Source organism: Nostoc sp. ChiQUE01b (assembly GCF_034531255.1).
In the GTDB taxonomy this organism is placed as follows: domain Bacteria; phylum Cyanobacteriota; class Cyanobacteriia; order Cyanobacteriales; family Nostocaceae; genus Nostoc.
Window position 1 is genome coordinate 1 of record NZ_JAVRBM010000052.1, and the last position, 56,846, is coordinate 56,846.

At 40.4% G+C, this 56,846-nt stretch carries 58 protein-coding genes, 2 tRNA genes and 5 pseudogenes (1 of these 65 running past the window's edge); 28 read left to right on the forward strand and 37 right to left on the reverse strand.

Annotated elements, in window-relative coordinates; translation table 11 throughout:
* A partial coding sequence (gene nadC / locus RMY63_RS27385) for a carboxylating nicotinate-nucleotide diphosphorylase (protein ID WP_322731720.1) occupies nt 1-833 on the forward strand: 833 nt, incomplete at its 5' end.
* A gap of 15 nt (nt 834-848) precedes the next feature.
* On the opposite strand, the gene RMY63_RS27390 is transcribed toward nadC, so the two are convergent.
* Together RMY63_RS27390 and RMY63_RS27395 are read right to left on the reverse strand one after the other, a co-directional pair.
* Nucleotides 849-1,181 (reverse strand): XisI protein, encoded by a 333-nt coding sequence (locus RMY63_RS27390; protein WP_322731721.1) that lies wholly within the window; start codon nt 1,179-1,181, stop codon nt 849-851.
* The gene (locus tag RMY63_RS27395; protein WP_322731722.1) at nt 1,136-1,585 is read right to left on the reverse strand and encodes an element excision factor XisH family protein; all 450 of its coding nucleotides are present in this window, start codon (nt 1,583-1,585) and stop codon (nt 1,136-1,138) included. The genes RMY63_RS27390 and RMY63_RS27395 overlap by 46 nt, the downstream gene beginning before the upstream one ends.
* 263 nt (nt 1,586-1,848) lie before the next feature.
* Between RMY63_RS27395 and RMY63_RS27400 the strand changes: the two genes are divergently transcribed.
* Together RMY63_RS27400 and RMY63_RS27405 are read left to right on the forward strand one after the other, a co-directional pair.
* Nucleotides 1,849-2,142, forward strand: a complete 294-nt coding sequence (locus RMY63_RS27400) for a hypothetical protein (protein WP_322731723.1) — start codon at nt 1,849-1,851, stop codon at nt 2,140-2,142.
* 177 nt (nt 2,143-2,319) lie between these two features.
* Nucleotides 2,320-3,036, forward strand: coding sequence for a Uma2 family endonuclease (locus RMY63_RS27405; protein WP_322731724.1), 717 nt, complete (start codon nt 2,320-2,322; stop codon nt 3,034-3,036).
* Between the two features lie 52 nt (nt 3,037-3,088).
* Here RMY63_RS27405 and RMY63_RS27410 read toward each other — a convergent pair whose 3' ends face one another.
* Nucleotides 3,089-3,580, reverse strand: a complete 492-nt coding sequence (locus tag RMY63_RS27410; protein ID WP_322731725.1) for an N-acetyltransferase family protein — start codon at nt 3,578-3,580, stop codon at nt 3,089-3,091.
* A gap of 648 nt (nt 3,581-4,228) precedes the next feature.
* Between RMY63_RS27410 and RMY63_RS27415 the strand changes: the two genes are divergently transcribed.
* On the forward strand, nt 4,229-5,173 hold the full coding sequence (locus RMY63_RS27415) for a hypothetical protein (protein WP_322731726.1): 945 nt from the start codon (nt 4,229-4,231) through the stop codon (nt 5,171-5,173).
* Between the two features lie 167 nt (nt 5,174-5,340).
* On the opposite strand, the gene RMY63_RS27420 is transcribed toward RMY63_RS27415, so the two are convergent.
* The gene (locus RMY63_RS27420) at nt 5,341-7,011 is read right to left on the reverse strand and encodes an ABC transporter ATP-binding protein (protein WP_322731727.1); all 1,671 of its coding nucleotides are present in this window, start codon (nt 7,009-7,011) and stop codon (nt 5,341-5,343) included.
* 188 nt (nt 7,012-7,199) lie between these two features.
* On the opposite strand from RMY63_RS27420, the gene RMY63_RS27425 reads away from it, so the two are divergent.
* Complete coding sequence (locus RMY63_RS27425; RefSeq protein ID WP_322731728.1) at nt 7,200-7,562, forward strand: hypothetical protein; 363 nt, start codon at nt 7,200-7,202, stop codon at nt 7,560-7,562.
* A gap of 20 nt (nt 7,563-7,582) precedes the next feature.
* Here the strand turns inward: RMY63_RS27425 and RMY63_RS27430 are convergent, their stop codons facing one another.
* Both RMY63_RS27430 and RMY63_RS27435 read right to left on the reverse strand, forming a co-directional pair.
* Complete coding sequence (locus tag RMY63_RS27430; protein WP_322731729.1) at nt 7,583-8,365, reverse strand: RNA methyltransferase; 783 nt, start codon at nt 8,363-8,365, stop codon at nt 7,583-7,585.
* Between the two features lie 101 nt (nt 8,366-8,466).
* Nucleotides 8,467-8,548, reverse strand: a tRNA-Leu gene (locus tag RMY63_RS27435).
* Nucleotides 8,549-8,955: 407 nt separating this feature from the next.
* Here RMY63_RS27435 and murA point away from each other — a divergent pair.
* On the forward strand, nt 8,956-10,323 hold the full coding sequence (gene murA, locus RMY63_RS27440) for a UDP-N-acetylglucosamine 1-carboxyvinyltransferase (RefSeq protein ID WP_322731774.1): 1,368 nt from the start codon (nt 8,956-8,958) through the stop codon (nt 10,321-10,323).
* A gap of 1,139 nt (nt 10,324-11,462) precedes the next feature.
* Here murA and RMY63_RS27445 read toward each other — a convergent pair.
* The 3 genes from RMY63_RS27445 to RMY63_RS27455 form a co-directional block, all read right to left on the reverse strand.
* Nucleotides 11,463-11,798, reverse strand: a complete 336-nt coding sequence (locus RMY63_RS27445) for a type II toxin-antitoxin system HicB family antitoxin (protein WP_322731775.1) — start codon at nt 11,796-11,798, stop codon at nt 11,463-11,465.
* Nucleotides 11,798-12,058: a type II toxin-antitoxin system HicA family toxin gene (locus RMY63_RS27450; protein WP_322731730.1), complete on the reverse strand. Its 261-nt coding sequence runs from the start codon at nt 12,056-12,058 to the stop codon at nt 11,798-11,800. Before RMY63_RS27450 ends, RMY63_RS27445 begins: the two co-directional genes overlap by 1 nt.
* A 62-nt stretch (nt 12,059-12,120) precedes the next feature.
* Complete coding sequence (locus RMY63_RS27455) at nt 12,121-12,357, reverse strand: hypothetical protein (RefSeq protein ID WP_322731731.1); 237 nt, start codon at nt 12,355-12,357, stop codon at nt 12,121-12,123.
* Between the two features lie 24 nt (nt 12,358-12,381).
* On the opposite strand from RMY63_RS27455, the gene RMY63_RS27460 reads away from it, so the two are divergent.
* From RMY63_RS27460 to RMY63_RS27470, 3 genes and pseudogenes are all read left to right on the forward strand, one after another.
* Entirely contained in the window at nt 12,382-12,603 is a 222-nt protein-coding gene (locus RMY63_RS27460) for a hypothetical protein (RefSeq protein ID WP_322731732.1), read from the forward strand.
* 149 nt (nt 12,604-12,752) lie between these two features.
* A pseudogene (locus RMY63_RS27465) lies at nt 12,753-12,944 on the forward strand (IS630 family transposase); the annotation flags it as partial.
* Nucleotides 12,945-12,964: 20 nt separating this feature from the next.
* Nucleotides 12,965-13,243 (forward strand): type II toxin-antitoxin system VapC family toxin, encoded by a 279-nt coding sequence (locus tag RMY63_RS27470; protein ID WP_322731733.1) that lies wholly within the window; start codon nt 12,965-12,967, stop codon nt 13,241-13,243.
* A 234-nt stretch (nt 13,244-13,477) separates the two neighbouring features.
* Here the strand turns inward: RMY63_RS27470 and RMY63_RS27475 are convergent, their stop codons facing one another.
* The 5 genes and pseudogenes from RMY63_RS27475 to RMY63_RS27495 all read right to left on the reverse strand — a co-directional run bounded on the left by RMY63_RS27475 (nt 13,478) and on the right by RMY63_RS27495 (nt 15,632).
* The gene (locus RMY63_RS27475) at nt 13,478-13,774 is read right to left on the reverse strand and encodes a type II toxin-antitoxin system RelE/ParE family toxin (RefSeq protein WP_322731734.1); all 297 of its coding nucleotides are present in this window, start codon (nt 13,772-13,774) and stop codon (nt 13,478-13,480) included.
* On the reverse strand, nt 13,771-13,995 hold the full coding sequence (locus RMY63_RS27480; protein WP_322731735.1) for an addiction module protein: 225 nt from the start codon (nt 13,993-13,995) through the stop codon (nt 13,771-13,773). The genes RMY63_RS27475 and RMY63_RS27480 overlap by 4 nt, the downstream gene beginning before the upstream one ends.
* A 137-nt stretch (nt 13,996-14,132) precedes the next feature.
* Nucleotides 14,133-14,705 (reverse strand): Uma2 family endonuclease, encoded by a 573-nt coding sequence (locus RMY63_RS27485; protein WP_322731736.1) that lies wholly within the window; start codon nt 14,703-14,705, stop codon nt 14,133-14,135.
* A 180-nt stretch (nt 14,706-14,885) separates the two neighbouring features.
* A pseudogene (locus tag RMY63_RS27490) lies at nt 14,886-15,228 on the reverse strand (XisI protein).
* Nucleotides 15,216-15,632 (reverse strand): annotated as a pseudogene (locus RMY63_RS27495) (XisH family protein). The pseudogenes RMY63_RS27490 and RMY63_RS27495 overlap by 13 nt, the downstream one beginning before the upstream one ends.
* A 417-nt stretch (nt 15,633-16,049) precedes the next feature.
* On the opposite strand from RMY63_RS27495, the gene RMY63_RS27500 reads away from it, so the two are divergent.
* Both RMY63_RS27500 and RMY63_RS27505 read left to right on the forward strand, forming a co-directional pair.
* Nucleotides 16,050-16,610 carry a GIY-YIG nuclease family protein gene (locus RMY63_RS27500; RefSeq protein WP_322731737.1) on the forward strand — a complete coding sequence of 187 codons (561 nt, stop codon included), beginning with the start codon at nt 16,050-16,052 and terminating at the stop codon, nt 16,608-16,610.
* A gap of 51 nt (nt 16,611-16,661) precedes the next feature.
* Nucleotides 16,662-17,096, forward strand: a complete 435-nt coding sequence (locus RMY63_RS27505; RefSeq protein WP_322731738.1) for a hypothetical protein — start codon at nt 16,662-16,664, stop codon at nt 17,094-17,096.
* Between the two features lie 116 nt (nt 17,097-17,212).
* Here RMY63_RS27505 and RMY63_RS27510 read toward each other — a convergent pair whose 3' ends face one another.
* The 3 genes from RMY63_RS27510 to RMY63_RS27520 all read right to left on the reverse strand — a co-directional run bounded on the left by RMY63_RS27510 (nt 17,213) and on the right by RMY63_RS27520 (nt 21,961).
* Nucleotides 17,213-17,524 carry a HigA family addiction module antitoxin gene (locus RMY63_RS27510; RefSeq protein ID WP_322731739.1) on the reverse strand — a complete coding sequence of 104 codons (312 nt, stop codon included), beginning with the start codon at nt 17,522-17,524 and terminating at the stop codon, nt 17,213-17,215.
* Nucleotides 17,525-17,603: 79 nt separating this feature from the next.
* Nucleotides 17,604-17,882, reverse strand: a complete 279-nt coding sequence (locus RMY63_RS27515; protein WP_322731740.1) for a type II toxin-antitoxin system RelE/ParE family toxin — start codon at nt 17,880-17,882, stop codon at nt 17,604-17,606.
* Between the two features lie 92 nt (nt 17,883-17,974).
* Complete coding sequence (locus tag RMY63_RS27520) at nt 17,975-21,961, reverse strand: magnesium chelatase subunit H (protein WP_322731741.1); 3,987 nt, start codon at nt 21,959-21,961, stop codon at nt 17,975-17,977.
* A gap of 1,426 nt (nt 21,962-23,387) precedes the next feature.
* On the opposite strand from RMY63_RS27520, the gene RMY63_RS27525 reads away from it, so the two are divergent.
* Nucleotides 23,388-23,585: a DUF2283 domain-containing protein gene (locus RMY63_RS27525; RefSeq protein WP_322731742.1), complete on the forward strand. Its 198-nt coding sequence runs from the start codon at nt 23,388-23,390 to the stop codon at nt 23,583-23,585.
* Nucleotides 23,586-23,930: 345 nt separating this feature from the next.
* Here RMY63_RS27525 and RMY63_RS27530 read toward each other — a convergent pair whose 3' ends face one another.
* On the reverse strand, nt 23,931-25,235 hold the full coding sequence (locus RMY63_RS27530) for a response regulator (RefSeq protein ID WP_322731743.1): 1,305 nt from the start codon (nt 25,233-25,235) through the stop codon (nt 23,931-23,933).
* Between the two features lie 110 nt (nt 25,236-25,345).
* Nucleotides 25,346-27,766, reverse strand: a complete 2,421-nt coding sequence (locus RMY63_RS27535; RefSeq protein WP_322731744.1) for a hybrid sensor histidine kinase/response regulator — start codon at nt 27,764-27,766, stop codon at nt 25,346-25,348.
* A gap of 305 nt (nt 27,767-28,071) precedes the next feature.
* Here RMY63_RS27535 and RMY63_RS27540 point away from each other — a divergent pair, with 305 nt between their 5' ends.
* On the forward strand, nt 28,072-29,391 hold the full coding sequence (locus RMY63_RS27540) for a lipid-A-disaccharide synthase (protein ID WP_322731745.1): 1,320 nt from the start codon (nt 28,072-28,074) through the stop codon (nt 29,389-29,391).
* 33 nt (nt 29,392-29,424) lie between these two features.
* On the opposite strand, the gene RMY63_RS27545 is transcribed toward RMY63_RS27540, so the two are convergent.
* The 5 genes from RMY63_RS27545 to RMY63_RS27565 form a co-directional block, all read right to left on the reverse strand.
* Complete coding sequence (locus RMY63_RS27545; protein WP_322731746.1) at nt 29,425-29,811, reverse strand: hypothetical protein; 387 nt, start codon at nt 29,809-29,811, stop codon at nt 29,425-29,427.
* 267 nt (nt 29,812-30,078) lie between these two features.
* Nucleotides 30,079-30,151 (reverse strand) — tRNA-Phe (locus tag RMY63_RS27550).
* A gap of 74 nt (nt 30,152-30,225) precedes the next feature.
* Nucleotides 30,226-31,107 (reverse strand): metal ABC transporter permease, encoded by an 882-nt coding sequence (locus RMY63_RS27555; RefSeq protein ID WP_322731747.1) that lies wholly within the window; start codon nt 31,105-31,107, stop codon nt 30,226-30,228.
* Between the two features lie 26 nt (nt 31,108-31,133).
* Nucleotides 31,134-31,910, reverse strand: coding sequence for a metal ABC transporter ATP-binding protein (locus tag RMY63_RS27560; RefSeq protein ID WP_322731748.1), 777 nt, complete (start codon nt 31,908-31,910; stop codon nt 31,134-31,136).
* 92 nt (nt 31,911-32,002) lie between these two features.
* A complete protein-coding gene (locus tag RMY63_RS27565; RefSeq protein WP_416212558.1) occupies nt 32,003-32,944 on the reverse strand; it encodes a metal ABC transporter substrate-binding protein in 942 nt (313 codons plus the stop codon).
* Between the two features lie 405 nt (nt 32,945-33,349).
* Here RMY63_RS27565 and RMY63_RS27570 point away from each other — a divergent pair, with 405 nt between their 5' ends.
* Complete coding sequence (locus tag RMY63_RS27570) at nt 33,350-34,972, forward strand: iron uptake porin (protein WP_322731749.1); 1,623 nt, start codon at nt 33,350-33,352, stop codon at nt 34,970-34,972.
* A 266-nt stretch (nt 34,973-35,238) separates the two neighbouring features.
* On the opposite strand, the gene RMY63_RS27575 is transcribed toward RMY63_RS27570, so the two are convergent.
* The gene (locus RMY63_RS27575) at nt 35,239-35,862 is read right to left on the reverse strand and encodes a TenA family protein (protein WP_322731750.1); all 624 of its coding nucleotides are present in this window, start codon (nt 35,860-35,862) and stop codon (nt 35,239-35,241) included.
* A 36-nt stretch (nt 35,863-35,898) separates the two neighbouring features.
* Nucleotides 35,899-36,669, reverse strand: a complete 771-nt coding sequence (locus RMY63_RS27580) for a pentapeptide repeat-containing protein (RefSeq protein ID WP_322731751.1) — start codon at nt 36,667-36,669, stop codon at nt 35,899-35,901.
* Nucleotides 36,670-37,195: 526 nt separating this feature from the next.
* Between RMY63_RS27580 and RMY63_RS27585 the strand changes: the two genes are divergently transcribed.
* The 6 genes from RMY63_RS27585 to RMY63_RS27610 all read left to right on the forward strand — a co-directional run bounded on the left by RMY63_RS27585 (nt 37,196) and on the right by RMY63_RS27610 (nt 42,919).
* Nucleotides 37,196-37,462 (forward strand): type II toxin-antitoxin system HicA family toxin, encoded by a 267-nt coding sequence (locus tag RMY63_RS27585; protein WP_322731752.1) that lies wholly within the window; start codon nt 37,196-37,198, stop codon nt 37,460-37,462.
* Nucleotides 37,446-37,652: a type II toxin-antitoxin system HicB family antitoxin gene (locus RMY63_RS27590; protein WP_322731753.1), complete on the forward strand. Its 207-nt coding sequence runs from the start codon at nt 37,446-37,448 to the stop codon at nt 37,650-37,652. Before RMY63_RS27585 ends, RMY63_RS27590 begins: the two co-directional genes overlap by 17 nt.
* Before the next feature lie 166 nt (nt 37,653-37,818).
* Entirely contained in the window at nt 37,819-39,597 is a 1,779-nt protein-coding gene (locus tag RMY63_RS27595; RefSeq protein ID WP_322731754.1) for an ABC transporter ATP-binding protein, read from the forward strand.
* Between the two features lie 176 nt (nt 39,598-39,773).
* On the forward strand, nt 39,774-40,073 hold the full coding sequence (locus tag RMY63_RS41925) for a hypothetical protein (protein ID WP_416212556.1): 300 nt from the start codon (nt 39,774-39,776) through the stop codon (nt 40,071-40,073).
* Between the two features lie 171 nt (nt 40,074-40,244).
* Nucleotides 40,245-42,032, forward strand: a complete 1,788-nt coding sequence (locus RMY63_RS27605) for an ABC transporter ATP-binding protein (RefSeq protein ID WP_322731756.1) — start codon at nt 40,245-40,247, stop codon at nt 42,030-42,032.
* A gap of 245 nt (nt 42,033-42,277) precedes the next feature.
* Nucleotides 42,278-42,919, forward strand: a complete 642-nt coding sequence (locus tag RMY63_RS27610) for a transaldolase family protein (RefSeq protein ID WP_322731757.1) — start codon at nt 42,278-42,280, stop codon at nt 42,917-42,919.
* A 149-nt stretch (nt 42,920-43,068) separates the two neighbouring features.
* Here RMY63_RS27610 and RMY63_RS27615 read toward each other — a convergent pair whose 3' ends face one another.
* Nucleotides 43,069-43,962 carry a LysR family transcriptional regulator gene (locus RMY63_RS27615; RefSeq protein WP_322731758.1) on the reverse strand — a complete coding sequence of 298 codons (894 nt, stop codon included), beginning with the start codon at nt 43,960-43,962 and terminating at the stop codon, nt 43,069-43,071.
* Between the two features lie 278 nt (nt 43,963-44,240).
* Between RMY63_RS27615 and RMY63_RS27620 the strand changes: the two genes are divergently transcribed.
* The 6 genes from RMY63_RS27620 to cls all read left to right on the forward strand — a co-directional run bounded on the left by RMY63_RS27620 (nt 44,241) and on the right by cls (nt 49,170).
* Nucleotides 44,241-44,525: a hypothetical protein gene (locus tag RMY63_RS27620; RefSeq protein WP_322731759.1), complete on the forward strand. Its 285-nt coding sequence runs from the start codon at nt 44,241-44,243 to the stop codon at nt 44,523-44,525.
* 4 nt (nt 44,526-44,529) lie between these two features.
* Nucleotides 44,530-45,186 (forward strand): glutathione S-transferase family protein, encoded by a 657-nt coding sequence (locus RMY63_RS27625; protein ID WP_322731760.1) that lies wholly within the window; start codon nt 44,530-44,532, stop codon nt 45,184-45,186.
* Nucleotides 45,152-45,679, forward strand: coding sequence for a GNAT family N-acetyltransferase (locus tag RMY63_RS27630; RefSeq protein WP_322731761.1), 528 nt, complete (start codon nt 45,152-45,154; stop codon nt 45,677-45,679). Before RMY63_RS27625 ends, RMY63_RS27630 begins: the two co-directional genes overlap by 35 nt.
* A 42-nt stretch (nt 45,680-45,721) precedes the next feature.
* Nucleotides 45,722-46,669 carry a pentapeptide repeat-containing protein gene (locus tag RMY63_RS27635; protein ID WP_322731762.1) on the forward strand — a complete coding sequence of 316 codons (948 nt, stop codon included), beginning with the start codon at nt 45,722-45,724 and terminating at the stop codon, nt 46,667-46,669.
* 211 nt (nt 46,670-46,880) lie between these two features.
* Complete coding sequence (locus RMY63_RS27640) at nt 46,881-47,726, forward strand: endonuclease/exonuclease/phosphatase family protein (RefSeq protein WP_322731763.1); 846 nt, start codon at nt 46,881-46,883, stop codon at nt 47,724-47,726.
* Nucleotide 47,727: 1 nt separating this feature from the next.
* Nucleotides 47,728-49,170, forward strand: a complete 1,443-nt coding sequence (cls, locus tag RMY63_RS27645) for a cardiolipin synthase (protein ID WP_322731764.1) — start codon at nt 47,728-47,730, stop codon at nt 49,168-49,170.
* Nucleotides 49,171-49,319: 149 nt separating this feature from the next.
* On the opposite strand, the gene RMY63_RS27650 is transcribed toward cls, so the two are convergent.
* The 4 genes from RMY63_RS27650 to purS form a co-directional block, all read right to left on the reverse strand.
* Nucleotides 49,320-49,874, reverse strand: coding sequence for a pyridoxamine 5'-phosphate oxidase family protein (locus tag RMY63_RS27650; RefSeq protein WP_322731765.1), 555 nt, complete (start codon nt 49,872-49,874; stop codon nt 49,320-49,322).
* A 117-nt stretch (nt 49,875-49,991) separates the two neighbouring features.
* Nucleotides 49,992-50,516: a DUF937 domain-containing protein gene (locus tag RMY63_RS27655; protein ID WP_322731766.1), complete on the reverse strand. Its 525-nt coding sequence runs from the start codon at nt 50,514-50,516 to the stop codon at nt 49,992-49,994.
* A gap of 280 nt (nt 50,517-50,796) precedes the next feature.
* Nucleotides 50,797-51,468, reverse strand: coding sequence for a phosphoribosylformylglycinamidine synthase subunit PurQ (gene purQ, locus RMY63_RS27660; RefSeq protein ID WP_322731767.1), 672 nt, complete (start codon nt 51,466-51,468; stop codon nt 50,797-50,799).
* 217 nt (nt 51,469-51,685) lie between these two features.
* Nucleotides 51,686-51,964 (reverse strand): phosphoribosylformylglycinamidine synthase subunit PurS, encoded by a 279-nt coding sequence (gene purS / locus RMY63_RS27665; protein ID WP_099102896.1) that lies wholly within the window; start codon nt 51,962-51,964, stop codon nt 51,686-51,688.
* 145 nt (nt 51,965-52,109) lie between these two features.
* On the opposite strand from purS, the gene RMY63_RS27670 reads away from it, so the two are divergent.
* Nucleotides 52,110-52,514 carry a Fur family transcriptional regulator gene (locus RMY63_RS27670; protein ID WP_322731768.1) on the forward strand — a complete coding sequence of 135 codons (405 nt, stop codon included), beginning with the start codon at nt 52,110-52,112 and terminating at the stop codon, nt 52,512-52,514.
* A 26-nt stretch (nt 52,515-52,540) separates the two neighbouring features.
* Entirely contained in the window at nt 52,541-53,071 is a 531-nt protein-coding gene (locus RMY63_RS27675) for a type II CAAX prenyl endopeptidase Rce1 family protein (RefSeq protein WP_322731769.1), read from the forward strand.
* A gap of 162 nt (nt 53,072-53,233) precedes the next feature.
* On the opposite strand, the pseudogene RMY63_RS27680 reads toward RMY63_RS27675, so the two are convergent.
* The 6 genes and pseudogenes from RMY63_RS27680 to RMY63_RS27705 form a co-directional block, all read right to left on the reverse strand.
* Nucleotides 53,234-53,800, reverse strand: a pseudogene (locus RMY63_RS27680) (Uma2 family endonuclease).
* The gene (locus RMY63_RS27685) at nt 53,748-53,870 is read right to left on the reverse strand and encodes a DUF5615 family PIN-like protein (protein ID WP_416212557.1); all 123 of its coding nucleotides are present in this window, start codon (nt 53,868-53,870) and stop codon (nt 53,748-53,750) included. Before RMY63_RS27685 ends, RMY63_RS27680 begins: the two are co-directional and overlap by 53 nt.
* 16 nt (nt 53,871-53,886) lie before the next feature.
* Nucleotides 53,887-54,234: a DUF433 domain-containing protein gene (locus RMY63_RS27690; RefSeq protein ID WP_322731770.1), complete on the reverse strand. Its 348-nt coding sequence runs from the start codon at nt 54,232-54,234 to the stop codon at nt 53,887-53,889.
* Between the two features lie 174 nt (nt 54,235-54,408).
* Nucleotides 54,409-54,813, reverse strand: a complete 405-nt coding sequence (locus RMY63_RS27695) for a PIN domain-containing protein (RefSeq protein WP_322731771.1) — start codon at nt 54,811-54,813, stop codon at nt 54,409-54,411.
* Complete coding sequence (locus RMY63_RS27700) at nt 54,810-55,055, reverse strand: hypothetical protein (RefSeq protein WP_322731772.1); 246 nt, start codon at nt 55,053-55,055, stop codon at nt 54,810-54,812. The genes RMY63_RS27695 and RMY63_RS27700 overlap by 4 nt, the downstream gene beginning before the upstream one ends.
* A 169-nt stretch (nt 55,056-55,224) precedes the next feature.
* Nucleotides 55,225-56,846, reverse strand: a pseudogene (locus RMY63_RS27705) (NACHT domain-containing protein) (it continues 2,844 nt past the right edge of the window).

Genomic DNA, 56,846 nt, shown 5'->3' on the forward strand with positions numbered 1-56,846 from the left:
TTTTAGATCCAATGTTGCGTGCCTGGTTGCTCGAGGATATTGGCAGGGGCGATCGCACTACAAATACGCTTTTAGTAGAAGACGTGACGCTAGGCTCTGCTAAATGGATCGCAAAAGCTTCAGGGATAATTGCTGGCTTACCAGTTGCAGCTAGGGTGTTTCAGATTTTGAATGAAAAAGTTAGCTTTGTGGCGGTTGCATCTGAAGGTGCATGGTGTGAGCCTGGACAGGTGGTAGCTGAAATTCATGGTTCACTGGATGCGCTGCTGATGGGGGAACGAGTCGCGCTCAACTTGGCTATGCGGTTGAGTGGGATTGCGACGCTGACTAATATATATGTAGAGAAAATTGCTGATTTACCTGCTCAATTGGTGGATACGCGTAAAACTACACCAGGGCTGAGACTGTTGGAAAAGTACGCGACTGCTTTGGGTGGGGCAATTAATCACCGGATGGGGTTGGATGATGCGGTGATGATCAAGGATAATCACATTGCGGCGGCTGGGGGAATTGGAGAAGCTGTTACCCGTATTCGTTCTCAAATTCCTTATCCCTTGACTATAGAAGTAGAGACGGAAAGTTTTGAGCAGGTGAAAAAAGCTTTGCAGCACAAAGCTGACATTATTATGTTGGACAATATGCCTTTGGATATGATGCGTCAGGCGGTGCAGTTGATTCGCCAGCAGGATAGTCGGGTGAAAATAGAAGCTTCGGGGAATGTGACTTTGGAAACGATTCGTGGTGTAGCGGAAACTGGTGTTGACTATATTTCTAGTAGTGCGCCGATTACTCAATCGAAGTGGTTGGATTTGAGTATGAGGATTGTACTTTAAATAGAACGAGGTAAATTATTCTACTGCAAAGTCAGTGTAATGTCGCATTTTTGGAGGATCAAAGCCTAAAACAATGTCTTCTTTGGGTACACCGAGTTCAACCAACTGGTTTGCAATTCCAACTTCAGTACCATCTTGTTGAATCCAAATTTTGCGATCAATGATGTCTAGGTGAAGGACAGTGCCATATAGTCGCTTTGATCCGTACCAACCAACGTAGACTAGTTGGTAGTGGTCACGTTCGGTATCGAAAATAGTTTGGGCTTGGATGCGATCATCCCACACGAGTTTGGCGCGTTCTGTTAGCAAGTTTTGGATGTGTTGTCGGTATTCGTTGACGGTAGCCATTGTTGAATTACCTCCCCATCAATATTGTAAATCAACAACAGAAGTTGGTTTTGCTGAATGAGTCTCTGAATAAAGGAAGTTGCAAAAAATCGCTCGTAAATATCGCTGGACACTGCTAAATATAAAACTCGTTTTGAATCTTGAATACTTAAAGCTGCCCTATATGCTATAAATTGTCCCAGCGCTCCGTAAAATTCTGAAATCTTGGATGGGCCAAGGAAACTTTTGATTTCTACAGCAATTTTCAATCCTTCCCTTTCAGCTGCAATCACTTTTTCTGCACCAAGGTCTATGGCAAGATCAAATGTACCAGCTTGCAAGGGATAGGGGTCATGAGTGATTAACCAACTATCTTTCTGGAGAGCGGTTTTAACAACTTCATGAAAAGCATCTTTAGCAGACACAGTTGAAATTTGGTTTGTGGGTAATATATTTACAATTGATTGATAGTACAAAAACAATCATTGTCTCAAGGATAGCGCTTTATTTATGTTTGGTATCACTTTACTTTACCTCATCTAGTGATGATACAGATTAGCTTTATTCTGAACGAGGAATTAAGATTTATACATCTGAGTTAAGTAAGAAAACTGCAATCCAATCGCATTTCCAATAAAGGAAAATAATTATAGGTTATAGAGTTGCACACTTTTTCACAGGTGAGACGGTGAAGCCAGAAGGTAAAATTGTCAGGGTGGGAATCGGATATGTTCATTTAGCTCACTACACACCAGACTGGCTGTTTAAAGAACGTCCTGAAAAAGAACATCCTGAAAAAGCTTCAGACATTCAAATTGAGGCGCGTATTCAGAAATCAAGAGAAAAAATCCTTAGTGCAAAAGATCCTCTGTGGAATTTACTGAGTTACAACTGCGAACATTGGGCTAGAGAAATGGTATATAATGAACCGAAAGCTACTCAGTATGAAGAGATAAGACTAGGAAATAATTCTAAAAACTAACAATAGCAGATGAAACTGGTGCGATCGCAGATCGCATCAGCTTCTTTTATAGATTATAGCCAAATGACTACACCGACCAAATAGTGGATTTTGGTTAGACTTACGATGTGAAATAATAAGAGCGAGAAAAAAGCGATCGCTAACCCATCCTCTAAGAATCACCTGAGAATGATTGCAATGGTTACACAGTTACCATCTTCCACCCAAAAAGGCATTATTTACCCTGACAGCGATGGACAGTCAATGGCAGACAATACTAAGCAGTTTGAATTAATTGTCTGGATTAAAAATAATTTAGAACTGCTATTTGCCAATGACTCAAATGTGTTTGTCGCTGGAGATTTGTTGTGGTATTCCGTGGAAGATGATAACAAGCTCCGTCAAGCTCCTGATGTGATGGTAGTATTTGGTAGACAAAAAGGATACCGAGGTTCTTATCAACAGTGGCTTGAAGACAACATTCCCCCGCAGGTGGTATTTGAAATTTGGTCGCCTGGAAACCGGATCTCTAAAATGGCGAAAAAATTAGAGTTTTATGAGCGCTACGGTGTGGAAGAATATTATCTGTATGAACCTGATGTGGTTGACTTGACAGGCTGGCAGCGACGGAACTCAAGATTAGAAGTGATTGACCAAATGGTTGGTTGGGTCAGCCCTCGATTGGGGGTGCGTTTCGAGTTGACTGAGGAAGAACTGCAAATTTATCGTCCTGATGGCGATCGCTTTTTGACCTTTTTGGAACTAGACCAACAACGACAGCAAGAAAGACAACGAGCAGAGCAAGCTGAGGCCGCAGTTGAACAAGAACGTGATAGAGCCAAACAAGCACAAGCCGAGTTAGAAGCTCTCCGTGCTTTACTACAAGAAAGGGGAATTAATCTAGAGCAATTGTGAGCAAATTTAATTTACAAGTCTAAAAAAAATAGCGATCGCCCTAAACAACAGGTTAACTAATTCGCAGCCCCATGATCACTAAGTCCCGTTCAACGCTGTCAAGTTCGGCAATGTTAGGCAAATGTCCCCAGCGTTGAAAACCAAATGTTTCAAAGAGTTTTAAACTGGGGTGATTGTGGGCAAAAATGAAGCATACTAGGCTCTTTAGACCTAAATTAGGACTTTCGCTAATTGCTTGTGCTAAGAGTTGCCGTCCCAAGCCACACCGATGAAAGCTAGGGGCGATGTAAATACTAATTTCGGCAGTCTTACTATAGGCGGGTCGCCCATAAAAAGATTGAAAACTAAGCCATCCAGCAATCACTCCTTCTACTTCGATTACCCAAAGTGGTCGTTGTGAAGGCGATCGCCCCTTAAACCAAGCAAGGCGACTTTCCACAGATACTGGTTCTAAGTCAGCAGTTGCCATGCGGCTAGGAATTGCAGTGTTGTAAATTGCCACAATTGCAGGCAAGTCAGTTTCAGTCGCATGGCGAATGGTCATTGCTACCGTCTCGGAAAAAATCTTCAGAAAATATTCAAAAATAATACAGTGTTAAGAGTAGCAATTCTACGGTTTCTATTGTAATTGTCACAGATACTTTGTCAGGTAGGGATCGTCTACCTTAGATAAGATAATGCCTAACCCTATTAGCAAGTATGCAATGCGCTCTATAAGAGCTACCACAGATGTTATAACTAGAGCAAAATTACAACCTCCTACCTACTGTATTTTTTCTAACAGAGAAACTTTATAACTTCTTAGTTTTGAATTTTTAAATTCTAACTTTTTATTCCTAAAGCATCATTCAGTATTCATTCTAGATAAATAGATAAATCGATCGTATCAGAAAAAATAAACTTGTTTCTCTTAACATTTATATACCGCTATTGACTTCAAGTTTTACATCAGATAGTAAAAACTCAAATCTTTTAACAGTATAAATTAAATATAATTTTATCAAGAGTAAATACATAGATAGTTGAGAATTATACATAACAATAAATTGTACTTTGTAGCTATTTTAATAAAAACTGGTTTTAAGTTTGCTTCAATAAGTACAAGTTATATATATAGCTACAGACAGAGGTTGATACCATATATCAGTCTTTAGAATTAATATAAATATCAATTAAGATCGGCAAAAAGTATATGCCTATTCATTGTTTGAAGATTAATGATAAATTTAGTACCAATCAAAATAGTAATATTTCAAAAATTGTTGAGGTAGCACTTTTTATAGATCAAATCAAAAGTAATATTTGGCTTTTTGGTATTCCATCTTGGCTTTTCGGGATAACTGATAGAAGCATAGCTGCATTTGTCGATGGTTATTTATCTCCTATCGAAATATTTCAGCTATTTACAGCCTCTTTCTTTTTTGTGAGTTGGCTATATCTAAAGCCGGAAGAAAGCTTCAATAGTAATGATTTAGACCCCAGCCAATATCAAGAATATCTGGATCGTACTCAAACTAACAAACTTCAAATAAAAAAGCTCCACATGATAAGCCAGGAGTATATTTTACCGTTTCCTTATATTTGCCAAATTTATCATCTATTGAGCTTAAAGCATTTGGAAACAGTTCACAAATTTAGCCTTAATAACCTGAAGATTTTTCAAATTAGCCACTTTCAGCCCACAAATACTGGTGGAATAATCAAATTTCAAACAATATTAGACTCGCCAGCTAATCCTTTGAGAATTTGGCGACAACCTATTGTAGAGGTGGATTTGATATTACATACCCCTTACACTGTTGAACTGAGTATTCCAGTCTACAATAACAAAAGGATAATTGTTATATTTAATGCTTTCCCGTTAAATGACTTAGAACATCAGTTTTTTATAGATATTTATAGTGACCTAGAGTGGCCAAAGCCATTATTACAAATAATATTGCATTTTGCTTCTTGCTTGACGCTATTTGAAGATTTGCCGTATTTAAGAGCTTTAGCTGATACAAATATAGGGCGTTTATTCAACTTAAGTAAAACTTCAACTCACGAGACTGCATTGCTGTTTAAAAGATTCGTTGAGCTTTATGGTTCGAGTGGAGAACCAATTAAATTACTTGAGGGAAGGGAAGATAGTTAGGAGTTAGGAGTTAGGAGTGAAGAGTTAGGAGTTTAAAACTTTTAACTTCTGATTTTATTTAGGGACTTGTAAAAAATAAATTATCCCAAATTATTTGTAGATTTGTAAGGGCGCAAAGCCTTGCACCCCCCCTGCTATGGAGTGTTTTTTTAATGGAAGTCCTTTAGTTAAGCGCGTGCTAGTAAGGGAGCAGCAGCTAGTAAGGTTTTGGTATATGGGTGCTGAGGATTGGCAAAAATCTTTTTTGTAAGACCAAGTTCGACAATTTTACCGCCATTCATTACGGCAATCCGATCGCACAAAAATCTAGCTAACCAAAGATCGTGAGTGATAAATAGATAAGTTAGCTCAAACTCTTCTTTTAATTGCAACATCAAATCCAGCACTTGCGACTGAACGCTAGCATCTAACATACTTACTGGTTCATCGCAGATTAAAAGTTTAGGGTGAGTAATCAAAGCACGAGCGATCGCTACTCGTTGCTGTTGTCCACCAGACAAATCTGACGGGTAACGCTCATAATACACTTCTGGCGGTGTTAAGCCAACTTTATTTAGCATCCACAAAACCTGTTCTTTTGCCTTGGTAGGATTGGCTAGATTGTGTATAAATAAAGGATCTGCAATACTTTGTCCCACTGTCATAGCTGGATTGAGACAAGCATGAGGATCTTGAAAGACCATTTGTATTTGTCGCCGTGAGGAACGAATTTCTTGACGCGATAGTTTAGTTAAATCCTGTCCGAAAAACTCAACTTTGCCACTAGTAGGACGAATTAGTTGCAAAATTGTTCGTGATAGTGTACTTTTGCCACAACCTGATTCCCCAACTAAGCCAAGAATTTCTCCTGAATAAATATCCAAGTCGATCCCATCTACTGCTTTAATTGTCTGCGCTTGTGTGTTAAGCAGTCGTTCGATAAAATTAGGTTCTATAGTATAGTGTTGCTTAAGTTCTGTAACGCTCAAAATTAGAGATTGCTGATTAATAATCGGTAATTGCTTTTCTTCCTCATTGGCAATTATCAATTCTCCACTATCAGTTACTGCTTGAATGTGTAAAGCTGCTTTTAAGAGCGATCGCGTGTATTCATGTTGAGGTTGCCTAAATACGGTTTCTGTAGAACCCATTTCGACCATCTTACCGTTGTACATCACGCCAATGCGATCGCAATACTCAGCCACCATTGCTAAATCATGAGATATTAGCAGCAATCCCATGTTTTCTTCACCGCACAGGCGAGTTAATTCTTGCAATATCTGCGCGGAAACGGTGACATCTAAACTGGTGGTGGGTTCGTCAGCAACAATAAACTTGGGGTTGAGGAGTAAAGCTAAAGCGATCGCTACCCGTTGGCGCATTCCACCGCTAAACTCATGAGGATATTGATTCCAGCGACTAGCGGGAATATTCACTTTTGCCAAGGTAGCAAGTGCTTTTTCTTTAGCTTCCCGCGTTGATAATTGTGGTGAGTGCGCCTGGAGGGTTTCGATACAATGCTTACCAATTGTCATCAACGGATCGAGGCGTGTCATGGGATCTTGAAAAATTAAGGCGATCGCTTCTCCCCGAAATTTCCGCAGGTGGTTAGGTGTCAAGTCAAACACTGACTGTCCTTGAAATGTCACCCGTCCTTCAATACGGCTAGAGGCTGGTAGTAAACGCATTACTGCCCGTCCGAGAGTTGATTTACCGCAACCTGACTCTCCCACCAATCCCATTCTTTCACCTGGTTGCAAGGTGAAAGATACATCATCAACCGCCCAGCTTGCTTCTTCTCCACTCCGCCCAGGATAGGCAACTCGTAGATTTTCGATACAGAATAAGGCTTTACTCATAGTTAGTTATCAGCGCTGAGCTACCAGTTTTTATAATTTCAAATTTAGGATAGTCTATCAAATTAAGTATTAGACCTGTTTTATAAAACTTGCCTAAACTTAGCCAAACTTGATTTAGTGTACCCGTAGCGATCACGTTCAGGAGGCAGGAGTAACCTATTGTTAATTGGAGACAGGTATCGATATTCTTGATAACCACTGCTAAAGTTGATACAGCACACAACTATGATGTTATAAGTGCAAAATTTAAATCTGTAGGAACTAGAATCAAAATTAAGTCAGTAAATCAGGATTTTCAAGTTAATATTATGGAGCAAAATCAGCCAGAACAGCGGCGCGCTGCCGATCAAGTGTTTCAAGAATCCCTCGAACAGTTGGAGGATATCTTACAAGAAAGTTCGACTGAGGAAGAAGAGATCCCCCAACTGCATACTAGTAATTTCACTGAAGTCGAACTCGATCAAGACCTGACAGATATTGATTTAGCGGCTCTTGAGGACGCAGTTGCTGATATTGAACAATATCTCGAAGAAATAACAAAAACCAAATAGGGGTAAAAAGTTAAAATTCATTACTGACAAACCAGTTGCCGTTTAGCTTCGTACAACATTAAAGCGGCTGCGATCGCCACATTCAAAGATTCCACTCCAGGACTCAAAGGAATTCTGACTTGCCGATCTGCGATCGCTGCTAAATCTGCCGATAATCCACCACCTTCATTTCCCAGTAAAATCATACTAGGTTTTCGCCAGTCCACTTCCCAATAAGTTAAAGTCGCATTGGGTAAGGTTGCCACTATCTGCATTCCTGCCTGCTGACTTTGTTGGACTGTCGCTTTTAAATCTTCAGTTACGGCTGTTGCTAGGCGAAACCATTGCCCTGCGGAAGCCCGGACAACTTTAGGGCTATCTAAATCTACACTATCTCCACTGACCCACAACCCTGATGCTCCAGCGGCGGCGGCGGTGCGAATCATTGTACCCAGGTTGCCGGGATCTTGCACCGTTTCTAAAGCTAGCACTAAACCAGTCAATGGTAGTTGAGTTTGGGGTTTGCTTCGTTTTGCCGTTGCCACCACACCATCCGGTTGGACTGTGGTAGCGATCGCATCCAAGACTTCTTGACTGACAATTTCGGCGCGATCGCATCGGCTACAAGCTTCTTCCCACAGCGAAGGATGGGCTACTTGCCAATCTGGGGTACAACACACTGTTTCTAGTGGGTAACTGACCGCACAAGCTTCTTCTAACAGGTGCGTCCCTTCTAGTAAAAATAACTGCTGCTTGTGCCGTTCCTTGGTGGAGTGTAGCTTGCGAATTTGTTTTACTAAGGAATTTTGTAAACTGGTCAACATCAAAAAGTTAGGAGTTAGGAGTTAGGAGTTAGGAGTTATGAGTTAATTTAGTTTTCTTTACAACTCATAACTCTTCACTTTTAACTCCTAACTTAATAATATGCGGAACCCGGGACTTGAACCCGGAAGCCTTGCGGCACTAGAACCTGAATCTAGCGCGTCTGCCAATTCCGCCAGTTCCGCTGGCATTTATGCTTATCGACAATTCCTTATTATTGCGTTATGTTTTACCTTTGTCAAGTAAAAGCATAACGCCTCGTTAAAAGTCTCTAACTGAAAACGAGTTTTTTCAGTACGAGATCGAATCAAAATATTAACTCAACAGTATAGCAATGATTTTTAGAGAATACTTAAGTTATTTTACTGAGTATTTATTTTTGCTTAAAACTACTACTTATTCATTCTTTTTTTGAAATTTTTTAAAAAGCTCAAAAAGCCTGCTATTGCTTCTTTTCAGCCCGGATTTTTCACTCAAAAAACAATTTTTTTATACAAAACAGTGCTTTAAAACGTGGACATTTTGAATCTTTACTGTAGAATCAAAACCAACTTCAAACATTAAAATACGTATTACTTTTGGAGGTAGGCTTATTAATCCTTCTACCAGCTTACCAGATGCCAAAATTGCTCCAGAAGCAGACTCCTCAGTCTTGCAAATTTGGGGTGGGCATCCTTTGCGGGGTCATGTGCAAATTAGCGGGGCAAAAAATTCAGCACTGGTAATCATGGCTGGAGCCTTGCTGTGTCCGGGCGATTGTCGTATCCGTAATGTCCCTTTGTTAGCGGACATAGAGCGGATGGGTCAGGTGTTATCAGCTTTGGGTGTGCAATTAACCCGACAAGGCGACATTTTAGACATCAATGCCAGCGAGATTAAAACATCAAAAGCTCCCTACGAATTAGTTACCCAGTTGAGAGCGAGTTTTTTCGCCATTGGAGCCATTCTGGCAAGACTGGGAGTAGCACAGATGCCTTTACCAGGCGGTTGTGCAATTGGGGCAAGACCAGTTGACTTGCATGTTCGAGGACTGCAAGCAATGGGAGCGGAAGTACAAATTGAGCATGGCATTTGTAATGCCTACGTCCCTGGCAGCAGCCGGAGATTAAAAGGTGCGAAGATTTACTTAGACATTGCCAGCGTTGGAGCTACGGAAAACTTGATGATGGCGGCTACCCTGGCAGAGGGGGAAACGATCATCGAAAATGCTGCCAGAGAACCGGAAGTAGTCGATCTAGCTAACTTCTGTAACGCGATGGGAGCGAAGATTCAGGGCGCGGGGACTAGCAGGATTATTATCGAAGGAGTCCCCAAGTTGCATTCTGTTGACTACAGCATTATTCCCGATCGCATTGAGGCCGGGACGTTTTTGCTGGCAGCAGCAATTACCCGCTCAGAACTTATCCTCTCGCCAGTGGCTCCAGAACATCTCATCCCAGTAATTGCCAAGCTGCGGGATATTGGAGTGACAATAATTGAAGAAAAGCCCGAACACTTACATATTCTGCCAGCGGAAACCCTTAAGGCAACGGATATTGAAACTCAATACCATCCAGGTTTTCCCACAGATATGCAAGCGCCATTCATGGCTTTGCTGGCAGTGGCAGAAGGCGACAGCGTAATTAACGAATCCGTCTTTGAAAATCGCTTGCGTCATGCCTCAGAGTTGAATCGTTTGGGGGCAGATATTCGTGTCAAAGGCAATGCTGCTTTCGTTCGGGGAGTACCAAAATTATCTGGCGCACCAGTATTAGGTACAGACTTACGAGCATCGGCAGCATTAGTCATCGCCGGACTAGCGGCAGAAGGACAAACCACAATTCAGGGTTTACAGCACCTTGATCGCGGTTACGATCGACTTGATATGAAGTTGCAGCAATTGGGGGCTAAAATCCTCCGCGTGGGCGAAACATCAAGAGATGCAGAAGTTGCTCCCAGCATCAGTAGCCTGTCAAGTTGAAATTGATCGGTTGGAGACTGATGCTGGGATAAGAGGAACAAGGGAGACAAGGTAAAATCTTCTCCCTTGTCTGCCTTTATCTCTCCCATCTATACCTTGCAATCTGCTGAATTATCCTGATAGATAGAGGCTTTTAAGCTTTGCCCGTGTCTTTTTTTGATGAATATTCTGGAAAAATCTGTGTTGGCTGTTACAATATTGTTAAGAAAAGTTGCCCGTTGCATTTTGGGAACGTGCAATTGGGTTTTAACTCTCTTGAGAAGACAACGCAAAAACATTTTTTAGACCGGCTGTGGGAGGCTGGTCTTTTTGTATTTAAAGTCCTCATACATTATACTTATCGCTTTGGGTGTAATTACAGACTATTCTATCCTTTTCATCCATTTTTCTTACTTATTGTGATATCTAACACACACAATACCACTGGCGATACCTACGGTGAGCTACGCTAACGCACCTCTCCACATTCCCAAAAGCGATACCTACGGTAAGCTACGCTAACGCTGACTCTATGATTGCACTGTAGCAGAACGTCTGTATAGAAAGATGAGCGATGTCTTCTCTACGAGACGCTACGGGAACGACGGGCTATGCCTACGCCTTACAAAAAACCTCAAAAATAAAGCCTAGACGCATAGTAGCTTGTCATTAGACATCTCCAAAAACTGCCTAAGTATCTCTGTGACTAGCTTATAGCGTGCGATCGCCAGTTTCTGAATCCAGCTCAGCGAGATTTTAGATTATATCGACCTCAGCACTGCGATAGGTTTGAAATTTTGCCCTAAAGAAAAATAGTTAACAAAAGAGCGATGTCTACGACGGGCTATGCCTACGCCTTACAGAAAACCTCAAAAACAAAGCTTAGACGCGTAGCGCAAAGCCAGAGACGTTTCCGTTAGCTTTGGGCTTGTCGTTAGACATCGCCTATATGGAAGAGTGAGTGCGATCGCAATAGTTATTCTGAGAAACAAACAGATATCAAGCCTATCTACGTTTATTTGGAAAATAAAGAAATGCAGTCTGTCTGTGTATATTTGACTTAGAATCCAGAGAAATAGAAAAATTTAAACTTGAATATTCCCATAAAAATGCCAAAGGCGAATGCACTTTAGCAAAAAATATATTTGGAATGGTTGACTCTAAGTATTGATTACTTTATCCGCAGCAACAGTTAAGATTTCATCCATCCAAGCATTTATGCTTTTGCCAGCCTTTTTAGCAGCAATAAATATTTTGCGGTGGTGTTCTGGAGTTGTGCGGAATGGAAGTTTACCAGAGAATGGTTTATCAGGCTCCTCTCCTAGTTCTTCACAGAAAGCAAGATAATCATCAACAGAAATTTGGAATTCTTGACGCGCTTCATCTACAGTTTTTGCCTTAAAGGTAATCACATCATTAATATCTAGGACTTGACCAAAAATTATTCCCGCCTCTACATCTACTTCTACACTAGCTGTGTATCCTTTATAAGTCATCATATTTCAATTCCTGCCTTAATTAAAAATTCTCTAACAGATTTGACTGCTCCTTTATCTGTCTCATTTTGAGGATGCGGTTCGTGAAAAACAGCTTTCACATCATTTAATTTCACACGAACCCGCGAACCTTTACTTTGAGTAATATCAGCACCTAAAGCTATAAATAAACTTTCAATATCTTTCCAAAGAATATTAGATGGTACAGGATTTGTAAAAATTAACTCTACAATCTGACGTTGTTTGTTGTTGAGATCCATTTAATCAATACAATTACAGCCATTTTTTAGTTAAGTTGAGTATAGCCATTATTCTAATGATATCATAATATGATATCATTGAATATATAGAAGCGATCGCTTCTATATATTCCTAGTACTATTGCTCCTCGAATATCACGGTAGGCAACTGCATAGGATTCTGGCATCTGGCAAATTAGATTCACCGTCTCGTCTACACAGTCAAAAAACTCATCACCCAGACCAAGTTTCTGACTTTCGTACCAACTGTACGCCTTTGCCGAGTTCTTCTTGAACTTCTGGGCGAAATACCAGGACACCAGACAAGTGGAAGTGTAAATTTTATGTCTAATTATCAAGAAGTACTACTGCAAGCTCAAAGCCTAACTCCTGAAGAACAAATACGCTTAATTGAACACTTGTCGAGCTTAATTCGTCAACAGGTAACGATGACACCTAAGCCAAAGCGTAGCATCCTCGAATTACGTGGGTTAGGTAAAGAAATCTGGAATGACGTTGATGCTCAAGAATACGTTAATCAGGAACGTGATTCATGGAATGGCTAGTCCAGCTACAGGGGCAAATTGTGGGTTTGGATACCGCTCCACTGATTTACTTTATTGAAGAAAATCCTAATTATTTGGATGTTACAGATGCTTGTTTTGAAGCTATGTTTCGTGCTGAGTTTAGGGTTGTAACATCAGTTTTGACTATATCTGATTCACCCGAATTACAACCGGCAGAAAGATTGTGGACTTTGGTTGATGAACCAATTGCCAATAAAACATTTGAGACACTTGATAATTTGGAGGAAATTTTATTTCATCGCTGTCAATCTTTGCTTCAACAACAAGATTTGATTCAAGGGTTAACTGGTTTTCACTGGTGGATTAAAATCGGGGTTTAATCGTAAGTGATTTACCGAACATGATATTAGTCTATCCCTTGCGACAGGAAAACACAGCATTAGCTCAACAATATCGTGAAATTCTATTTAATTCCCAAGGTTTGACTACTATCGAACTTTTTCCCGACATTGCTGAAAATGCAGCACAATTAAGGGCAGATTATAACTTAAGAACCCCAGATGCTATTCAGATGGCTACTGTTATTCGTGGAGGTGCATCATTTTTATTGACAAATGATGCGCGGTTGCCCTCTTTACCAGGGTTATCAGTATTAGTGTTAGATAGAGTAATAGTTTGAGTCTTTTTGTATGTTGCGTTAGCGTAGCTTACCGTTGGCGTAGCCTCTCGTAGAGAAGGTATCGCTTGTTGTGGAAAAGTGAGTGCGTTAGCGTAGCTTACCGTTGGCGTAGCCTCTCGTAGAGAAGGTATCGCGTTGCAGAAAACCTCAAAAACAAAGCGATCGCCTTTCAGAAAATCTCAAAAACAATGCTTAGACGCATAGGGGCTTTTGTCTGTTCACTGCATTGCAATGTTAGGTTCGTCTCTGCCACGATTTTGGATCTCTGCGACCATGAAAAATTGCTGTGACAATCACTCGACTCGAAACAATTCGATAGTACACAGCATAGGGAAATCGTTGTACTATTGCTCGTCGAATATCACGGTAGGCAACTGCATAGGATTCTGGCATCTGGCAAATTAGATTTACTGTCTCGTCTACACAGTCCAAAAACTCATCGCCCAGACCAAGTTTCTGACTTTCGTACCAACTGTACGCTTCATTGAGTTCTTCTTGAACTTCTGGGCGAAATATCAGGACATAATTCATTGCTGTCCTTTAATTGATGCTTTGATTTCCTCCCAAGTCAGCACGTTGTCTGGATTTGAATCGGAATCAGCTATTCGACGATCAAGCTCTTGCTTCTGTGCATCGGTTAAATCAGGGTAAACTTGATCTGCTGCGATGCTGTCCCAAATTGCCTGCACAATACGGATTCTATCTTCAACACTCAGAGTTGCAATTTCGTTCAAAGTAGCTGTGATGTCCATGCTGATTAATTTGGAGGAAAAGGTAAGCGACTCGTACACCTCAAATATAACGGAGAAGATTTTGTCCATCAAATAATAGCGGGTCTAAATCCCCCACTAATTGATTTTGAATTCTATATTCTTCTTCAATCAATTGACTAGATATGTTTAAGATTAAGCACAAATCCAGGTACTATATCTTCTCCTGATAAACTAGCAGGAGATTGTAGCACTTCAACATCCCTAGCAGAGCGATAAATTTCTACTTGCCTAGTCTCTAAATCAATTAACCAACCCAATCTAGCACCGTTATCTTGGTACTCTTGCATTTTATTTTGTAGCCTTTTTAAACAATCAGGATCAGAACGCAATTCTACTACAAAATCAGGGCATACAGGCGGAAATCCCTCCTTTTGCTCTTGGGTGAGAGAATCCCATCTGTCACCTTTTAACCAAGACGCATTAGGCGATCGCACAGTTCCATTTGGTAAAATAAACCCAACCGAAGAACCAAAAGCTATACCTAATGACTCTTCACGATTCCACACTCCAAGTTGAGAAGTTAAATTAGCATTAGGGTTGCTGGTTAAACCTCCTACTAAAGGCATTAGTAGCAATGTGCCATCAGCATTACGCTCAAATCTGATTAATTCATTTATCTGACATAACTGGAAGAATTGCTCATCTGTTATTTGAAGAACAGGAGCAAAGTTGATAGTTAACGCATCCATAGAAAAATTTAAACTTGAATGTTTTATGAACAGTCATGTTTTGATTTTATGCTTGGATGCCTAAAAGAGCGATCGCCTTTCAGAAAATCTCAAAAACAAAGTGTAGACGCGTAGCAGCTTGTCGTTAGACATCGCCTGTTGTGGAAGAGTTAGCGATCGCCCCGATAGAACAATAATTTACTAAGCTGTTGCAAATTCTGTAAATTTTCTCACATCTGGAGGCTGAAAAGCTAACACAATATCGCTGCTACTTACACCTAGCTTCATTAATTCAGTCGCTATTCCTTCTTCTGTCCAGTCTTCTTCTATGAAAATTTTCTCATTTTTAATCCGAATATGAACATGAGTATATTTAAGTCTTTTGCTACCTTGCCAATCTACAGTTAACCAGAGATAATGATCGTGATTTTCATCAAACACTAAACAATTTTCCGCAATTTTATCAGGTGATTGACGAGATAAATTATCATAATTCAGTTAGCACCTGTTTAATTAACTTTCGATATGTTGTTAATTTATCCATAAAGTAATTTCCTCCCTTTCATTGTTAAAAACAATAAATTCAATTTGCTGAAGTTTTACCACTGCTTGAATAGATTTTCTTTGAAAGAAAGTATCAAATACTGTATCTCTGATTGCTAGATAAATTTTATAGTTTTTACTGGCTAGTTGTAAAATATCGCGGTAAAGAATATATTGACCTAGAGCATTTTCAAAATCTCTCATAGGAGAAGGACTGATAAAAGTCTTGATTTCTACAACTATTTTTCGTCCTTATTGTTCTGCTAATAAGGCTTTTTCTACAAATAAATCAGCATAAAGTTCTGCATCTTCATACTGCAAAAAATAAGGGTCAGCTATAATTGTCCAGCCATCTTTAATTAAGGCATTTTTAACAGCATCATGGTAAATGTCTTTTGCTGGCATTTCCTTCGTGGTAATATTGGCTAGATATTAAGTTCAGTTATTATAATTATACTCACTGGCCAAAAACTTCAATATCTCATCCCCTTAAAATTACACTCCCAAAGTGCGATCGCTTTACAGAAAACTTCAAAAATAAAGCGATCGCTGTTGTAGAAGAGTGAGTGCGATCGCCTTGTAGAAAACCTCAAAAACAAAGCGTAGACGCATAGCGGCTTGTCATTAGATATCGCTTGTTGTGGAAGAGTAAGCGATTACATTCCCAAAATCTCCCCAAGAACAATTACACCCCACACTCTCAAACAGCGATCGCATTCTACGCAGTTTCACATTTTTTATAGTTTTACGTAATTATACGGTTTAATAATGTATTATTTTTTGTAGAAAATGACAATACAATAAATAATTTTATTATAGATAATGATCGAAATTAAAAGAGTTAAAAGAGATCCCACAAAGCATTTTTTATACTGCCTACGTTTTGATTATCTTTTATGTTTTGAATCTGGAACTCAAGAGAGTTTTAGATATGATGATGCTATTTATTGGGGAATGACATCAAACCTCAAGGAAAGAATGAAACAGCATTTCGAGGGAGATGTGCATTCAACATCACCAGATGAACGTAAAAACATTAATATCTTGTACACAATAGCTTTTAAAACTAGAGAAGAAGCAGAAGCTAGTGAAAAAATTGCTTGGCAAAAATCTGGCTATGGTTGTGGAACTATGTATTCCTATGCAGGCGTAGTGGCAGATATTACATCTGCTTATCGTTATCTCCTAGATTTAGGATGGGATGGACATCAAATAGGATTGAGGTATTTTTTACAAACGATGCCTGTATATTTAAAATTGTGGGATATTAAAGATACTTATCTTAAGGAAGAAAAACCAAAGAATTTGCAACAGCAACCATTAAAAAAATTAGGAGCAAGAGCGCGTAATAGACAAATTATCAAGAGAATGATTTTGGAATAATTATCACAAACTTTATTTTTTGATAAATCTACTCTATTTTGGAATAAATTTATGCCCTTTTTTGAACTACTTACTGCTTACGATCTATTCAAAAAACTGGAACAAGATTTAGAAGACCTTGAGCGTTCTTACCAAGACACAAGAGTTGCCTACAACCTATTTGTTACAGCAGAACACTTACCAGATTGGCTTGATAAGCGAGATTTGGTAAGGAAATATGTCATTTTGCGAATTACATCTCATCTTGCTAATGGTGCAAAGCACTTCCATCTTCGTGATACCCGTCATAAGTCCATCACAAAAACTGAAAAAGACCGAGTTTTTGAGCAAGGTGTATTTGAGCCAGGAGTATTTAACGAGCCTCTTGTGATCTACTTTAGCCATGAAGAAGCACAAGAGTTGGGTACGGAAACAATAGAGGCATTAACTCTAGCTAAAGAGGTAATAAAGTTTTGGGAACCATATGTTCCAAAACCAGTAACATGATTATAAACTGATAACATTAAAAATGTATACCGAATAAACACATTGGTTGTAAAAGAATAAGTTGTTCCCAGGATAAAACCTTCAATTATTCAAAAAATAATTCTTCACAATTTATTCTAAACCAATGTCATAACTTGCTCATATTCTTTTTTATGGCTTTGCAAAGCATCCCAAAGATCAATTTTTTGCTGAAGATTCAGCCAAAGTCTTGGGCCATTTCCTAAAGCTTTACCAAGACGTATTGCTATATCTACTGTAATTGAGCTTTGACCATTAATAATTTCCTCAATTGTTTGATTAGATATTCCTAAAATTTCTGCAAAATTTGCGGCATTAATATCTAAATCATCTAAAATATCTGCAATTACTTCACCGGGATGTATTGGTCTGACTAATCTATCATCAGTAATATCTTGCCAATTATCCATAATTAATACTCTTTACATAATAATTTGGTTAACCTTACTTAGCATGGTCTAGCCAATTAATATGATATTAACACAGGAGTTAATGATAATCTTCAAGATTGACATCATAAGCATCACCATCTTCAAAGTTAAAAGTGATACGCCAGTTTCCTGACACCTTAATTGACCAAGTTCCTTTCCTGTCTCGTTTTAATTCATGTAAATCATAACCTGGTAATTTAATATCTTCTACAATTAAGGCTGAGTCTATAACTTCAAGTCTGATTCTAATTTTCTTTTCTAAGTTTGCAGGAATTCCTTTATTAAAATTTTCTCTAAATAGATTTTCTAATGCTTTATTTTTAAACGTTTGAATCATCTATTTTTCAATTTTATATCAGACGGTTAAATCATTTATAGTGATACCTAGATTGAAAAATTAAGGCAGGCATTATGCCTGCCTATGTAATCCTATTCTATTCCTTCAATCCGGTCTTCAACTTCTTGGTACAACTCGCGCAGACGATCTAAATTCTCCTCGCTAGTCTCCCAATAACCGCGTCCATTTACTTCCAACAAAGTTGATACAACCTTGCGGAAAGAATGGGGATTAAGGTTCAGCAATCGTTTCTGCATTTCTTCATCTTTGATGAAGGTTTCGTTAGTATCCTCGTAAATCCAGTTATCCACAGCGCCAGCTGTTGCACTCCAACCCATTGTATTTACCAATCGCTTGGAGAGTTCGCGCACACCTTCATAACCGTGATTTAGCATCCCCTCATACCACTTGGGATTTAATAATTTGGTACGCGCATCTAAACGCACGGTTTCCGATAATGTCCGCACTTGGGCGTTAGCTGTGGTTGTATCTGCAATATAAGATGCTGGTTTTTTACCATCACCCCGCAGATTTGCTACCAGCTTAGTAGGATCTGAATCAAAGTAATGAGAAACATCCGTTAAGCTAATCTCGGAAGAATCAAGATTTTGGAAAGTTGCATCAGCAGTTTTTAATGTACTTTCAAAAATCTGCCGGGATTCGTCCATGATTCCGGGGTTATCGGAATTGAAGGAGAAAGATTTCCGGCTGAGATACATTTCCTGCAACTCGGCTTCGCTGTCCCAAGTACTATTTTCCACCGCCAAGTTGATATTTGACGAGTAGGAACCAGAAGCGTTGGAGAAGACGCGCGTCGCTGCTTGACGCAGATTAACCCCCATTTCCTCAGCTTGTTGCAAAGCATGTTTGCGAACAAAGTTCATTTCTAAGGGTTCATCTGCCTCAGCCGCCATCTTCACGCCTTGGTCTAGCAGGTTCATTTGATTGATGAACAAGTCGCGGAATACACCGGAACAGTTGATTACTACATCAATTCTGGGTCGTCCCAATTCTTCTAAAGGTATCAATTCCAACTTGTTCACCCGTCCCAAAGCATCGGGAACTGGACGCACGCCCACCATCCACATAATTTGCGCTAGGGATTCGCCGTAAGTTTTGATGTTATCGGTTCCCCAAAGGACGCAGGCAATGGTTTCTGGCCATTTTCCCTCGTTTTCTACCTTGTTACGTGCCAAAAGCCTGTCTACAACGATTTTGGCTGATTGAACTGCTGCTGTTGTGGGGATGGATTGGGGATCGAGTGCGTGAATATTCTTACCCGTGGGCAATACATCTGGGTTGCGGATGGGATCGCCACCTGGGCCAGGTAGAACGTACTCACCTTCTAAGCCTTTGAGTAATGCTCCCAGTTCGTTATCGGCACAAACTTGTTGCAGGCAGAATTCCAAATACTCAAATAGGGGTTTTAGGGCTGCGCCATCAACTTTGGGATAACCTGCTTTATGCAATGCTTCTACCCAAGGTTCTTTTTTACCCATGTTAAAGAAATTCAACCGGGAAACCAGAGAAACTCGCCCTTCCGCGTCGATTTGCTCTTGCACAAGGGCGCTAACTGCTGCACGGGTTGCCAAGATGATATCTTGCAATAACTGGACATCTTCTAAAATGCCTCGATCGCTATTTTGGTAAATATCGTCAATGTTACGCCCAATGCTATTAGCGATAATTCCGGGCAAACCTTGAAGTTCTTCTTCTTGACGATCTAGACTGGCAATGTTGACGAGAGTTGCGATCGCTTCTTCTGCACTTGGCGGTTTACCAATGACGTGCAAACCACAAGGCAACAACCGAGACTCGATTTCCATCAACTTGCGGTAGACGTTGCCAACAATATTATCGCGATCGTCGGCACTCATTTCTTTGGCATCGGTTTGGGGCAGGTTAATATCCTTATCCAGATTCACGATCCGGCATTTATCCATGATGCTGTTGACAATGGGAACGCCGCGTCCACTATCTTTTAAGGTTTGGTAAGAAGCAATTAACTCGCTAAGTTCCTTCAAACCTTTATACAAACCAGCATTTTCTGCAGGCGGTGTCAAGTAAGAAATTGTTTCGGCATAACTCCGGCGCTTGGCAATTGTCGCCTCACTCGGATTATTAGCTGCGTAGTAATACAAGTTGGGAATTGAGCCAATCAAGTTATCTGGATAACAATCACCAGACATCCCCATCTGTTTACCCGGCATGAATTCCAAGGAACCGTGAGTACCAAAGTGCAGTACAGCATCAGCTTTCCAAACTTGCTCTAGGTAAGTGTAGTAGGCAGCAAAACCGTGGTGAGGACTCGCTGAACGAGAAAACAACAGCCGCATCGGATCGCCTTCATAACCAAATGTGGGTTGGACACCGATGAAGACGTTACCGAATTGCTTACCATAAATCAGCAGATTTTGCCCATCGCTGTTGAGATGTCCGGGAGGTGGGCCCCAGTTTTCTTCTAGGCGTTGAGAGTAAGGGGTCAGCGCCTCATACTCAGGAACCGACATTTTGTAAGCAATGTTGAGTTCTGGACTGCTGTACTGTGCTTGGGCGTCGTGGATGACTTCTTGCATTAACGCTTCGGCTGATTCTGGCAATTGGGGTAAGTCGTAGCCGTTATTTTTGAGGGCTTTCATCACCTCGTAGATGGAACCGAATACATCCAAGTAAGCGGCGGTTCCGACGTTGCCTTTATCTGGCGGGAAGCTGAAAACGGTGATGGCGACTTTTTTATCCAGCTTCGGCTTGCGGCGCAGATTTGCCCATTTTAAGGCGCGTTCGGCTACAGCTTCCATACGGTCTTGGAGTGCGATCGCTTTGCCGGTAGTTCCATCTCTACCAGATAATATAATTGGCTCAATTGCTCCATCCAATTCAGGAATTGCAATTTGCAAAGCTACTTGAATGGGATGTAACCCCAAATCGCTATCCATCCACTCTTCTGTGGTTTGGAATACTAAGGGTAACGCCACCATGTAAGGACGGTTTAAGCGTTTGAGTGACTCAATTGCCTTGGGATGATCTTGTCTAGCTGGGCCACCCACTAAAGCAAAACCAGTCAGCGATATCACTGCATCTACCAACTGTATATTGGTAGTTGGTTCATAGAAGTAAGCATCCACAGGCTTGGAGAAGTCCAAACCACCAGCAAACACAGGTAGTACCCGTGCGCCTAGTGCTTCCAACTCCTGCACCATCGCTACATAATGGGCATCATCCCCTGTAACTAGGTGAGTGCGTTGCAATACTAACCCGACACAAGGAGCTAGGGGATCTTTGAGATCGTTAGAAATATCCTTACGAGCTGTATACCAATTCAGGTACTCTCTGACATCTTCAAACATACTGGGAGCCAAAGGATGCCAAATCCCTAAATCGGGATAAACCACGGGCTGTTCGTATGTAGAAGGTGCAAAATTTTGTTTGTCTAAACCTTTAAATACATATTTATCAGCTAGCATCAGCAAGAAGTTTTCCAGATTTTCTGGAGAACCTCCTAGCCAATACTGAAAACTGAGCATGAAATTTCGGGCATCCTGTGCCTTGTCCATTGGTAAAAACTTCAGCACTTGCGGCAGGGTTCGCAAAAGCTTTAGCATCCCATCTTGGAATCCCGCACCGGATTTTTCTTTGCGTTTCCGCATGAATTGCGCGATCGCACTTTTTGACTGACCCAACTGTGCTAGAGAAAAGCTGCCCATTTTACTCAGGCGCATGACCTCTGGCATCGAGGGAAAGACAACGGAAACATCCAGGCGATCGCGGTGTGGTTCTACTGCTGCGACTACTTTCTGTGCTAAGTCTTCAATAAAAATTAGGGAAGCGATGAAGATATTCGCACTCTCAATTTCTCGTTTGAACTCTTCGTAATTCTCTGGGTCGCGGAGTTCCTCAATCAAGTACCCGCTGATTTCAATCGCCAAGTTGGGATTGTTCGCGTTAATCGTGCGAACTGCTTGCGACAAAGCACTCTGGTACTGGGACTCAAGCACGACATAGACCACCTTGATTAAACTACGTCCGCGTAAGTTATCAGGCGCAATGTGTCTAATGGTGGACTTGACGTGTGTGAACATGCTTCTTCGGCTCCTTTGATGCGTGTTCTCTACTTGAAGTTATTAGCGGCATCGGCAGCCACAGTTAACTTCTGAATCTTTAGGCAATATGTGTTTTTTATCAGAAAACGCTTGCCCACTGGGCATTTTATCGTCTATCTGACACAAATCGATATAAAAAACGAAATATTTCTTCGTAATTGTTGACTGTGTTTAAAAGTATCTGCTCACTTATTTGTAAATTTTTATTTACATCAATAATTAACTATTTAGTTATTAATACTATAAAATATATTCTCAGAGAACAGAGATTTTGAATTTCTGTTAACAAAATTATCGAGTAACAGTACCAACGTGGGTATTATAATATCCGGTTTTTTTTATAAGCATAAAATAATAACTGCTCAGGAGTTATACCCAAACTCTTGGCAGCAGAAAGCGCCAGGAGATTAGCGCGAGAATCCTAGCAGTTTTCAATTGCATCTGCAATTTTGCTCAATACAGATACTTCGCCTTCTTGGGTAATGCGATCGCTTTGAGCTTTAGATAAATTCAGTTGTGCTTGAGCATATCGATTTTCTTAAGGTTAAAAATGTCAATAATAGAGGAGTGAAGATGCAGCGTTTCATATTAGAAAAACTTACGGCTTCTAAAATTTTGATAAAAAACCCCGCTATCGGAAAGCGGGGAAATTTAAGTTTAAAAAACTAGATAGAATATTAAGGTTGGGAACCAGGAGCATTACCATTAACAACAGCACTCGCTATCCAATTATTAGTACCAGCAATGCGATACCAACGGCGATCGGGCTTACCTGTCCAAGTATCTGCTACGGAATCGCCATATTTCCATCCATTTTAACTTTCCTCTAATGTTAAATTGATATTTGCTTATCATTTATTATCCGTATAAGTTGTAGCCCTTATAATATTTATCTAAATATGTGTTAATTAAAAGCTAATGATAAAGCAGTAGTTAATGTAACTAATATAAATATTGAAAATAATCAAATAGTATTTTTGATTAGTATGAAGATTCCAACTTCTCAAAATTCAGATTCTTTGGAAAACTATAGCGGTTCTCACTTCGTTGCAATACAGTCCCAAGCCCACCCCGCATTTGCTTACGCAAACGCTCCCCTCCCCGCGCGCGGGGAGGGGTTGGGGGTGGGGTTGAAAGTGTATTTCATCCAAACGAGAAGCGCTATAGCCCTCTTCTGTCACTTTCCGAAAACATTTACCATTTCTGAATTCTAGAGCTTTTGTATAGCAAGCGTAGGCGTAGCCCGCCGCAGGCATCGCGCGATTCTTTTCTAATAACAAATACAAGACCAATTTTTTTCTAATAGTATAGCTTGTATTGATTGTCTCATAAGGCTTAAGCGCGATTGCCCTCCCGGAGAGTGACAGAAGAGGGATAGTAAGATTGAAAAATACTGGAGAGAAATATGAAAATTACCTATGACCCAGAAGTAGATATATTAAGGATTATATTGAGTGATGTACCCATAGAAGATAGTGACGAAGAAAAGCTAGGGGTAATTTTAGATTACGATCAAGACGGAAATATTATCGGGCTAGAAATATTAGACGCTTCCAAAAGAATCGATAATCGACATTCCCTAGAGTATTCGATTTCTACATAATAGAGGTTTGAGAGTGTTAGCGCACAGCTTGTCGTATCTTTGAAGCGATCCTGTTTTAACCAAAGACACTAAGAAACAAAGATAAAAATATCTAACCTTCGCGCATCATCCAAACCAACATTCCCAATAGTATTTCCACTGGAGGAACGGTATAATCGTTCAGAATCAGAGGCAGCGATCGCCCTTTCTTACCCAGAAGTCGATAGAATTCAGAGAAATGCGATCGCAATTCCTTGATTGAGCATATTTACTGTAATTCCTTGAGCTTTTTATTCAATGCAAATTATATCAGTTTAATAACAGACGAGAGGTTGATCGCTCGTTGTAAATACAAAACCACTATAATTAATGCCGTGTAGGTAATTCAATCACAAACTCTGTACCCTCACCTTGTGTTGAATGGCAACTTAGCTGACCGCGATGATTGTTAACTACAATTTGGTAAGCAATAGATAAACCTAGTCCTGTTCCTTTACCGATGGCTTTTGTAGTGTAAAAAGCATCGAATATCTTTGTCTGGTTTGCTTCGCTGATTCCTGATCCATTGTCTGCAATTCTGAGAATAACTCGTTCTTCAATTGCCTCAGTTTTAATCCAAATCATCCCAATATGTCTAAAGTTTTCATCAAAATATTGATTTTTTTTGATTTCCTCAATCGCATCAATACCATTACCAATCAAATTCATAAAAACCTGATTTAGTTCGCCTGGGTAGCACTCAACAAGTGGTAATTCTCCATATTCTTTGATTAATTTAATTGCTGGACGATGAGCATTCGATTTCAGTCGATGTCCAAGTATGAGTAGCGTAGTTTCTAAACCTTCATGCAGGTTAGCCAGTTTTTTCCCTGCTTCTCCGTGTCGAGAGAATTTATTCAACGATGACACAATTTCTGTAACGCGATCTGTACCTAGTTGCATAGATTGAATAATTTTGGATAAATCATTTAACAAATAATTGATATCTTTTGTTTTAATAGCATTTTGAATTTCAGTTGGTGGATCGGGCAGATACTTTTGATATAGTTTGAGTAAATTAACAACCTCTTGGAAATACTCTTCAATAAAATTTAAGTTGCCAGCAATAAAATTGATGGGATTATTTACTTCATGGGCAATTCCTGCTGTCATTTGACCCAAGGTTGCTACCTTTTCTGCTTGAATCAGTTGGGTTTGAATCTGTTGTAATTCAGCGTTTTTAGCAGTCAAGCTTTTCGTCAAATTTCTCAGCTTCAGTTGGTGCTCTATTCGCACCAATACCTCTTCATACTGAAAAGGTTTAGTAATATAATCTACAGCTCCTAATCGCAATCCTTTAACCTTATCAGCAGTATCTGAAAGAGCAGTCATAAAAATGATCGGAATATCCTGGACACGAGGATTGCTATCACTTTTTAGGTATTTACAAGTTTCAAATCCATCGATACCGGGCATCATGATATCAAGCAAGATTAAATCTGGTAAATTATCATTGTCTAATCTCTGAATGGCTTTTTCACCACTGCGAGCTGCCCAAACTTCAAAGCTAGACTGATCCAAAAAGCTCGATAAAACTTGTAAGTTGGCAGGGTTATCATCAACAACTAAAATAATTCCTCTGCTAGGCTCGCTATTTAGGGTATTTTTCTGATCGCCTATCGTTGCTGTCATAATATTTATACTCTATATTGATTCATGTTGCTTGTTTGCGAGACGCCAAAGGTGAAGACTCCAAATTCAAAATTCACACACTACAATCTCCATAAATAAATTTAGGGAAATTAATCCTTTTCCTTTTCGGTCAAAAAATTGAGGATTAAATCTTCATCAAACTGCCTCGCTAGCTGCCGCAATTGGTTAGCAAAGGGAGCGAATTTTGTATCTGTTTCCTCTAGTTTATCTGCCCATTTGAGAATGTCATTGAAGTTACCTTTACTGGCTAAATTTATCAGTTCCTGCAATACATCAGGAGAAGGAGGAGTCAATTTTTCTGATGAGCTATCAAGTGTTGTAGGCGAAGAATTGATTTTTTGTTCCTCAGACTGCTGGTAAATCCATGCCAAACCTAAATGACACTCTAATTGACGCAGTAATTCATCTGCCTGTATCGGTTTACTCAAAAAGGTGTCACCTCCTGCTTGCAGACTGCGATGTTGGTCGGCTTCAAAGACACTAGCAGAAGAGACGATAATCTTGACATCCTGGATATCTGGGGTATGACGCAGGTGTTTAATCAATTCAAACCCATCCATTTCTGGCATCAGCAAATCTGTAATCACTAGGTCTGGTTTAATGGCGATCGCTTTTTCTAAACCATCTTTACCGTTATTAGCTTCAATCACATTGAAACCCAATGGTTGTAATAAGTTTGTAATTACTGTGCGATTCTCCCAGCGATCGTCCACCATTATGATGGTGCGGCGACTGCCTGTAAAGCCAATGATTTGTCCCTTGGATGCAGCCATCGCAGACTGTACCCATTCGCTGGCTTGGGCGATCGCAATTTCAAACCAGAAATTACTACCCTGACCAATCTCACTTTTAACTTGGATATTGCTACCCATCATCTGCACCAACTGCCGAGTAATCGCTAAACCCAGCCCTGTTCCTTCTATCTGATGCTTTTTTTCACCTACTTGTTCAAATGGCAAAAAAATGTTGCCCAATTGGGTTGGAGTTATGCCAATTCCTGTATCTTTTATACTAAAGTGAATGTGATATTTCTCTGTCTGCTCATCAGCAGGAAGTCGATCGACTACCTCAACCTTGAAATTAACCTTACCCTCATCAGTAAATTTAATCGCATTTCCCAGCAAATTCAAGAGAACCTGACGTAACCTTTTGACATCAACAGAAACCCCTGTGGGTAAGTTGCTTGCAGGTTCATAGACAAACAAAATGCCTTTTTGTTCTGCCCGAATCTGGCAAATTTCTGCAATACCCTGTAAAAAAGATGGAAAATGCACATCTTGAGGATGCAGTTCCAGTTTTTGCGCTTCAATTTTGGAAAGATCCAAAATATCATTAATTAAAGTCAGCAGATGAGAGCCACACTGTTCAATGATATTTACATGATATTTCTCTGGCTCCGGCAAACCTTGAGAACGCAGCAAAATTTGAGCACAACCCAAAATACCATTCAAGGGCGTTCGCAGTTCATGGCTCATATTGGCTAAAAATTCGCTCTTAGCCCGGTTTGCAGTATCAGCCGCTGCTTTAGATTTTTTCAATTGAGCTTGTTCAAACGCTTGCACCTGCCACAAGACAGCGATCATCGTTACTGTCAATCCGCCCACAATTAGGGCGATCAGATCGAGGAATTGTAGTCGAGATTCAATATTTTGGCGCGGAATTACCAAAGCCACAGACCAATTAGCTTCTCGCAACGGCACATAAGCAACATACTTTTTGGTGCCGTCCATTTCCATCAACTGAATTCCCTGTTGTTTGTTTACCATCTGCTGCGCGATCGCATTTAAATTCCGATTTGGAATTTTCAGCAGGCTGGGTGCAGGTTTTTCTAACGTTGACATTAACGTTGAGTTGGGATGGACGATCGCTTCTCCTTGAGAATTGAGGGCGAATGCATAGCTGTTCTTGCCGTAGCGCAACGAGTTGACCACCTTAGCAATGCGATCGACTTTAACATTGCCGTGGAAAACCCCAATCGGCGAACGATTGGTCGGAGAATTTGACCAGATTGGAGTGGCGATCGCAATTAAAGGAATGCCTGTAGAACGGCTGATAAAGGGATCGGAAATGTTGCTTTTTCCAGCTAGTGCTTTTTGAAAGTAGTCTCGATCCTTAATATTTTTATTTGACCGACCAACCTTAGTATTAAAATACGAACCATCCGGGGTAGCTATTAGGAAAAAGAAAAATTCATCGATCCGCTCAATTTCTGACTTTAAATAAGGTTCTGCCACAGACCAGTCTAAGGAGCGGACAGCGGAAGTATGAGCAAGGGTTTGCACCTCTACTTTCCGAACATGCAACCATTCTTCAATTTCATCAACCCCTTTCTGTACCTCTAAAAAAGCTTTTCCTCTCAAGTCTTCTAGCGTTATTTTCCGAGCAGCCTGATAGCTAAAATAAGCAGAAATACTTACAATAAGAGTAGTGCCGCCAAGAATAAATCGGATCAGTAAATTGCGCGAGGAATATATTTTGGAAGCGGATGGGCTGGAGTTGCCTTTGAGCACAGGATTCACCCTCTAAACAATGGGTTTGGTAAGCAAAAAAAAAGGGCTATATATATTTAGATTGCCCAAAAAATTATTGATAATCGCAGCTATGATTGTTATCTATAGCTGCGATTATCAATACCCTAAACTTTGCTGACCATCAAGCCCACATCAAACAGGCAAAAGAGCGAGTTAAACTCCCTGAAAAACTAACTAATAGTAGCAACAAATTAAATCTGGAACAGATTATCAAATCTCACTAACAAGCTACAGTATATACCGATAACATAGTAAAGAATTAGGTAACATTTGCCTTTTGACTAATGACTCAAGTAGATATTCTGATCCTTTCAAATGGCCCCGGTGAAGTAACAACCTGGGTGCGTCCAGTAGTAAAGGCGTTGCGGCAAGAATTAGGGGATGACCATTCTTTAGTGAGAATTTCTGTAGTATTATCACCTTGCTCAAATGCCAGTGGTAAAGAAGCAGTGATCGCTCTTTCTTACCCAGAAGTAGATAGAGTTCAGGCAGCAGAACATTTTTGGCAATTTTTGCTTTGGGGTAAAACATTTGAAAATTGGGATTGGAGAAGTCGCGGTGTAGTCGTTTTTCTGGGCGGCGATCAAATTTTTCCAGTGATTATAGGCAAAAAGCTCGGATATCGCACAGTAGTTTACGCCGAATGGTCAGCCCGGTGGCATAACCGAATTGATCGCTTTGGAGTCATGAAACCTGAAGTTGCAGCCCGTGTTCCCCAGAAATATGCTCACAAATTCACTGTTGTCGGCGATTTGATGCTAGAAGCACAAGAACAAGTCAGCACTCCCTACTCCCTACTCCCCATTACCCCTTATCCCCAGAGGGGGCCCCACCTTCCCCACTCCCCAATCATTGGTTTACTCCCTGGATCGAAAGCAGCAAAATTAGCCCAAGGAGTACCATTAACTTTAGCCATTGCCGAATACGTTTATGCAAAAAGACCGCAAACCAGATTTGTGATTCCTGTAGCGCCAACTTTGGATTTACCAACTTTAGCTAGTTTTGCCGATCCTCAAAAGAACTCTATGGCTGAAACCTTTGGCTTTGATGGTGCTTCCTTAATTGTCCCAGAGGATGCTAAAGGTAAGCCATTGCTCAAAACAGCAGCCGGCTTAATTGTGGAACTGTGGCAAGAAAACCCTGCATATCACTTATTATCCCAGTGCTGCATCTGCTTAACTACGGTGGGGGCAAACACTGCTGAACTTGGTGCTTTAGGAGTGCCAATGATTGTTTTACTACCAACGCAGCAACTTGATGCTATGCGTTCTTGGGATGGTTTACCTGGATTGTTGGCAAATCTACCAGTAGTCGGTACACCCTTTGCTAAGTTGATTAATTGGTCATTTCTAAGATTTGTGAGACGCAAAGGTTTATTAGCATGGCCAAATATTTGGGCACAGGAAGAGATAGTCCCAGAACTTATAGGTAAACTTCAACCACAAGAAGTTGGGGAAATGGTTTTAGACTTTTTGACGCATCCAGAAAAATTGGATGATATGCGCGCTAAACTCCGTAATATTCGTGGTGAAAGCGGTGCAGCCCAGAAGATAGCACAGATTGTTGGTGAGGAAATTAGGAAGTCGGGAGAGATGAGGGAGTAATGAGAGCAACATCTCCCTCATTTTTACTCTGGCTTAATCTGAAGATTCTCCATCCCTGCGCCCAAGTTCATAAATGCCGGCACCCATACAGGCTAATATACCTGTACTAATTCCCCAACTCTCACCTAAACTAATTTCCAGAACCCAGTTACAGAAAGCGCCGACTACCAAAAAAGGCACAATGCTAAACAGTGAGGCGTAGAAAGCATTTTGGGATTCTCTGGCTTTACGAGTCTTTTCAAATTCCGACTGGCTGGTGTAAAGCGATCGCTCGGCAAAGTTAAACCAGCGATTGAGTTGCTCGATTACCCATTCATTGACTTTGGAAAAACCTAGATATAGCGCCAATGACCACAAACTCGCTCCAGCGATCGCGATCGTGTCTAACTCAAAACGGAAAGGCAAAATTTCAGTCAGCATTGCTTGGGGTAGTCCTGCAAAGGGTCAACTTTAGCTGTGAGTAGATGCTAAATAAACCTCTTGTGCAATTTTAAGCATAAAGGTTAACAAGATTTCAACTACTTGGTAAATCTCCTGCTTCTTAGCTTATTTACACCCATTTTCTATCTAAATGTATCCAAAAATACCCCAGATTTAAGTCAAAGCTACAACAGTTTTTTTATATAAGCTAGTACTTACAAACCACAAACCCTTTGAAATCAAATTATTTCAAAGGGTTTAAGATAGTGCCAGGAACCGGACTTGAACCGGTGACACGAGGATTTTCAGTCCTCTGCTCTACCAACTGAGCTATCCCGGCTAGGGCTTTTGTTAGCCACGATTAATCAATGTAGCAAATATCTAAGAATATAGCAAGTCTTTGGAGAAAAATAGTTATGCAGCTTTCAAAGTCAACTTAAACCAGATGAAAACGGCTACAAATAGTAGAAACTGGACAAGAACAATACTTGGCCCAGAAGCAAGGTTGAAAAGACCTGAGACAATGATGCCAGCAATGCTACTGATGGAACCAACTATCACTGACATGACTAGAAAGCGGCTAAAGTGGTGACTCATCAGTTTGGCGGTAGAGGCGGGAATGACCAAAAAGGCGTTCACCAATAAAACACCAACAGCTTTAATGGCAACAGCAACGGCGAGTGAAAGCAAGACCACAAAGGCGTAGCGGTACAATTGGACGGGAACACCTTGAACTTGGGCAACATCGGGATTAAGGGTCAATAAAATTTGCTGTCGTAGAGTTGATAGTAAAAATATGCTACCTCCCACAAGGACTAGCAGCGTCAAAATCAAATCTGTAGTGTCGATCGCTAGAATATCCCCAAACAGTACAGCCATCAAGTTGCCACGATATCCTTTAATTAAGCTCGTGAGAATTAAACCGATCGCTAATGCCCCAGATAGCACTATGCTAAGTATGCTATCGCTAGCTAAGTCGGTTTTGTCGATAAAGTAGAGGACAATAACCCCAAAAACTAAAGTAAAAGGTAACAGCATCCAAGTAGGATTTATTTGTAGCAGCACACCTAACGCCACACCTACCAATGCTGCATGACCTACCGCGTGGCTGAAAAATGACAACTGGCGCAAGGTAACAAAACTACCCAAGATCCCACCAAGTATTCCCATCAAAGCAGCACCAACGATTGCACGCTGTATAGAGGGAAGTTGTAATAACTCTAGCAAGTCATTACCACTAGCGATCGCTAACCAAGTTATCTGACAATCATTGAAGAAATCTATAATTACTGGCATTTTTCATTCTTTAATTACGAATTCTTTTAATGTTGGTGCTGGTAGCGACTGAAACCTGGGCCGTAGGTTGCTAACAGGTTTTGCGGTGAAAGGGCAATTTCTGGCTTACCAGTACAAACAATGCTCTGGTTCAGGCAAAGCACGCGATCGCAATGCCGATTTACCATATCAATATCGTGAGAAACTTGTAATACTGTCCAACCTTCCTCTCGCTTTAATTCATTTAGCAAAGCGTAAAAATCTGCTGCACCCTGCACATCAACACCAGCAAAGGCTTCATCTAGTACCAAGAGTTTCCGAGGCATTACCAAACAATAAGCTAATAAAACCCGCTTGAGCTGACCGCCACTAAGAGTACCAATGGCTTGATGCTGTAAATGATAAGCATCAGTTCGCCGTAAAGCTTCTGTTACTGCTGCCGATTTTTCTCGGTCTTGTCTCCCCAGCTTGGAAAAAAATGAACTCTTTTTTTTCCCTTCCTTAGTCCATCCCAGTCCTACTAATTCGCTGACAGAGATAGGAAAGCTGCGGTCAAAAATGAAGTTTTGCGGCATATAGCCCAACGTATGGCGTAAATGCCCCAATCTGGAAATTGGACGACCCAAGATTTCAATCGTCCCAGCACTTCGAGGTATCAAATCTAAAACTGCTTTTACCAGGGTACTTTTACCAGCACCATTGGGGCCAACAATGGCTGTATCTGTTCCTGGCAATAATTCAAAGGAAACATCTCGAACAGCTAGATAGCTGCCTTGATAAACAGTTAATCCTTCTACTTTTAAAATAGGAATGTCATTAGTCATTAGTCATTAGTCATTAGTCATTAGTCATTGGTCATTGGTCATTGGTCATTGGTCATTTGCAAAGGACAAAGGACAACTGACAAATGACAAATTTATTTACACGATGTTTCCAGAGTTTGCAAATTAGCTTTCATTGCCTTGAAATAATGCTGTGGATCTGTTTCGCCAGTTTCTAGAGAATCGAGAGTACGCAAAGTTATTTTTAAGTCTTTAGAAAGGCTGGTCAGCAGTTTATTATCTACTCCTGGTTCGCTAAATAAAGCTTTAACTTTGTATTTTTTCACAGCGTTGACGGCATTTTGGACATCTGTTGGTGAAAGTTGATCTTCGGGAATTTGCACCACAGCAACTTGCTTGAGGTTATAGCGTTTGGCTAAATATGGAAACGCATCATGAAAGGTAATAAAGGTGCAACTGGGATTTTTCTGCAAAGTTTGTTGAAATTCGCTGTTTAAACTTTCTAATTCTTTAATATAAGCCGTAGCATTTGCTTGGTAAGTAGCTTTGTTTGCGGGGTCAGCAGCAATTAATCCATCTCGAATATTAATTATCTGCTGTTTTGCCAAAACTGGATCTAACCAAACGTGAGGATTACCCTGACTATGTTCGTGGTCTTTTTCATCTGGTGTCGTTTTTACAACAGGTGAAATTTCATTCAAGGGTTTAATACTTTTACTAGCATCAATTTCAGTTAGTTGGGGATTTTGGGCATTTTTGACAGTACCTTCCAGAAATTCCTCCAAGCCTAAACCATTTTTTACTAACACCTTAGCAGTAGCGATCGCTTTGACATTTGCTGGTGTCGCTTGGTATTCATGTACCTCCGTACCAGGTGGCACTAGAATTTCTACATCTGCCACATCCCCAGCTACTGCTTTCGTAAACAAATATATCGGCAAAAATGTCGCTAGTACTTTAGTTTTTCCCGACTGTGACTGTGGGGTAGAAGCAGCTTCCTGTGCTTGCGGCGACTGTTCAGAAGTTGTTCTCTGATTTGGATTCGATTGACTACACCCAGTTGCCATCGACAACATTAGCAAAGCAATTATGGGCAAGATGCCGCTTCTTTGCCTACTTGTTCTAACTTCTCTGCAATTCACAATCACGATATTTCTCCTCCAAACGGATGCTTGCTCTACCTCTGTCATCATCGCTATTGACTATGGGAAGTATTCTAAATTTTATACTATAATAATTCTCATTCTCATTTTAAGTGCATAATATCATTTTGGGTTTGCTGTGTAATGAGTAACAACAAAACTTTTTCAGACAGTACAGCCCTCTGCAATTTGGTTTTCCCTAAATAATTAGGATTTCTTGACTTTTTTTTGTTAAAAAGGTTGCTTACTTCTGATAAGATTGCTGACAAATATTCTCATAAAATACACGTTAAAAAAACGTGGTTTGGGTGTGAATTGGAGATCAGTGTGAGGAGAGAAATGCAAAAATTCTGGAAATATCTGTTAGTTAGTCCAGCAGTCTGCGGTGTCATCCTATTTGTGAATACTGCTACATTTGCAGGTGAAACATCGGGTAAGTCTGAAATCAATCAACCGCAAGTTTTAGCTAATCCAGACATAAAAGATCAGAACATAGCGCAAGATCGGATGATGGGGCAAGTTACCTCTGTGTCTCAATTTTCCGATGTACAACCTACTGACTGGGCATTCCAAGCATTACAGTCTTTAGTTGAGCGCTATGGCTGTATTGCAGGATACCCAAATAGCACTTATCGCGGTAATCGGGCATTAACGCGATATGAGTTTGCTGCTGGTTTGAATGCTTGTCTCGATCGCGTTAACGAACTTATTGCGACAGCCACTGGCGATTTAGTTAACAAACAAGATTTAGCCACATTACAAAAGTTGCAACAAGATTTTTCCGCAGAACTGGCGACACTCCGGGGTCGTGTGGATGCAGTAGAAGTACGCAATGCTGAATTGGAGGCGAATCAGTTTTCAACTACAACTAAATTGCAAGGACAAGTTGTCGCAGTCGTCAGCGATGTGCTGTCAGGAAATACAGTTAACGGTGCAGAAATTACAGACGAGAATACAACTTTAGGGGTACGGGCACGGATAGAACTTGTTACCAGCTTCACAGGGAAAGATACGCTGTTCACCAGAATCCAAGCTAATAATATTCTCAGCCCTAACATTGGTACGCCAGAAGGTAACTTATTTTTTGCTGGCGAGGATGGTACTACTAATGCTGCGATAGATGCATTGTTCTACAGATTTCCCTTGGGTGAAAAAACAGAGGTTGTCGCTATTGCCAATGCAGGTGCAGCAGACGACCTTACCAGCACTGTCAATCTCTTTGATGGTGATGGCGCTTTTGGTGCTTTGTCTACCTTTGGTACACGTAACCCAATTTATAACCAAATAAATGGTGCAGGGTTGGGAGTAACATACGAGTTCAACGAAAAATTGGCATTAAGTCTAGGGTATTTGAGTGGTACAGCTAATAACCCTACACCTAATAATGGTTTGTTCAATGGTTCTTATGGTGCGTTGGCACAGCTGACAGTTAAACCAAGCGATCGCATTTCTATCGGTTTAACTTACATCAATTCTTACAACCAACCACTACTCACAGGTAGCAATGCCGCCACTTTCCAGAATATAGCAGCTATCCAGGGTTTACCGGAAGAGCAAGTAGGATTTTCCAGTAATTCTTACGGTGTCGAAGCATCCATTGGCATCACTGATAATATCGTCTTGGGTGGTTGGGCTGGATATACCAACAGCCAAAGCTTGAGAGGAACCCGTGGAGACGTTGATATTTGGAACTATGCTGTCACCCTCGGCTTCCCTGACCTCGGTAAAAAAGGTAACTTAGCAGGTATCATCGCTGGTATAGAGCCGAAACTGACAAGCTCTAACATTGCAGGATTGGATAATGATCCTGATACATCCTATCATCTTGAGGCTTTCTATCAGTATAAGCTGAGTGACAATATCACTATTACTCCTGGAGTTATCTGGTTAACATCTCCAGATCACAATGACACCAATGATGATGTTGTTATTGGTGCATTGAGAACCACATTCAGTTTCTAATTTTTAAAATCTTAAAAGAAGACGCAAAGGATAAATTTGCGTCTTTTGTTTTGTGTATAGGTTTAAAAATAAAACTCAGCATTTTTACTGGGCTTGACATTTTATACCAATTCAATTAATGATTGCAACACATCCTTGGCTAAAGACGCGATAAATCGCGTCTCTACAAATGGTCTATTTTTTGCATTATTTTTTCTAATTGGTATTAAAACAATGTGAGTTTGACGGTTAGGAAAGGTCAAAAAGGTTACTAGATATGAATTTGCTCAACTGAACATCCACGCAGCCTGAAAAAAGTCGCGTTCACAAAACATCGCATAACGATAAGTTGAATGCACAACAGAGTTGGTAGCGGCATAATCGTCAACCAAATTTTCTAATTGTTGTGTTAGTGGCAGAAAATCTGCACTGCTATAAGTACGAATCCAGTCTGCATATTGATGATTAGGAATACCGTTACAAGCCAATTTTTCTCCTAAAAAGGCATACAAACGCATACAGGGAGACATCGCCGCAGCAGTTAAACCCACATCTTTGCTCCAAGCAGTTGCTAACAAAAAATCAGTATAGCGGCGGGTGGCAGATGCAAGTTCTACAGAATACAAATTGACTCCCCACTCAGAAGCATAGCTACTATGCAGGCGAAGTTCTTCTAAAACTCCACTAGCTAAATTATGAAATGTAGTGAAACCTAACCAGTCTGGTGCTTTAGCTGCGGCGATACTGTAGGCACGCGCAAAAGCTTCTAAGAAAAAAGCATCTTGCCCTACGTAGTAAGCAAATTTAGCTTGCTCAAGAGTACCATCGCCAATGCCTCGAACGAAAGGATGCTCTAAGCAAGCTTCGGCCAAGTCTTGATTTGCTGCCCATAATTCGTTAGATAAAGTCATTTGTTATTTGTCATTTGTCATTTGTTATTATCCCCTTTAAAAAGGGAAGAACTGAAGCAAGACTGAGCCAATACTTCCCAAAAAGTCAACGAAGTTGGGCTTACCAGTACTTACCTTTTCATTGACGGGTGTTTGCAGTTCTTTTATAAAAGTTTGGGCTGTTAGGGTTCCAGTGCTATTGTTTTGGGATGTAAACAATTTTTCTGCAACTTGAGCATCTTGGAATGCACCTTGTCTATCTAGTATTTGGTAACGGGCGACACCACGAGCTAGATAAGCATCCGCATATTCTGGTTTAATTGCGATCGCTTGATTAAAATAACTGATTGCTTGCTGTTGGTTGCCTTTTTGCCCTTCTGCTACACCCAAAGCATAAAATTCTGCTGGTGAAGCAATTTGTGATGGTATACCAACTGCACCTTGGAAGTTAGTCCCATTCAAGTAAGCGCCAGTTAGTTCTGCATTTGCTAAATAAGTATTTCTCAAATCAGCACCCGTCAAATTTGCGCCATTAAATTTAGCTTCGCTCAGGTTAACGCCAAATAAACTCGCGCCACTTAAGTTTGCACCCCGCAAATCTGCACCGCTCAAGTTGGCGCGGCTGAGGTTAGCACCTGTGAGATTAGCACCGCTCAAATTGGCTCCAGATAAATCAGCCATCACTAAACCTGCACTCGTCAAATCACAGTTTTGACATTGTTTGGTTGCTAATAACTGTTTAACATCTTCAGAATTTGCTGCTTGTACGGTTGTTGTCAAACTCATCGTGGTTAAAAATGCAACTGCACTTAGAAGTTGGATTTTCATAGTATTGTAATATTTTTTACTCAACATCAATATTAACTGAGATGGATTTATACCTCAGCATTATGATATGAGCAATCTCAACAATTTGCCCTCTGTAGTTGCCTATATCACCGATAAATTGGCGATACCTTTCCTGTGGAACGTTACGTTAAAGGATTGTAGAAAAGTCGTGAAAGTATAAATTGAACCGATATTAAGACTGACAACCCCAATAACAAGGGTAAATAAGCACCAGTTGTCAAGATAAATGATACACTCCACTAAAGGCGAAGCTAGGATCATAAAATCAAACTTACTGCAAAATATCGCTTCAAAGAAAGCATCTGTAACATCTAAATAATTAGTCCTTTTTAAAATCAAGTAAATTAGTAGAGCAGTATCCAAGCCTAAAGTTTGCCCTAATAACTGGACTAGTCATTGTCATCAGCGATGCTCTTACTCAGCAGCAAAATGATAGATTTGGTTTGGGATACCCTGATTTTAAATAAATATGAGACTATAGAAACATTCAGGCAGTCAGAAAAACGTGAGTCAGCAAGACAAACTCTTAGAAAAAATTCTCTCTGGGACTTCTGATACAGATATCCCCTTCGCCCAACTGTGGCAACTTTTATATACACTAGGCTTTGAAGAACGAATTCGTGGCGATCATCGTATTTTTGTCAAAGCCGATGTTGAGGAAATATTGAACCTGCAACATAAAAGAGGAAAAGCCAAAAGCTATCAAATTAAACAAGTACGGGCAGTGATTCTCAAATATAAGCTAGGAAGCAAAAATGATGTTTCGGTATGAAATTATTCTCTATTGGAGTGAATTAGATCGAGCCTTTATTGCTGAAGTACCAGAATTATTAGGCTGTGCTGCTGACGGTGATACTTATCAAGAAGCCCTGCATAATGTAGAATTAGTTGTGCAGGAATGGATAGAAACTGCTAAGGATTTGGGGCGTCCAGTTCCTGAACCTAGATTGCGTTTGATGTAAATTTAATTGATACACAAACCAAGTCCAAGTAATTTTTTAGCATTATTCAGAAATATTTCACACCATTTTAGATACGGATAAGAAAAATTCCCCACCTCAACTGGCCAATTGGTTTTATACAATCAAAGGAGGAGATAATTTTCCAAAGATACAGGGGTAAATACCATTGGTTCAGCAACCAGAACTCCAGGAAACTTCGTCGATAAAGTCAACCCAGCGCGTGCTTAGAAGTTTAAGCACTTACAGGTGGACTTCACTGGGAGCATTAGTCAGCCTGTTGCTGTTGACGATCGCCAACGCTGTCACTCCACAACTATTTCGGTGGGGAATTGATGAGGGGATCGCGCCAAAAAATCTCCAAATTGTGCTATACAGCGCCGCCTGGATGGTAGTTGCGGCGATCGCTCGTGGGGTATTTAATTTTGGACAAAGCTATCTAGCAGAAGCAGTATCTCAGGGTGTTGCTTATGACTTACGAAACAAAATTTTCAGCAAAATTCAAAATCTCAGTTTCAGCTTTCATGATCAGGCGCAGACTTCCCAACTGCTAACCCGTGTCACCAGCGACATTGAGCAGATTCGTACCTTTATTGGCACTAGCTTAATTCAGGTTGTCGGTTCAATTGTGACATTGGTAAGTATTTCGGTGCTTTTGCTGGTGATGAACTGGCGATTAGCCCTTATTACCCTCACAGTAGTACCTATGGCTGCATGGTTGATGGCACGATTCATCAACCGAAATAACAAACTTTTTCGGCAAGTACAAGAGCAACTGAGCAACCTGAATGCTGTATTGCAAGAGAACTTGCTAGGAATCCGGGTAGTGAAAGCTTTTGTACGGGAGTCAACCGAAAGGTCGCGTTATACAACTCTGAATGATGGCCTACTCAAGGCAAACATGAAGACCATTAGCGCCATCCGTGATACCTTCCCATTGATCTTTTTGCTGAGTAATTTAGTAACACTGGCGGTTTTCGGCTACGGGGGAGCGCAGGTGATTGGAAATCGGTTCTCCATTGGCGAACTGGTGGCGTTTAACTCTTACCTAGCATTGATTCTCCAACCGATTTTATTGATTGGATTTGCCGCACCCGCGATCGCTCAAGCAGCTGCTTCCGCCGAACGTGTCTATGAAGTTGTGGATGCAGAGGTAGAAATTCGCGATCGCCCAGGTGCTGTTCCATTTGACACCTGCGGTGGTAGAATTACCTTTGAAAATGTTTCTTTTCGCTATCCAGGAGCGATAACCGAAGCTCTTAAAGAAGTATCCTTTGAAACCAAGCCCAACGAGCTAATCGCCGTTCTCGGAATGACTGGTTCAGGAAAAAGCACAATTATGAACCTGATTCCCCGCTTTTACGATGTCACAAATGGGGCAATTCGGATTGACGGACGAAATGTAACAGGTTTCACACTCAAAAGCCTGAGATCGCGTATTGGCATTGTATTTCAAGAAACCACCCTCTTCTCTGGCACAATCCGCGAAAATATTGCCTATGCAAAACCTGATGCTACCTTAGAGCAGGTGATTCAGGTTGCCAAAACTGCCCAAATACACGATTTTATTAGCGGTCTACCCAATGGCTACAACACGTTTGTGGGTGAACGGGGCGTGGGCTTATCTGGTGGACAAAAACAACGAATTGCGATCGCTCGTACTTTACTAACCGATTACAGCATTCTGATTTTGGACGATAGTACCTCGGCTATAGATGCCAAAACTGCTGCCCAAATTAAAGCCGAACTAGATGGTTTAATGCGCCAAAAAGCTTGTACAACTTTTGTAGTGGCTCAACGCATTAGCACCATCCAGAATGCCGATCGCATTTTTCTCATAGATAAAGGACGATTAGTAGCACAAGGTACTCACGAAGAATTGATGCAAAGCAGCCCACTCTATGGTGTGATTTTAGAATCTCAGGTAAACCCAAAGGAGAAAAAATGATCTCCAATTATAGCGGTTCTAGTTTGGACGCAATCCACCTTGACCAAACAATTCGCAATTCGCAGTTCGCAATTCGCAATTGCGGACGTAATTGTCAATTGGTTCATTGAGGGTACAAGCCCTTCACTCCATTCGCAATGACTACCTGGTAACTTAGTAAATTTGCTTGCATTGGGATGCTCCCTGTACACACAAGTCTTTTAGAGTTGCAATGCAATGGCATTGTTTCGACTAACAATGCCATTGTTTCGACTGACAATACTATTGTTTCGACTGACAATGCCATTGTTTCGACTAACAATGCCATTGTTTCGACTGACAATGCTATTGTTTCGACTAACAATGCCATTGTTTCGACTGACAATGCCATTGTTTCGACTGACAATGCCATTGTTTCGACTAACAATGCCATTGTTTCGACTGACAATGCTGACTTTTCACGGGATCTAGGAAAACCTCACTCCCATACCTTGTAGGCAAGGGCCTGTTCTTGTTAGGTCTGTATTACACTCAACCCAGAAGCGCCATAGCATAATTACTTTAGCAGGAAAATTTGATCGCAGCTTTCTAATAAAGACTTTTAATCCCAATTCCCAATCCCTAGTCCCCAGTCCCTTTTACTCCCAAATCTAAAATCCCAAATTTTTATGAGAAGCACTATTCCCGTTGTTGCATCTGAGGAAAATGCAAGTCAGCAACTTTCCACCCTGCGGCGCTTTTTGCAATACGTGCTACTTTATCGCAAAGAAATTCCTATCGCCATCACATTAGTATCAATTGGTGCCATAACTCAGGCAGTTGGGCCATTCTTTATCGGCTGGTCAATCGATCATCTGATTGCACAAGGGAATTTGCAAGGACTGCTGCTGTTATTAGGGCTACTAGGGCTGAACTATGGACTTGGCGTCTTAGCAATTCGGGGTCAAATTATTCGAGTCGGCTGGATTATGCAGCGATTGCTGGCTCAACTGAGGCAAGATATTTTCATTAAAATCCAAAGTCTACCACTCAGCTTTTTCGATCGCAGCGAAGCAGGCGATTTAATGAGCCGATTGCTGAATGATGTCAACACCGTGAATCAAGCTTTTGGACTGACAATCGCCCAAATGCTGGGCAACACTTTCAGTTTAATTGGCATTGTGATTGCGATGCTCTCAATCAACCTGCAACTCGGTTTGTTAAGCAATCTAGTTGTACCACTGATGATTTTTACTACAAGCTTATTTGCACGTTGGGCAAGAGCCAGATTTCGCGTCACGCGACAAACCATTGGGGAACTTTCTGCCAAGTTAGAAGAAGATATTGGCAGCGTGCGAGAAGCCCAAGCATTTAATCGCGTACAGATGAATATCACAGAATTTAACATTCTTAACGCCGCCAATAGAGATGCCAACGTTGAGGCTGTGGCAATTACTTCAGCCTTTTTGCCCTCTATCGATTTTCTCAACACGTTAGCAACAGCAGGTGTACTAGCCTATGGCGGTTATCTAGCGGTAACAGGAGCTGCAACAGTGGGTGTAGTGACATCCTTTTTACTTTACGTCCAGCAGTTCTTCCGCCCTATCCAAATTCTTAGCCAGTTTTACACCCAAGCTCAATCTGCTTTCGCCGGATTAGAGCGAATCTTTCTATTACTAGATGAACCGTCAGAACTCAAAGATGCACCCGATGCCATAGAAATGCCGCCAATTCAAGGTGAGGTAACATTCGAGAATGTCAAATTTGGCTACAACCCAGATCAAATGGTTCTCAAAGGAGTGAATTTGCACGCCTATCCCGGACAGATGGTTGCATTAGTCGGGCCAACTGGTTCAGGAAAAAGTACAATTATTAACTTGATTTTGCGCTTTTATGATGTATCAAGCGGTGCAGTGAAAATTGACGATCTTGATGTGCGTAGCGTGACTCAAGCAAGTCTACGCCGTCAAATTGGCATCGTCCTGCAAGACAATATTTTGTTCACCGGCACCGTCGCCGAAAATATAGCTTTTGGCGCTCCTTACGCCACTCAAGCTGATATTGAAGCGGCTGCACAACTAGCAAATGTACATGAGTTCATTACCTCACTGCCACAGGGTTATACAACTCAATTGGGTGAACGGGGAGCGCCTCTGAGCCAAGGACAGCGACAACTAATCAGTATTGCTCGTGCGGTATTAATTAATCCTCAAATTCTGATTCTTGATGAAGCCACCAGCAGCATTGATACCCGCACAGAAGCGCTAGTACAAAATGCGATCGCTCGTTTGCTCCAAGATCGTACCAGTTTCGTAATTGCCCACCGTCTCAGTACAGTTACTCAAGCAGATCGGGTATTAGTAATTCAGCAAGGACAAATTGTGGAACAGGGTACTCACGCCGAACTCGTCAATCAGCAGGGTGTCTATGCCAACTTGTATGCTCTGCAACTGGGTGCAGCAGAACAAGAGACATAGGAGTGAAAATTAATTCTGCGTTGCCCGAAATCCTTGGTAGACACAATTCATGAATTGTGCCTACGTCATTTCAGCAGATGTCTAGTGGACATGATATAACTAAAGACTACTAAATTTAAAAAAGTATAGATAAACAGGTAAAATTCTTATCTGATAGGGATCGGCAGAAATATCAGTGCAGAACTTCTGGACGATGTAGGGTGTGTAGCAGGAGAAATGCAGGTAGGAAAAGTGAGGAATTAAGTATGGCACTATATCTAGACTCAGCGATCGCATCGGAAGCTGAAGTTGTTAAGCTTTGGGGATGGGTAAAAGGTATTACAACAAATCCCACGTTGTTATCTCAAAGCGATACTCCACCAGAAACCACGCTCAAAAAATTGGTCGCCTTGACAAATGGCCCGTTATACTATCAACTTATGGCATCCGATAAAGCTGGGATGCTAGCTGAAGGTAGGAAAGCTTTCGAGATTATTGGTTCACAAACAATTTTGAAGATTCCCGCAACACCATTAGGGTTTGAAGTGGTGGCGAGTCTATCACCAGAAATTACCTGTTCGGTGACAGCGATTTATAGTGCAGCCCAAGCAGCAGTAGCACGGGAAGCAGGAGCTAAAATTGCTATAGCTTATGTCAACCGAGCTACCCGATTGTTAGGTGATGGTATTGCCTTAGTGCGGGATATGGCTAGCATACTCAAAGGTAGTGATACGGAAATCTTAGCAGCTAGTATCAAATCTCCTGAAGAAGCAGCTGCATCGTTGCAAGCCGGGGCCAATCATTTAACTTTACCACTTGCAATGTTGCAGGCGATCGCAACTCATGAATTCTCACAAAAAACCGTTGAAGAATTCGCTAAAGGAGGCATCGGTTTAACTAATTACTAATTCGTAATTTGTATAGGACTCATATTTGATTTTTGCGAAGCTAGGTACACCTTTATTCCTTATTCCCAGTCCCCAGTCCCCAGTCCCCAGTCCCCAGTCCTCAGTCTCTACGAGTAATTCTCCGAATCAAATCGGATTGTTATATGCGTTCAATAAGTGAATTTAGCTAAACTATAAAAATCAAATTTACTCAACATCTCCAAAAAGGTGAATACCGCAGGCACTTGCAGGGCATTAGATAAAATTGCCGTTGCAATGACTCTTTCGAGCGGTGCAGGTAAACTATATACCTGCACCTTTGGAGGAATGGGTACAGCTGCTAAACGAGGCATAATAGCTGCTCTCAGTCCTTGATTCACCATACTAACGACTGTAGAATCTTCTTGAATGTCGGTAGCAGTATTGATTGGAATTGCGAAAGTTTTCAGGTGGTTGTGAAGAATGCGTCCGCAAGGTGTACAAGGAAGCAAAACTGGTGGATAGGCTGCTATGTCTTCCCAAGTAATTTGCGGACTGCTAATTTTGGTATCTGGTGGTAGTAAAGCTACATACTCATCCCGAAAAATTTCCCAGGTTTCAAATTCTTCACCAGTTGGCAGACAGGTAATACCAATATCGGCACGTCCATCATGCAAACACTGCTCTACATCTGTGAAAGCAGCACACTCTATAATTGTGACAGCAATTTCTGGAAATTGATTGTGAAATTGAGCGATCGCTTTTGGTAATAGATGAGTAGCGACGCTCCGAAAAGCCGCAATTCGCACATGACCACCGTGTAAACCTTTATGTAGGTTTGCTTCGTGTTGCATCATCTTTAGATGCTGCATTGCTTGACGCGCATGATACAAAATGCGCTCTCCAGCAGGTGTCAGCACAGCACCGTGACGACCTCTGGCAAATAATGGCACACCCAATTCTTCTTCTAGGGTGGCAATGGCATGACTAATTGCAGGTTGGGAAAGCTGCAATTCTAAGGCTGCCTCACTAAAGTTACCACAATCTGCGACTGCAATTATGGCTCGGAGTTGGGAGAGTTTCATCGGCAATTGATGAGAACAAGGGTATACACATCCTGACTTTATTGTGGCAAAAAGGTTGTATTATAGCGTTTCCTAATCATACAAGGTACATCATAGCCCCCTCCTCGCCTGCGGGGAGGGGGTTGGGGGTGGGGTTCAGTACCTACTCAACCGAGAACCGCTATAGTGATTTTTAATATCTATAAATCCTATTTATAGAAGCTATGCAAGCTATGATTTGATTCCTAACTGAGATGTTGTTACTGTTTTATTTACTGAGCAACTTTCAGAATAATTTTATGAATAATGACATTAGGTGTCTATCAACAGAAGATATAGAAATAAATTGTAGTCCGTCATTCGAGAAAAAAATCCACTCAAACTTCTGGGAATCTCTGCATCTGATTTGGGAAAATTTTGTCAAAAAACTCCTAGTAGATCATCATGAATTACAAGTTTGGCAAAAGGTTGACCGCCACGGTAATATCTATTGGCAAGCTTACGACCCTGTAACCGGAAAATCTTTCTCTTCAGGTTCCGAAACTGATGTGTGTATGTGGATTGAACAGCTTTATAGGTATTAAAAATATGACACAACTTACTTTGGTAATCGGCAACAAAAATTATTCATCTTGGTCGCTTCGTCCTTGGTTAGCGATGAAGCAATTTGGTTTGGAATTCAATGAGATTCGGATTCCTCTTTATAACAACCCAGATTATTCATCCAAAATTCGGCAATATTCGTCATCAGGAAAAGTACCTGTGTTATTGCACGATACACAAACGGTGTGGGATTCTCTCGCTATTTCTGAATATTTAGCGGAAACATTTCCAAATCTGCAATGGTGGCCAGAGGATAAGGCTGCAAGAGCATTAGCCCGTTCTATCAGTGCGGAAATGCACTCAGGGTTTCAAAACTTGCGTCAGAATATGCCGATGAACTGCCGTACTAAATATCCTGGTAAAGGTTTAGAATTAGGCGTACAACAAGACATTGACCGCATAACTAATATTTGGCAACAATCACGTCAAAAGTTTGGCAATGGTGGCAATTTTTTATTTAGTAATTTCACGATTGCCGATGCGTTCTTTGCTCCAGTTGTCTTGCGGTTTATCGCCTATGATGTGCAGTTAGATACTGTTTCTAGAAATTATGTGGAGTCGGTTTTGGCACTTCCAGCAATGCAAGAGTGGATAAATGCAGCAAAAAATGAGACAGAAATTATTTCCCAATTTGAGTTTTAGTGAAATAGCAGATAGCGATAAGATGAAAAGTAGAAATATTTTAATTCGAGATGCAAATAAAAAAGATATTCCTGCAATTATGGAATTGATTTATTTGAAAGCTGAATTTGATGGTTATTCTGAATCTGTAGAAGCAAATCCTCAAAAGCTAGAAATTGATTTATTTGGAGAAAAGCCCCTTGCTTTTGTTATTTTGGCTGAGGTTGATGGGGATAGTATTGGGTTGGCAACTTATCACTTTATCTATTCAACTTTTTTAGCAAAACCTGGAATTTGGCTGGATGATTTATATGTCAAAGCTGAATATCGAAGCCACCGAGTTGGTCAAGCACTCATGTTACGCTTGCGCCAAATTGGCAAAGAAAAAGGTTGTGGCAGAATCGATTGGACTGTAGCTGTGTCTAACGAGCGTGGAATCAATTTTTATGAAAGAATAGGTGCAAAGATTATGAATAAAGTAAAATTATGTCGCTTAGATGGTCAGATATTATAGTAGGGTGGGTATTACAATACTCGCGCCTACAAATAAGATTTGATGGATAAGATTGAGTCAGTTTTGGCACTTCTGAACCTAAAAATATTAATTGCATCATCTCTATTACTTATTTTCCTTTCTGGTTGTACAGATTGTGAGGCTAAAAGAATTTCAAATCCCAATCATATAAAGCAGTTACTAACAACTAAAAAATGTCCCAAGTGTGACTTAGGTGGTGCTAATTTAACAAATGCTGATTTAGCTGGAGCAGATTTAAGAGAAGCTGAACTGACAGATGCTAAATTAGATGGTGCAAATTTACAAGGGGCTGATCTACGCCAAGCAGAGATGCGATGGACTGATAAATCTGAAGATGATCATGGAGAATCTGGATTCTCAGAAATCGGTGATATTGATTTCAGTTGTAATGTTGATTATAAAGTTTCGTTAGAGAAAGTTAACTTACAATCAGTTAACTTTTCTGGTACTAATCTCTCTGGCTTATTTATTTCTGATAGTAATCTCCGTGCGGCGAATTTAAGTAGTGCTAACTTAAAAAGTACCTACCTCACAAATGTAGATTTAGCGGGAGCAAATCTAAATCATGCTAATTTATCTTACGCCAGCTTCGGCAATGCTAACCTTCACTCGGCAAACTTACAAAATGCTGATTTAAGCTACAGCGAATCAATCGTCAATGTAGACTTAAGAAATGTCGATCTAAGTGGTGCTAGATTAAATGTTGCAAAATTGGATGGAAATGATTTAAGAGGTGCTAACCTTCGTGATGTTGACTTTACTCAAAGTAGCGTAGATAGAACAGACTTTCGTCATGTTAAAAATCTGACAACCGAGCAAATTAAATTGGCACAAAATTGGCAAGAAGCGGTATATAACGAAGAGTTTCGCGCCAAATTAGGACTACCTGCTTGCAAAACTAGGTTAGGAGAGTATTTAGGGCGACCTTTTATCTTTAGTAAAATTAAGAAAGGATGTTTTCAAAGATAGTCAGCTTATTTTTGAGACTTCAAGGTAATTTTTCCCACCCATTAAGGTAAAAGGTTGCCGTTCAAGAAGCAAAAATGCTTATTCTTTTTAAAGAGCGATCGCAACCTTTGTACCTCTGTTTAAACTATAATTTAATTGGTAACAAGCTATTTATAAAGTAAATCTTTAGATTTACTTTATAATGGTTTCTAAATCAATTTTAATATTAGTAATGCCTAATATTCAAGAACACATAAACACTCTTTTTACAAAATTTATTCCTAGTTATAGATTTTTTCGTTTACAAGAACTCACAATTAATAAAAATAATTCACTGCAAACAAAAATTAATAGTCAATCAATTAAAGTTCTTAGTTGGAATATTGCTAAACAAAACTATAATAACGCTTGGTTAGAAGATTTTTCAAAAATAATTGCCGCTTATCAACCAAACCTGATATTTCTACAAGAATTTTCTTTAAAGTTAGAGGCAGAAGAATGGGCAAAATGGTTGAAAATGAATTGGAGTTTTGCTCCTAATTTTGTAGATATTCATCATCAAACTTATTCAGGAATTTTTACAGCCTCGACAATCAAACCAATTACAAAAAAAGTTATCACTACTAAACATTACGAACCGATTGTTAAAACTCCTAAAATATCTTTGATTACTGAGTATCTGCTATCTGAACAAAATACAACTCTCCTGACTGTCAATACTCACCTGATAAATTTTGTAGATTTAAATAAATTTAAAATCCAGCTAAATGAATTAGAGCAAGCCTTATCTACACATCGGGGGCCACTAATATTTTCAGGAGATTTCAATACTTGGAGTCGAAAAAGAGCAGCTATTCTCAATCAAGTAACCACTCAATTAGGATTAACACCTGTAATTTTCGCACTTGATGAGAAGGAGAAAATTAAACGCTTCCTGTTATCACCCCCTTTAGATCATATCTTTTATCGAGATATCAGCGCAAAAAAAGCCAGTGCGAAAGTGCTAGACCAAATTTGTTCATCCGATCATAAACCATTGCTGGCAGAATTTACTTATACCAATACTCAAAAAAATTAAGATGCTTGTAGATGGTGGTGTTTTAGCTATTTTTAGCACAGCTACAGTTGTTGTTCATGTCGTGGGAGTTGCACATGCAGCCCATGCAGTGATGAATGTGCGTTCTTCCCAAGGGGCAATTGCCTGGAGCATTTCTCTAATTACCTTTCCCTGGCTAGCGATTCCGTTGTATTGGGTTTTAGGAAGAACTAAATTTCATGGATATGCTGAAACACTGCGTTCAGTCTATGCAGAACACTACCAGCTTATTCATTCGACTTATAGTGAACTGACTAAATTTCAGGTTGCACCACCAGATAATCTAGCCGAGTTGCAACCATTAGCCGAGGCTTTTACAGAAATTTCTTTCACATCAGGCAATGCTGCCGAATTACTGATTAATGGTCAGCAAACCTTTGAAGCGATGCTGAAAAAGATTGCATCGGCGACAAATTACATTTTGTTTCAATTTTATACTGTTAACGATGACCAATCAGGTAATGAGTTTAAAGAAGCGTTGATTGCTAAAGCCAAGCAAGGAATAAACATCTATTTTCTCTACGATGAAATTGGTTCTAAGAAATTATCTCGCCCTTATATCCAATCTCTACAACAGCATGGAATTAGAGTGAGTGCATTTAACACCACCCAAGGTCAGGGTAATCGGTTCCAATTTAATTTTCGCAATCATCGGAAAATTTTGGTAGTGGATGGAGAAATTGCATTTGTAGGTGGACTGAATATTGGTGATGAATATTTAGGAAAAAACCCTCGCTTGAGTCCCTGGCGCGACACCCATATCATTCTTGAAGGGCCAAGTGTACAAAGCCTACAAAATTCCTTTGTGCGAGATTGGTATTGGGCAACTCGAAAACTTATCGAAGTTAACTGGCAAGTGAAAATTAATCGGGAAATTAATCAAACTGTATTCGTACTTCCTACAGGGCCCGCAGATTCGCTACCAGCTTGTAAGCTTTTTTTCGTCGAACTAATTAATCAAGCTCAAACTCACCTCTGGATTGCTAGTCCATACTTTGTGCCAGATGAGGCAACATTGTCAGCCTTAAAACTGGCAGCAATGCGAGGTGTCGATGTGCGAATTCTCTTACCAAATCGACCCGATCATTTATTTGTTTATTTATGTTCCTTCTCTTACTACACTGAAATGGAAAGAATTGGTATCAAGTTATATCGTTACAAAAATGGGTTTATGCACCAGAAAATTATAGTCATTGATGAAAATTTAGCAGGGGTAGGAACTGTTAACTTAGATAATCGCTCTTTTTCCCTAAATTTTGAAGTTATGGGTTTTGTTACCGAGCCTGGGTTTGTCCAAAGTGTGAAAAAGATGTTAGAGGATGATTTAACTGTTTGTGTTGCTGTCGATCTTAATGAGTACGATAAAAAACCTTTTTGGTTCAAGTTAGCTGTAAGAGTCTCTCGATTGCTGACTCCTTTACTTTAATCACTAATAATTGCCCCTACATCTAATATAGCAAGGGACTGGGAACTGGGGACTGGGTGAAAAGTCTTTTTCTGTCTAAGTTTTATCATCTGTTGATGTCCTAATCACCAAGGCTTGCATAGATGAATAGAATAATCCATCAGGCAAAGTTAGGGTAATTTACTCAGTGGTGTTGCTAAACCGTCAATGCTGACGAGATTTTTCCGCTGTTGATATTCTCGAACTCCCTCTTCGCCTTTTTTACTAGCCCAGTTTACTAGAGTCTGGCGCTGACCTTGATATTCATAGAGTGGTACGCCAAAACCACAGGAAGTCTGGATTTTTTCAATGTCAGCGACGATAATTTGACGAGTTCCAGGTATCGGCAAAAACAAAGAATACAAAGAGTCCCACTCTGGAGAACTCGGTAAAATCGTGGTTCCTTGACCGTAAAGACGCAAGATACACGCAGGTTCTTGAAAGGCACAAAACATGAAGGTTATCCGCCCATTTTCTTGCAAATGGGCTGATGTTTCGTTACCACTGCCTGTGAGGTCTACATAACCTACTCGGTTGGGAGAGAGGATGCGAAAGCAGTCCTGACCTTTAGGAGACAGGTTAACATGACCCGTAGGACTCAAAGGTGCAGAGCCAACAAAGAAAAGGTGTTGGGCAGCAATAAAGTCTTGCAGTTCCTCAGTAATATAGTCAAAGAATTTAGACATAGACTGTCTGATTTATATTTGCAAATTTATCATGTTTTCAGCCTATGTCTTAGCTAAAAATCTAGCAAGGTATAATTACTGATGTCTGGTTTATCGGAAAAGAAGTAGGAAAAAGTATTACTGTCTCATGTATCGACTAGCCATTTGGATAGCATCAGCGATATCAACATCACCATCACCATCAGCATCCAAGAAGGAATTTAGGACTGGATTTCCGCCAGCTTGGGGATTTTGAGCATTAGCGCCTGATTGCAAAAAGTTTAGCACCAAAGGTACTGCTAAAGGCAGCAATTGTTGAACGATACCAGCATCCAACCCAGTGCGCTGGGCAGCAACTTCAGCTACTTGCTGTTGAATCTGAGGAGAAAACAACGAATTGACGGCTTGAGGATTGGGAGAAGTACCAGCATATTGACTGACTAAATTTTGTGTAGCTTCATTACCATCTGTGGCTTGTTTGTCTTGTAAAGCAGAACGCACTTGACCACCTACAATAGACAAAACAGATTGGATAGTAGAAGGATCTGCGCCTGTGCGATCGCTCAACTGTTGTACAGTATTAACAATATTTCCTATTTGACCTAAACTCCCCTGTTGATTGGGATTAGCAACTGCACCAAGAATTTGATCGAAAAGTCCCATAAGTTTGTTTCTCTCTTTGTTCTCAAAAACTTGCCAAAACTGGCTTGAAGTTTTTTGTGTCCACCGACTTTTGTAAGCCTAATAAAAGATTAAAACACGCCGCTAGTACCGCAAGGCGGAAGTCAAAAATCACTCATTCAAAAGTCAAAATAGCCCGCCGCAGGCATCGCTAACCCCAAACCCGTACTAATGCGTCCTTCGTAAAAAATAAATCGCCGTCTGTAGAAGAATGTTCATTTATCTTTCAGACAATGATCGCAAAACGCTCAACTTATTTGCTTTACGCTAATGCTGCTACCTTCTCTAGCAAGCCTTGAAACAACCTCAAGCCATCACTACCTCCCAGTATTGCGTCTGACGCCCTTTCTGGGTGCGGCATCATTCCCAACACATTGCCTTGACGATCGCAAATCCCGGCAATGTTGTTCAATGAACCGTTGGGATTCTCCCCTTCATAGCGAAATATGACTTGCCCGTTATCTTCAATTTCTGCGAGAGTGGCTGCATCAGCGTAGAATCTCCCCTCTCCGTGGGCAATAGGCAAAGTGATGACTTCACCAGTTGTATAAGCTTGCGTCCATAGATTAGTACGCTCAACTTTCAAGGGGATGCGATCGCAAATAAAATGCAAATCCCGATTTCTGGTCAACACCCCTGGCAAAAGTCCAGCTTCAGTTAATACCTGAAAACCATTGCAAATACCGAGGACAAACTTACCCTTTTGGGCGTGTTCCACAACCTGCTGCATCACAGGTGAAAAACGTGCGATCGCACCACAGCGCAGATAATCCCCGTAACTAAAGCCACCAGGAATAATCACGACATCCAAATCAGCAATATCTGTTTCTTGATGCCAAACCATGCGCGTTGGTTGCCCCAGTAAATCTCTGGTTACATAAGCAACATCGCGATCGCAATTAGAACCGGGAAAAACAACAACACCGAATTTCATGATTAGTTAGGGTAGTGGGGAGTGGGGAGTGGGGAGTGGGGAGGCAGGGGAGCAGGAAAGACGAGGAGACAAGGGGGACAAGGGGGACAAGGGGAACAAGGGAGAATTATTAAACAAGTTTCTTCCTTGTCTCCCCCTCTTCCTTAGTCTTTTACCAATGCCCCATGCCCCATGCCCCATGCCCCATGCCCCATGCCCCATGCCCTATACCCAATCCCTAAAATACCCCAGTTTGAGTTTCGACCTCAATTAATTCAAAGCGGTAATTTTCAATTACCGGATTTGATAGCATTTGGTCACAAATGGTATCAAGGTCTTTACGCGCTTTCTTCTCTTCAGTTGAGGTGATGGTGAGTTCAATGTACTTGCCAATCCGCACCTGGTCAACGTTATCGTATCCCAGTTGCTTAAGACCGGATTGTACTGCCACACCAGCGGGGTCTAAAACTGAAGGACGAAGGGTCACGAAAATTTTGGCTAGATACTTGGTTTGCACGGGCTTTTGCTGAATGCTGCGATCGCTATACTATAACTTTCTGTTCCAACTGAGTGAAAATAAGATTACGAAGCCGTTAAAGTTAATTGATCGATTAGCTCATCTAACAGCTTCAAACTACAGTGGCATACTTAAATAATTGTCTATGAGAGCCATACGCACCCGCAGTCAAGAGCGTATTTTCAACCTACTGAAAACTATCAAAAAAGGCATTTCTGCCCAAGATATTTACGTAGAACTACGTAATACAAATCAGAGCATGGGTTTAGCAACAGTTTATCGTTCTCTAGAAGCCTTAAAACTAGAAGGCATGGTACAAGTGCGGAATTTAGCTAACGGTGAAGCCCTCTATAGCCTAGCACAACAAGATAAACACCACCTTACTTGCTTGCAATGTGGTGTCTCAATTCCGATTAATCAATGCCCAGTTCATGACTTAGAAGACCAGTTAGAATCAAGCCATAAGTTTAAAGTTTTTTACCACACCTTAGAGTTTTTTGGGTTGTGTAGTCAATGCCAGGAAAATCAAGCTACTGGGATTAGTCAATAGCAATTAATTAGTACAAGGAATATCGAATGATTAATTTGCTCAGAAAACGGCTTTATACTGCACTATCTACTTTTCCTACTGCTGCTCATGTACTACATTTAGGATTACCTCTGATAGTTTTAACAATTTTCTTATTATTTATCGGGTTTAAGTCAGATTTTCTCCAGGTACATATCTTACAAAAATCTTGGAAGGAAATTGTAAAACTTGTTGCATTCTCCTTTTTTATCCCCGGATTAAGTGAGGAAATAGTTTTTCGTGTTCTATTTTTGCCTCATCCTATCGAAAAGCCTTCAATCAAGACACAGATTATTTGGGGGACGATTGCTTTGACAGCCTTTATCATGTATCACCCACTTCAGGGAATAACTTGGAATCCTAGTGGTCGTGAAGTTTTTATGGAGCCTACCTTTCTAATCCTGGCAGCTTTGTTAGGAGCTATATGTACGATCGCTTACTTAGCATCTGGCTCTATTTGGCTTTCGGTTATCATTCACTGGCTAGCTGTTGTCATTTGGATAATTTTATTAGGAGGATTTGCTAAGTTTAATTACTAGAGCTTGTCAGAATACTATATGTTGGCTTAAACATACTTTTAACTTACTACTCTGAGCAGCTTTGTATTGAGCATACTATTCTAGAGACAATCAAATACTACAGTACCTTGGAACTATCAAAGCTTTTAGTTTCGGGCGTTGAATTCCACAACAAGCAATTTTTTAGATATCACTAAAGAATATACAAAACTGCATTTCAACAAAACTCAACCAACTAAATACATCTGCAACTGTTAATTGCCAATTTTCCAAAACACTCAAAACGGGTAAGATATCTTGTTGTTCTTTTAATTCTGGTAATTTACTGGGTTCAAAAATCATGATTGACTCATCAGCAAAATCGAGTAACCAATCTAGCTTTGCTCCATTTTGAATAAAAAATGTAATTTTGCGGATAATTCGGTTGGGTGATTGTTCTGGTGAGAGAATTTCAATTATCAAATCTGGGGGAATCTCAAATTTATTCACAACACTACCTTTTGCATCCAGAGGAATTCTTTCCCATTCAAACACAGCAATATCTGGTACTATCGAAAGTCAGCTAAACGTGCAGCGTAATTCAGTAAAGGCATAAGCTAACTTTTTCGGTTTTGCAACTTGATTTATCGCAGAAGCTAATTCAATTTGTAAAGTGCTATGTTTTCCTTGTGGCATAGGTTTTTGGTATATTTGCCCGTTAAAAATCATCAGAAATTCCCGCTTTGCCTGCTTCTTGTATGGTGATAACATCGTGCCCAAAAGTACGTAATAATTCTACTGATTTACGGGGGAACTGCTCATCTGCTAACAACCTTACCATACATTAACAGGATATTTTAAGAAGCATCTAAAATAGCATCAGCTTGTTCTTGTTCGTGAATAGCAGTATCAATTTCGTCAGGAAAAGCTTCAGCATAAAGCCATGCTGTTACCAAGTTAGCTGCGCTAAGTTGAGGATATTGATCTAGAATATCAGCATCTTTAGCACCTTGTCGTCGATAACTTACCAACAACCAAACAGGAATACGTGTTCCGGCAATACAAGCATCAGCACCCATTACACCAGGGGTTTTGGTAATTCCATGATTATTAGTATTAATACCTTGGGTTAAGATGCAAATTGCTTCCACCTTTTGGGCTGGTGTTAGGGATAGTAACTGTGTTTCTAACTCTTGGGCTGTCATTGGAAACTATCTAAGATTAACTATATTTTAACGGGGTTTGAAAATTTACTACACAAACGCGTAGGCATAGCCCGTCTTAGACATCGCACAACCAAAACCTTTCACTACAAAAGTGCGTTAGCGCAAACTTACCGTCAGGTATCACCTAAAATTTATTTCCATTTTTGCATCTATCTATTCTGGTTGAACCCAATCAATTTCTAAACGCTTAAAATCTCTGTCAAAAGAAACTATTGTCTCTCCTTTTTGACGAGCAATTTCTACTAAATAAGCATCGATAAAATCGACATTAGCATTAGCCATGCGTTCAATGGCTGCTGTTACTTGTTCTAAATCGTCTAATAAAATTCCTTCTGCAAGGACTAAAGGCAACAAAACTTCAGCAATTTGTACGCGGGAATATTTATAAAACGAAGACAAAACCCAAATAACTTCTGCGACGACAATTGGCGAAAGTCGGAGCGTAACTTCTCCAGATTCAGCCTTTTGTATTAGTCCTAAAGCTCGTTGTGCTAAATCAGGTGGTTCTCCAGTGAGAAAACGGAGCAGAATGTTAGCATCTACCCACAAATTAGTCATGATTTCTCAGTGGAATTTTTTTGAGCTAAAGTTACGCCAACTATTTGACGAATTGCTTCTTTACCTGGATTGGCAATAGTTGTATGTAAAACACCATAAAATTCACTGAGACGTTTTTTTGGAGTTTTCTCGATTGTTTGAGTACGGAGTTTAAGGGATGTAATAAGATCAGCAACTTCTTCTAGCTGTTCTTCGTTGAGGTTGTCTAATTCTTGCTTGATGTGTTCTTTACTGACTGTCATTTTTTAATTTTTTCATTCAACCTATGATTTTATTATCGCGCTTTATGCAATTCCTGACTTAATTTTCCACAGTCCCTAGCACTTGGAGTATCACTACAACCATCATAAGTGCGTAAGCGTAGCCCGTCGTAGACATTGCCCTGGCTTACTGTCAGGTATCACCTAAAAACTATTCCACATTTTCCACTGCACCTAACGCTTTGAGCGCAGCTTTTTCGGATGAGGTTAAACCTTTAATACCTGCGGTATTCATACGTTCGTAAGGTCGTTCGGGTATCAGAGTTTTTATGCAATTCCCCGTTTTGACATCCCAAAGTTTTATTGTTCCATCTTCACTACCGCTAGCAATAATTCTTCCATCAGGGCTGAATGAAATAGATACTACCCAGTTAATATGTTCTTTCAAAGTTTTCAAACACTCACCTGTATGAAAATCCCATAACTTTATTGTTCTGTCGTAACTGCTACTGGCGATAATTTGCCCATCAGGGCTAAATGTAACGAACCTGGCATCGCTACTATGCCCTTGCAAAGTTTTAATGCATTCACCAGTGGTTATATCCCATAGCTTTACAGTTTTATCGTAGTTACCACCACCACTTGCTAATATCTGCCCATCAGCATTAAAGCTAAGTGACCAAACCCAATCAATATGTCCTTCCAAAGTTTTGATGCACTTAGCAGTGTTTATATCCCACAGTTTTATCCTACAGTCCTCGCTTCCAGTAGCTAACAAATTACCATCGGGACTGAAAGCTATAGATTTTAGCCAAGGGGAAGCTGTATCTCCTTGTAAAATTTTAGTATGTTCACCAGTAGAGATATTCCACATCTGTATTGTCGTTTTGTCAGCTAAAGCCAGGACTTGACCATTGGGACTAAATACAGTAGGTAAAATCCAACTATTGCTTGCCTCTATAGTTTTTACACAATTACCAGTACGTAGATTCCAAACTTTTACTGTTCTATCTGAACTTCCACTAGCTAGCATTTGCCCATCTGGACTAATAGTTGTATATGTTACCCATGCTTTGTGACCTTGTAAAATTTGGCAGCATTCACCTGTATTAACATTCCATAATCTCAAAAGACCATCATTGCTACCACTGACTAAAGTCTTACCATCAGGAGTAAAAGCAACGCACAATACCAAATGATGATACCCTTGCAAAACTTGAAAACATTCACCACTATTAATATCCCAGAATCTTACTGTTTGGTCATCACCTGCACTGGCTAAGACATTATGTTGTGGGTGAAAAATCACAGAACGCACCCAATCAATATGTCCTTTTAATATTTGAATGCACTTTCCAGTTTTTGCATCCCATAGTCTTACTGTTTTATCAGCGCTTCCAGTCGCTACTATTTCACCGCTCTTGTTAAATGTTACTGACCATACTTTGTTAGTATGCCCCTGTAAAATTTGTATACATTCACTAGTATGAACATCCCAAAGTCGTGTTGTATGATCGCTAGCGCTGCTAGCAAGGATTTTACCGTCAAGACTAAAGTTAACTGAACCGACTCTCTTAGTATGACCGTGTAAAGTTTGGAGACATTTACCTGTTTTAATATTCCACAACTTTACTGTCGAATCTCCACTGCCGCTAGCTAGCATCCAACTATTAGGATTGAAAGTAACACAATATATCCTACCAGTATGACCGTGTAAAGTTTGGAGACATTCACCTGTTTTAATATTCCACAACTTTACTGTTTGTTCTTGGCTACTAGCTAGCATCTGGCTATTAGGGCTAAAAGCAACAGAATGAATTTTATCAGTATGTT

Excerpts from the sequence above, each read along its gene's own strand:
- RMY63_RS27390 (WP_322731721.1), bottom strand. The coding sequence starts at position 1,181 with ATGGCTACCGTCAACGAATACCGACAACACATCCAAAACTTGCTAACA.
- RMY63_RS27405 (WP_322731724.1), top strand. The coding sequence starts at position 2,320 with ATGGTTACACAGTTACCATCTTCCACCCAAAAAGGCATTATTTACCCT.
- RMY63_RS27410 (WP_322731725.1), bottom strand. The coding sequence starts at position 3,580 with ATGACCATTCGCCATGCGACTGAAACTGACTTGCCTGCAATTGTGGCA.
- RMY63_RS27415 (WP_322731726.1), top strand. The coding sequence starts at position 4,229 with ATGCCTATTCATTGTTTGAAGATTAATGATAAATTTAGTACCAATCAA.
- RMY63_RS27420 (WP_322731727.1), bottom strand. The coding sequence starts at position 7,011 with ATGAGTAAAGCCTTATTCTGTATCGAAAATCTACGAGTTGCCTATCCT.
- RMY63_RS27430 (WP_322731729.1), bottom strand. The coding sequence starts at position 8,365 with ATGTTGACCAGTTTACAAAATTCCTTAGTAAAACAAATTCGCAAGCTA.
- RMY63_RS27445 (WP_322731775.1), bottom strand. The coding sequence starts at position 11,798 with ATGACTTATAAAGGATACACAGCTAGTGTAGAAGTAGATGTAGAGGCG.
- RMY63_RS27450 (WP_322731730.1), bottom strand. The coding sequence starts at position 12,058 with ATGGATCTCAACAACAAACAACGTCAGATTGTAGAGTTAATTTTTACA.
- RMY63_RS27460 (WP_322731732.1), top strand. The coding sequence starts at position 12,382 with ATGTCTAATTATCAAGAAGTACTACTGCAAGCTCAAAGCCTAACTCCT.
- RMY63_RS27470 (WP_322731733.1), top strand. The coding sequence starts at position 12,965 with ATGATATTAGTCTATCCCTTGCGACAGGAAAACACAGCATTAGCTCAA.
- RMY63_RS27475 (WP_322731734.1), bottom strand. The coding sequence starts at position 13,774 with ATGAATTATGTCCTGATATTTCGCCCAGAAGTTCAAGAAGAACTCAAT.
- RMY63_RS27480 (WP_322731735.1), bottom strand. The coding sequence starts at position 13,995 with ATGGACATCACAGCTACTTTGAACGAAATTGCAACTCTGAGTGTTGAA.
- RMY63_RS27485 (WP_322731736.1), bottom strand. The coding sequence starts at position 14,705 with ATGGATGCGTTAACTATCAACTTTGCTCCTGTTCTTCAAATAACAGAT.
- RMY63_RS27500 (WP_322731737.1), top strand. The coding sequence starts at position 16,050 with ATGATCGAAATTAAAAGAGTTAAAAGAGATCCCACAAAGCATTTTTTA.
- RMY63_RS27505 (WP_322731738.1), top strand. The coding sequence starts at position 16,662 with ATGCCCTTTTTTGAACTACTTACTGCTTACGATCTATTCAAAAAACTG.
- RMY63_RS27510 (WP_322731739.1), bottom strand. The coding sequence starts at position 17,524 with ATGGATAATTGGCAAGATATTACTGATGATAGATTAGTCAGACCAATA.
- RMY63_RS27515 (WP_322731740.1), bottom strand. The coding sequence starts at position 17,882 with ATGATTCAAACGTTTAAAAATAAAGCATTAGAAAATCTATTTAGAGAA.
- RMY63_RS27520 (WP_322731741.1), bottom strand. The coding sequence starts at position 21,961 with ATGTTCACACACGTCAAGTCCACCATTAGACACATTGCGCCTGATAAC.
- RMY63_RS27525 (WP_322731742.1), top strand. The coding sequence starts at position 23,388 with ATGAAAATTACCTATGACCCAGAAGTAGATATATTAAGGATTATATTG.
- RMY63_RS27530 (WP_322731743.1), bottom strand. The coding sequence starts at position 25,235 with ATGACAGCAACGATAGGCGATCAGAAAAATACCCTAAATAGCGAGCCT.
- RMY63_RS27540 (WP_322731745.1), top strand. The coding sequence starts at position 28,072 with ATGACTCAAGTAGATATTCTGATCCTTTCAAATGGCCCCGGTGAAGTA.
- RMY63_RS27545 (WP_322731746.1), bottom strand. The coding sequence starts at position 29,811 with ATGCTGACTGAAATTTTGCCTTTCCGTTTTGAGTTAGACACGATCGCG.
- RMY63_RS27555 (WP_322731747.1), bottom strand. The coding sequence starts at position 31,107 with ATGCCAGTAATTATAGATTTCTTCAATGATTGTCAGATAACTTGGTTA.
- RMY63_RS27560 (WP_322731748.1), bottom strand. The coding sequence starts at position 31,910 with ATGACTAATGACATTCCTATTTTAAAAGTAGAAGGATTAACTGTTTAT.
- RMY63_RS27565 (WP_416212558.1), bottom strand. The coding sequence starts at position 32,944 with ATGTTGTCGATGGCAACTGGGTGTAGTCAATCGAATCCAAATCAGAGA.
- RMY63_RS27570 (WP_322731749.1), top strand. The coding sequence starts at position 33,350 with ATGCAAAAATTCTGGAAATATCTGTTAGTTAGTCCAGCAGTCTGCGGT.
- RMY63_RS27575 (WP_322731750.1), bottom strand. The coding sequence starts at position 35,862 with ATGACTTTATCTAACGAATTATGGGCAGCAAATCAAGACTTGGCCGAA.
- RMY63_RS27580 (WP_322731751.1), bottom strand. The coding sequence starts at position 36,669 with ATGAAAATCCAACTTCTAAGTGCAGTTGCATTTTTAACCACGATGAGT.
- RMY63_RS27590 (WP_322731753.1), top strand. The coding sequence starts at position 37,446 with ATGATGTTTCGGTATGAAATTATTCTCTATTGGAGTGAATTAGATCGA.
- RMY63_RS41925 (WP_416212556.1), top strand. The coding sequence starts at position 39,774 with ATGCTCCCTGTACACACAAGTCTTTTAGAGTTGCAATGCAATGGCATT.
- RMY63_RS27605 (WP_322731756.1), top strand. The coding sequence starts at position 40,245 with ATGAGAAGCACTATTCCCGTTGTTGCATCTGAGGAAAATGCAAGTCAG.
- RMY63_RS27610 (WP_322731757.1), top strand. The coding sequence starts at position 42,278 with ATGGCACTATATCTAGACTCAGCGATCGCATCGGAAGCTGAAGTTGTT.
- RMY63_RS27615 (WP_322731758.1), bottom strand. The coding sequence starts at position 43,962 with ATGAAACTCTCCCAACTCCGAGCCATAATTGCAGTCGCAGATTGTGGT.
- RMY63_RS27620 (WP_322731759.1), top strand. The coding sequence starts at position 44,241 with ATGAATAATGACATTAGGTGTCTATCAACAGAAGATATAGAAATAAAT.
- RMY63_RS27625 (WP_322731760.1), top strand. The coding sequence starts at position 44,530 with ATGACACAACTTACTTTGGTAATCGGCAACAAAAATTATTCATCTTGG.
- RMY63_RS27630 (WP_322731761.1), top strand. The coding sequence starts at position 45,152 with ATGAGACAGAAATTATTTCCCAATTTGAGTTTTAGTGAAATAGCAGAT.
- RMY63_RS27635 (WP_322731762.1), top strand. The coding sequence starts at position 45,722 with ATGGATAAGATTGAGTCAGTTTTGGCACTTCTGAACCTAAAAATATTA.
- RMY63_RS27640 (WP_322731763.1), top strand. The coding sequence starts at position 46,881 with ATGCCTAATATTCAAGAACACATAAACACTCTTTTTACAAAATTTATT.
- cls (WP_322731764.1), top strand. The coding sequence starts at position 47,728 with ATGCTTGTAGATGGTGGTGTTTTAGCTATTTTTAGCACAGCTACAGTT.
- RMY63_RS27650 (WP_322731765.1), bottom strand. The coding sequence starts at position 49,874 with ATGTCTAAATTCTTTGACTATATTACTGAGGAACTGCAAGACTTTATT.
- RMY63_RS27655 (WP_322731766.1), bottom strand. The coding sequence starts at position 50,516 with ATGGGACTTTTCGATCAAATTCTTGGTGCAGTTGCTAATCCCAATCAA.
- purQ (WP_322731767.1), bottom strand. The coding sequence starts at position 51,468 with ATGAAATTCGGTGTTGTTGTTTTTCCCGGTTCTAATTGCGATCGCGAT.
- RMY63_RS27670 (WP_322731768.1), top strand. The coding sequence starts at position 52,110 with ATGAGAGCCATACGCACCCGCAGTCAAGAGCGTATTTTCAACCTACTG.
- RMY63_RS27675 (WP_322731769.1), top strand. The coding sequence starts at position 52,541 with ATGATTAATTTGCTCAGAAAACGGCTTTATACTGCACTATCTACTTTT.
- RMY63_RS27685 (WP_416212557.1), bottom strand. The coding sequence starts at position 53,870 with ATGGTAAGGTTGTTAGCAGATGAGCAGTTCCCCCGTAAATCAGTAGAA.
- RMY63_RS27690 (WP_322731770.1), bottom strand. The coding sequence starts at position 54,234 with ATGACAGCCCAAGAGTTAGAAACACAGTTACTATCCCTAACACCAGCC.
- RMY63_RS27695 (WP_322731771.1), bottom strand. The coding sequence starts at position 54,813 with ATGACTAATTTGTGGGTAGATGCTAACATTCTGCTCCGTTTTCTCACT.
- RMY63_RS27700 (WP_322731772.1), bottom strand. The coding sequence starts at position 55,055 with ATGACAGTCAGTAAAGAACACATCAAGCAAGAATTAGACAACCTCAAC.